The organism is Vreelandella salicampi, from assembly GCF_013415105.1.
GTDB lineage: Bacteria > Pseudomonadota > Gammaproteobacteria > Pseudomonadales > Halomonadaceae > Vreelandella > Vreelandella salicampi.
In genome coordinates, this window is sequence record NZ_JACCDF010000008.1 from 56,350 (window position 1) to 111,055 (window position 54,706).

A 54,706-nucleotide genomic window follows, 5' to 3' on the forward strand; every position below is an offset into this window, starting at 1 on the left:
TAAACGCACCACTTCGGCCAGGGTATTGACCAAAAAGGTAAACAAAAACAGCACCAGCGCGGCAAAAATCAGCACGTGGTAGGTGCTACTGTCGGGGGTGGATTCAGGGAGTTCAATGGCAATGGCGGCGGCGATGGAGCGCATGCCTTCAAACGGACTAGTGCTGAAAATGGCAGTGTTGCCGCTGGCCATCAGCACGATCATGGTTTCGCCGACGGCACGGCCGGCGCCGATCATCACCGCCGAAAAAATCCCAGGCCCGGCCGCCGGCAGGGCGACTTTCCACAACGCTTGCCAGCGGGTGGCGCCGAGCGCTTGCGCGCCTTCAAGCAGCGAGGTGGGCACATCGGCAAGAGCGTCTTCGGCCAATGCAAAAATGCTAGGAATCACGGCAAACCCCATGGCCATGCCGACAATCATGGCGTTGCGCGTGGCGTAATTAACCCCCAACTGCTGATCCAGCCACTGGCGAAGATCGCCGCCGATCAGCACGTGCTCGACGCCAGGCGTCGCCCAGAGCGCGATGAATGTCATCGCGATGAGCCAGGGCGTAAGCCATAGCCCCGCCCAGCTGAACGGTAAGCGCTTGCGCAGAGACTGTCGCGCGCTATGCCATAACACCCCAGCCAGGAGCGTGCTTAGCGGCAGCCACACCAGCAAAACCAGCGTGCTGGCTAAATGACGCTCAACCCATGGGGCTAAGATCAACCCGGCGATAAAACCCACCACGACACCGGGTATCGCCTCCATCATTTCCAGTACGGGCTTTACACGACTGCGCAGCCGCGGCGGCATGTAAAGCGCGGTATAAATCGCCGCGCCTAGGGCGATGGGCAAGGCCAATAACATCGCCGCCAGGGCAGCCTTTAAGGTGCCCCAGGCTAACGGCGAGAGCGTTTCTAGGGTAAAGGTCCCCGCCAAGGAAAGCAGGGGGAGGCTTTCCCAGAGTAAAAAAATGCCGATGGCCAAAATCGCGGCCAAAACGGCAAATGCGCCCACCGTGATGGACGCCGTTGCGAGACGGTCGAGCCGTTGGCGCCCCGGGTCTGTAGAACTCGTAAGCGCTGAATATGTGGGCCGAGATGGCGGGGTCATGGCAGTGGAATAAGGCTGTAGGGAGTGTGAACATCGCGCATGGCGCTATCTCCTGAGAGTCGCTTAGCGTAAGACATGTTTGTGACATTATCGTGACAGTAGCTGCCAGCGCGCTTGCTGCTGGCGTACTGTCTCTGACAGTGGCACAAAGCCGGCAGCACGGGCAATTCTCTGCCCTTCGGGTGAAAATATCAGCGCTAATAAGTCTCGCTCAGCTGGCGGCAATGGTTCACCGGGCGGGGCGTTAACGTAGAGGTATAAATAGCGTGATAACGGGTAGGCCCCGGTTTGAATGGCCTCTTCGCTGGGCGCGATGGTATTGCCGTCATCGTCAAAAATACTCAAGGCTTTCACTTGTGCGTTTAAATGCGAATAGCCTACGTAGCCCATGGCGCCGGGGGATTCGCCTACCGCAGCGACCACTGGCGAGTTGCCGGGGTGCTCGCTGATATCGCGGCGAAATTCGCCGCCGCAAAGCGCGCGTTGCTGAAAGAGCTCGTGGGTGCCCGAGGCGGTGTTACGACCATGCAGGACAATATGACGAAACGGCCACTCAGTCGGGTCCAAAAGCGCTTCCCAATGCGTGATAGGGGCGCTGGCACCGCACTCACGGGAGGTCGAGAAAATGGCATCCACTTGGCGCTGCGATAATGTTTTGAGTGGATTATGGCGATGGACAATCACCGCCAGCGCGTCGCGGGCGACTTTTAGCTCCCGCGGGGGGTAACCATAGCGCTTAGTAAACGCCTGTTTTTCGTCAGGCGTCATCTGGCGTGACATTGGGCCTAGTCGGGCGGTGCCAGCGATGAGCGCCGGCGGCGCATTGGCTGAACCGGCGGCTTGGAATTGAATCGTAACCTCAGGGTGGCGCTGCTTTAGCGCCTCACCCCAGCGCAACACTAAGCCTGCCATGGTGTCAGAGCCGACAGCCCCTAAGGTGCCGCCCACCGGCGACGCCTGGGCATCGGTGCGTGTGAACGCCAGCGCCAGCAGGAGGAAAAGCCACATGAGCGCTGCTCTACGGCGTAAAGATAAAACGCTACTATTCAAACGCGCATCCTCTTATGGTTAACTGCAGCAAATTATTGCGACGCAGCAATGATTTTGCTGTGGATAAAACGTAAAAACTCAGCTTTCCTATTTCACAACAATAAACACAAGAAGCGACGCGATTATGACTCTTTCAAATAACGAGGCTCTTTTGCATAACGAAGTGGATGACATCCCCACCCCCACGGGCCAACTAACGCTTAAGCTATTGGCTTCGCGCCAGGATACCAACCTTTACGGCGATATTTCCGGTGGCTGGCTGGTCAATCAGATGGATCAAGCCGCCGAGCTGGCGGCCGGTCGTGAAGCTGGCGGCCGTACCGCGACGGTGGCGATTGAGGCGATGGATTTTCTCAGCCCGGTGCGTGTTGGGTCGATGGTGAGTGTTTACACACACGTGCGTGAGATCGGCCACAGCTCGATTAAGATCAAGGTCGAAGTCTGGGTGCGTCCGCCCCATGGTCAAAGCCTAAATGAACGGCAAAAAGTCACCGAAGCGTATTTTGTGATGGTGGCGCTCGATGATAACGGCCGCATTCGCGCCGTACATGGTAGCGATTGTTAAGCGGCCTTGAACCTAGCACCCCACCGGGGAGGGTAGCCGTAACCCGGTGGCGTAAAGCGTCAACAGTGCGTTTAGGCACCAACGTTTGCGCGGGCTTTTAGGTAGGTGAATAAGCCGCTGTCCGTCGAGGGACGTACCGTGTCCTGGAAAGCGCGGTAAGAATCGTACACTTTCTTGGAGTCGGCATCGTTTTCGGTTTGCTCGCGGATCACTTCGTTGGAGGCTTCATAAAGTGCTTGCATCACGTCTTCCGGGAAGGCGCGAAGCTTAACGTCGTGCTCGTTAACCAGCGTCTCCAGCGCCTGCGCGTTGCGAAAGGTGAACTCGCTGATCATTGAAAGATTAGAGGCACGGGCGGCTTCAGTAACCACAGCTTTCAAATCGTCGGGCAGGGCATTCCAAGCGTCTAGGTTGACGGTGCCTTCGAGTATGGCACTTGGCTCGTTCCACGCTGAGGTATAGTAGTAATCCGCCACTTGGTGCAGGCCGAAAGCCAAATCGTTATAAGGGCTTACCCAGTCGGCCGCATCCAGTGAGCCGGTTTGCATGGCGGTGAAAATTTCACTACCGGGCATGTTAACGGTCGTCACACCGATGCGGTTCATCGCCTCGCCCGCGAGCCCTGGTAGGCGCAGTTTAACGCCCTGCAGGTCATCCAGTGAGTTGATCTCTTTTTTAAACCAGCCGCCGGGTTGTGTCGTAGTGTTTCCTACTGGGAAGGGCTTGAGGTTGTGCTTGGCGTACACTTCATCCCAGAGTTCTTGACCGCCGCCGTAATACAGCCAGGCGTTGGTTTCTTGAGTCGTCATACCGAAAGGCACGGCGGTAAAAAACTGCGACGCCGCGACCTTGCCGCGCCAATAGTAAGAGGCCGAATGGCCCATTTCCGCCGTGCCCGCGGATACGGCATCGAAAACTTCGAGCGCTGGGACCAGCTCGCCCGCGCCATGAACGCGCACGCGCATGCGTCCGCCGGAGAGCGTTTCAATGCGCTGAGCAAATTCGTTGGCGCCAGTCCCCAGCGCGGGAAAGTTTTTCGGCCACGAGGTGACCATGTTCCAGGTGATGGTCTCTTGTGCCTTGGCGGTGGAAATAAACGGGGCGGCGGCGACACCGGCAGCACCCAGGCCGGCGGTTTTCAAAAAGTGGCGGCGTTGCATAATGAGCAAAACTCCGAACAGTATGTTTTTTATGTAAGCGCAAAAGCGCAGTGTCCGTAAGCCAGTATGCGTTAAAGCGTTTTTTGCTCGCAAGCTTTCTAATTACTCACCGGAGGCATCTTTCATGCGATTGGCATGACGCACCAGCCAATAGCAGCCCCCCAACGCCAACACCGCCGCAGCTAGTGCGCCAATTTGCCAAGGATCGATGACTTCCATATCCAGCACCATGAACTTGCGCACCAACGCCATAATGGCAATCAGGACCACGATTTCGACGTGAATAAAGCCTTTCCCGCTGGTCATTGTGCGGATGATGGAATTGTTGAATTCCATCGCAATAAGCACGGTGAGAATCATGTCGAACAGGGCTTGGAACACGCGGTAGTCGAACGGGTCGCGGCTTTCGATGAACAAAAGCTGCACCACATGAATCACCAGATAGTACATGGCAACCAGTACGGCACCGGCAATGGCAAAGGAAAGCACCAGCGAGACCAAGCGTTCAAAGCGATGGTAGCCACTCAGCTCGCTCCAACCGTTACACACTTCTGGAAATAGGCGTTTTAATCGTTGCTTCATCATGCCCTCTCTACGGCGAATCGCGTAACGGTGTATGTAGTGGTCATTTTGAGTGCGTCACTAGTGGCACGTGAGGGTGTGCTGTCTACAGCGGTGTCAGCTTAGCAAACCCTAACACCAGCCATTTAACGCCTTCGCCTTCAAAGCTTACCTGCACGCGTGCACGGGCGCCTTCGCCCTCGGCGTTGAGAATGATCCCCTCGCCGAATACCGGATGCTCCACCATTTGGCCGACGTGTAGACTAGGTAAGTCGTCGTTGCCTTCCACGCGCTGTTGCGCAAAGCTTGGGCGCGTTGCGGTGACCGGCCGCGACACCTGGCCACGCAGGCGTACCTCCTCCAACAGATGCGGTGGCAATTCGCGCAAAAAGCGCGAAGGGCGAGGGAAGACTTCCTTACCGTGCAGGCGCCGGGTTTCGGCGTGGGTGAGGTAAAGCTTTTGCATCGCGCGGGTGACGCCGACGTAGCAAAGTCGACGCTCTTCCTCCAAGCGCCCCGGTTCCTCCAGCGACATCTTGTGCGGAAACAGCCCTTCCTCGACGCCGGCGATAAATACCACCGGGAATTCCAATCCTTTAGCCGAGTGCAGGGTCATCAGCTGCACGCTGTCCTCGAACGCTTCGGCTTCGTGGTCGCCCGCGTTGAGCGCGGCTTCGGAGAGAAACGCCTCCAGCGCGGCCATGCCCTCGCCGGCCTCTGGGGCGTCGAATACATCGCCCTGGGTAAAGGCGCGAGCGGCGTTGATGAGCTCTTCTAAGTTTTCCACCCGCGCTTGGCCTTTCTCGCCCTTTTCGCTTTGATGGTGCTCAATCAAGCCGGTGCGGGCGATGACGTGATCGATAATTTCATGCAGCGAAAGCCCAGCGGCGTCGTTATCGAGCTGCTCGATAAGGTTGGCAAACGCTTGCACGGCATTGGCGGCGCGGCCTTTGAGCGTGCCGCCTTGGGCGGTGTCGTGGAGCGCCTGCCATAGCGAGACACTGTGCTCGCGGGCGTGCTGACGGAGTATTTCCACCGTGCGCGTGCCGATGCCGCGGGTGGGCACGTTGATCACCCGCTCCAGCGAGGCGTCGTCGTCGCGATTGAGCAACAGCCGCAGATAGGCCAGGGCGTTTTTGATCTCCAAACGCTCGTAGAAGCGATGGCCGCCGTAGATACGGTAGGGCATGCCCTGGCGAATCAGCGTCTCTTCGAGTAGCCGTGATTGAGCGTTGGAACGGTAGAGAATCGCCATATCGCGGCGGTTAAAGCCTTCGTCGACTTTCTCCTTGATGGTATCGACGATAAAGCGCGCTTCTTCGAGATCGTTAAATCCGGCGTAAACCGAAATCGGCGCGCCCTCGGCGCCTTCGGTCCACAGGTTTTTGCCCATCCGTTCGCTGTTGTGGCTAATCAGCGTGTTGGCGGCTTCCAAAATCGCGCTGGTGGAGCGGTAGTTCTGCTCCAAGCGCACGGTTTTGACCTGGGGAAATTCTTGCTCGAAGCGGCGGATGTTTTCCACTTTAGCGCCGCGCCAGCCGTAGATTGATTGATCATCGTCGCCGACCACGGTCATGGGAATTTCCATGCCGGTGATCAGCTTCAGCCAGGCGTACTGCAGGGTGTTGGTGTCCTGAAACTCGTCGACCAGCACGTGGCCAAAGCGCGCACGGTAGTGGGCGAGCAGGGCCGGGTTGTCGCGCAAAAGCTCCAGGCTTCTGAGCAGAAGCTCGCCGAAATCGACCAGCCCGCCGCGGTCGCAGGTCAGCTGGTAGCGCTCGTAAAGCTCGACCATCTGCCCCATGTAGGCATCGCCAGCAACATCGACCTGATGCGGGCGCAGCCCTTCTTCTTTGCAGCCGGAGATAAACCCCTGCACTTGGCGCGGCGGAAAGCGCTCATCGTCGATGGAGAAGTCTTTCAGCAGGCGTTTGACCAAGCGCAATTGGTCGTCGGAGTCGATGATCTGAAAGTGCTGGGGTAGCCGGGCGTCCTGCCAGTGGGTGCGTAAGAGCCGATGGGCGATTGAGTGAAAGGTGCCGACCCAGACGTGGCGCAGCGAAATGCCGAGCAGAGCCTCTAAGCGGGTGCGCATTTCGCGCGCGGCCTTGTTGGTAAACGTAACCGCCAGGAGCGCGTAGGGCGAGAGCCCTTCGGCCTGCATCAGCCAGGCGATGCGGTGAACCAGTACGCGAGTCTTGCCGGAGCCGGCGCCCGCCAGCACCAATAGGTTGCCTTGCGGGGCGCTTACCGCTTCGCGCTGATCGCCGTTGAGCTGATCAAGAATCGCCGTGACGTCATCCATAAAAGCCGCTGCCGGGGTCGAAAAATGGTCGCTCAGTCTACCACAGAGACGCTAACCATAGGCGTCGTTAGCCCTCTTCGGGAAAGCGCAGCGGGTTGAGGCTCTTTTTCACCGCTTTGAGCTGCTCGGCAAGCTTGGGGCCGCGGGTTTTGGCGACGCCTACCGCCAGCACATCCACCAGCACCAGGTGAGCAATCCGTGAACTCATCGGGGTGTAGATTTCGGTGTCTTCGTGAACATCGATATATAGCGGCAGGCTCACTTCATGGGACAGCGGCGAGTCGCTGGGGCATAAGCCAATGACCGTGGCCCCAGCTTCGCGGGCCAGGCGCACGCTGGCGACCAGCGCCTTGGTGCGGCCGGTCTGCGAGATCGCCACCACGACGTCGCCCTCTTTGAGTGTCACCGCCGACATGTTTTGCATGTGCGGGTCGGCGTAGGCGGAGGTGGAAATTTGCAGGCGAAAGAACTTGTGCTGGGCGTCAAACGCTACCGCACCGGAGGCGCCAAAGCCGTAAAACTCCACCCGGTTGGCCATCGCCAGTGCATTGACCGCTCGTCCTAGGGCGTTGTTATCCAAACGGTCGCGCACCGAGAGCAGCGTGCCGACGGTGGAATCGAAAATGCTGTGGGAGAACTCGGCGACCGAGTCGCTATCGTTCATCGAGAACTGTGCAAACTGGGTACCGGTCGCGAGCATCTGCGCCAACTGGAGCTTGAAATCCTGAAAGCCGTTGCAACCTAGCGCACGGCAAAAACGCACCACGGTGGGCTCGCTTACCTTGGCTTCAGTGGCCAGGTCCACGATGCGCATGTGGATCACTTCTTCAGGATTGCGCAGCACAAAGCGCGCCACTTTTTGCTCGGAGCGGCGAAAGTGCTCCATGCGGCGTCTCATTTCATCGAACAGGGCGCGGCTCACGTTCAGCTCCTTCGTTATTGATGCGTGCGAGGCAATAGTATGCCTGAGTCACGGGCAAAATGGGCAGTCTCGCGTTTGTGTCGGGCGGTGCGTTTAAAAGGCGTGGACGGTTTTTTGTCGCGGCCTTCATCATTTTGTCAACTGCGGTATAGTAAAAATAGCAGTGCCGCACTGCATCATCGCGGGAAAGCGGGATGCAAACAGGCGGGAAACGTCACTGTGGATATGATCCGCTGTTCACAACAGCCGCCCGAAGGAGCGTCGATTATGCGAAATGTCGAACGAGTCACCTCGGTTAAAAGCGAACTGCTCGATATTTTTATGAGCATGGAAGTCGATAAACATACCCAGCGTAAGCGCGCGTGCGCACAACGCAACCTGCGTGCCCGCCGTGGCATCGAGCTGCACCGCGAGTTTCAAAAACTCTCGCAAGAGATTGCGGATTTGCCCGAGCACGATGACGAACCCATCGAGCACGAACTGCACTAAAGCTGAAATCCCGCGCTAAGCGGCCGCGCGGTTCGCCAAATAAAAACGCCCTGCCATTGTGGCAGGGCGGCGGGGTTATCGTGGTAGCGCCGGTTTTTACATAAAGCCGGTGACAAATACTGCGATAACCCCAATGGGTGCGATCACGCGCGCGATGATATTCCACACGCTAAGCCCGGTGGCAGAGAGTCTAAGCTCTTCTTCCACGCTCTTACGATCCAAGCGCCAAGCAACAAAGACGACGGCGCCCAAGCCAGTCAGCGGCAGCAGGATCTTCGCGGTGAAGGTATCTAGAAGGTCGAAGATATTGAGCCCGAAGATCAAAAACTCGGACCAAGCGTTAAACGATAGCAGTGCCGCGATACCCAGTAGCCAAACGGCAACACCGCTGACGATCGTGGCTGTAACACGCGGTAGCGACGTACGTTCTTCTAGCATCTCGACCGTCGGCTCCAGCAGCGAAATCGCCGAGGTGAGCGCGGCAAAGGTAAGCAACAAGAAGAACATCAGGCCGAGAATCACACCGCCGGTCATGCTGCCAAAGGCATTGGGTAGCGTGATAAAGATCAGCCCTGGGCCTTCTCCGGCATCTAAGCCGTTGGCAAACACGATGGGGAAGATCGCAAGACCGGCAAGCAATGCAATCGCCGTATCGAGAATAATCACCGTACGCGCTGTACTGAGTAGGTTGACGTCTTCGCCCAGGTAAGAGCCGTAGGCCATCATAATGCCCATACCCAGCGAGAGCGTGAAGAACGCTTGCCCCATGGCTGCCAATACCACGCCGCCATCCAGTGCGCCCCAGTCAGGGCTGAACATGAAAGCGAGCGTTTCGCCGAAGTGGCCGGTGGTCATGCCATAGCCGACCAAAATCAGCATCAGGACCACAAGCGCCGGCATCATGGCGCGAACCGCGCTTTCCAGGCCCTTGGTAACGCCGCGGGCGACAATGCCAATGACCAGCAGCATAAAGGCCGAGTGCCACAAAAGCAGCGTACCGGGGCTTGCCAGCATGCCGGTAAAGATCGCACTGATACTGTCCGCATCCTGGCCGTTAAAGGCGCCAGTCACCGCGCTTAAGGTGTAGTTGAGCGACCAGCCGCCGATCACGCTATAAAACGACAGGATCAAGAACCCTGCCAGCATGCCGCTGAAACCCACCAGCGCCCAGGCTTTCGTTTTGCCGCTCTTTTCGGCGATCTCCGCCATGCTGTCGATGGGGTTTTTCTGCCCGCGACGGCCTATCATCCACTCGGAGATCAAAATCGGCACGCCCACCAGCGCCACGCAAGCGAGGTAAACGAGAACGAATGCTGCCCCGCCGCTCTCACCGACAAGGTAAGAGAAGCGCCAAATATTCCCTAAGCCGACTGCGGAACCCGCAGCCGCGAGCACAAATGCCATCTTCGATGACCATTGCGCATGCGCAAGTTTTGCCATACATCACCTGTTATTGGGTTACGTTGTAGTACTTTGTTTTGTTGATGCATTAATGCACCGTTTCGGAATGTGACGTACGAAAACAGCTAAAGATAGCCGCATTCGTATGTCGAATTGCCAGCATTTTCCGAAAGTAAGGGCAATTTATCTGATCAAACGCGCGCATGCCAGTCGGGTTAGCTGATAAAGGCGTTAAAACAGCGGGGCTTGCTTTACCGCTGCAAACGCAGCGAGCTCGGATAGGGGGGTGCACTCAGCAAGCTGTTGATATAGGTGGCGGGCCAGCTCCGGCGAGCGGCGATTATCCGCAGTATGCACAAATAAGAAAGGGGTTTTCCCCTGATTTATCCACAGGCTTAGCTTCTTTTTCCACGGCTCGAAATAGCCGCTGTTAATCTGTTTGTCAAGATGCCCAATGTAACGAATTACTGGCTGATCTGCCGTGGAAAGCACGTGTAGCGGGAGTTTCGGCTTTTCTTGCTGAGCGTGTGCAAGGCCTGGGTAGCCTTGGGGCGGCGTGGAAAAAAGGGGGCGTACATCTAGCATCACACGGTTAGCATGGAAAGTTATCAACAATTGGTTGAGGTCGCGCTCGGCGCTCCCCTTGTGGAAAAATTCCGGGTGGCGGACTTCCACTGCGCAGGGTAAATGGGCGGGCCAGGCAGCGAGCAATGCTTCTAGTTTGGGTAACTCGCGAGGGCCAAAATCACGCGGCAGTTGCACCATAGTCGGGCCGAGTCGGGAATGTAGCGGGGTGAGCGCGTCTAAAAAGGCCCACGCTGCGTCTAGGCGACTCAAGCGTTGCTCGTGAGTCATGTAAGCCGGCAGTTTAAAACAAAAGCGAAACGTGTCGGGTACTTGCCTTGCCCAGGCGCTGACCGTTGCGGCGTTCGGGGCTCCACTATAAAACGTAGTGTTACCTTCCACGCTGGAAAAAACGGCAGCATAGTCGCGCAGCAGCTCGTTTTTGGCATGGGGCGGGTAGAGGGTGCCTTGCCAATCAAGGTTTGCCCACATCGGCAGGCCTAGGTAGAGCGGTGGAGTCATGGCGTGGGAATCTAATGTTGGAGAAATAGCATGTTAACAGTGACAGGCTTGATTGGTGTGATGTTCGGCGGGGCTGCAGGTGCCATGCTACGCCTGTGGGTGGGTAATGTGGTTTCGCGCCGCGCGGGCACGCGCTTTCCTTGGGGTACGCTTACGGTGAATTTATCGGCGGCGTTTTTGCTTGGCGCTGCATTTGGCGCTTGGCAAGCGTTTACAGTGTCGCTCGATGGCTTAGGGTGGGGGATCGCCGCAGTGGGGCTTCTAGGTGGCTACTCCACGGTGTCGTCGTTGAGCCTACAAACGCTCACGCTGTGGCAGCAAACGCGTCGGCAAGCGTCAGCGGGCTATCTGCTAACCAGTGTGGCGGGCGGTATTGCCTTAGTAGCCTTGGGCTATGTAACGGGCTCTGCGACGAGCGATATGTTCATGCAGGTGCTGGGGTAACGCTATGACAGCCCGTAACAAAGGTAACAAAAATACACTCAAAACCTATGCCGCCGTCGGCCTTGGCGGAGCGCTCGGCGCCGGGTTGCGCTATGTGATCGGGATGGGTGCCCTGCAAACGTTGGGGCCGCTTTTTCCCTGGGCGACGCTCGCCGTCAATGTGATCGGCTCGGGGCTCATCGCCTGGCTCGCGACTCAGGCCCGCCAACATCCTCAAGGCCACGTTTCCCGCTGGCACCACTTTTGGCTTGCCGGTTTTTGCGGCGGTTTTACCACCTTTTCGCTTTTTAGCTTAGAAGCGCTGCTGCTATGGCAGCGGAATCAGGCAGTGTTGGCGCTGCTTTATGTATTACTAAGCGTTAGCGGTTGGTTGATCGCGGCCTATATCGGGCAACGCCTTAGTGCGTCAAAAACGTAAGCCTGACCCTCGCGAATACCAGAAGGTTGATCTAAGTTAAGGATTAAGTCAGCTTTAAGGCTTAAGCTGCGTCAAATAACCACAGGCATGCTATTTAATTAGCCGCTTCCGCATAAAAGTGGAGTTTTGTCATCAGGGGGAGAAAAAATGTCGGACAGCAATAGCGGTATGGCGAATGATAATAAATCACTTAAAGCGAAAGAATTAAAACTCTTCTTATTTATCATTATTCTGCTCTTTCCTATCTTGGCCGTCGGCGTAGTGGGCGGTTACGGCTTTGCCGTGTGGATATTTCAAATGTTTGCCGGCCCGCCTGGGCCACCGGCATAAACGGGAATACGTATCCGTACCGCCGTTTTATGACGGTGCGTTAAACATAAAGTGACGAATAACACGAACTCAATAAACAGTCACTAAAGCGGATTTATTATCATTCCACTATTTTGAACGCACGTTTAAGGAGCGTTGGTATGCGCTTGCATAACCACGGACATAACAATCAGCGGCGCCAATTGTTTCGCTCTTTAACGGGTAAAGCGAATGTTAAACGCCCACCTTGGGCACGGGATGATTTTCTTACGGTGTGTACGCGTTGCGACGCCTGTATTACACAGTGCCCTGAGAAAGTGTTAGTGCGTGGCGGTGGGGGGTATCCCGAAATCTCCTTTGCCCAGGATGGCTGCACGTTGTGCGGTGAATGCGCCGAGGTGTGCGAGCCCGAGGCGCTTTTGCCGCCTAAAAGCGGCGCGGTCAATGCCGCCGCTTTTCCCTGGCGCGCCGAGATTGCGCCGCACTGCTTGGCGCTTGGCGGGATCCACTGCCAGAGCTGCCAGGATGCTTGCGAATGGCGAGCGATCGCGTTTCCGCTGGTAGCGGGCGGTAAGCCGCCCACACCGGTACTGGATAGCGAGCGCTGCACCGGCTGCGGGGCTTGCCAGCCCGCCTGTCCGAATGACGCGATCACCATGGTTAACCTGCACCCAGCAGGAACATAAAGGGAAACGCTTATGCTGGATAACTCGCTGCATATCGTGAGTTTTATTGTTCACGTAAAGCCTGATGCACTGGCCGCGACGGCGCAGTGGTTGGCCGAGCAGCCCAATTGCGACATCCGAGGCGAAGACGAAGCGGGAAAGCTCGTCGTTGTCGCCGAAAACAGCAATGAAAAAATGCTGCTGCGACTGATGGATACGGTACGCGAGCAGCCAGGGGTTTTGGATGCGGCGCTGGTGTACCACGAGGTGTTAGCGGCAGACACCGCTGATGAGCCACAAGACTAGCGACTCAAGACAAAAAAAAGGAAAAAGGGGGAGAGCCATGAAGCTAACACGTCGAGAGTTTGTTAAAGCCAACGCGGCGGCGGCTGCGGCGGCAACGGCGGGGATGAGTATCCCCGCCGGCGCGAGTAATTTGATTACGAATTCCGAGCTAACGCAGCTTAACTGGAACAAAGCCCCGTGCCGCTTTTGCGGGGTTGGCTGCAGCGTGATGGTGGGAACCTACGACGATAAAATCGTCGCCACCCATGGGGATAATCAGTCGGAGGTCAACCGTGGCCTCAACTGCGTCAAAGGCTACTTTCTGTCCAAGATTTTGTACGGCGAAGACCGTTTGACCCAGCCGCTATTGCGCAAAAGCAACGGCGTTTATGACAAAAATGGCAATTTTGAGCCGGTTTCGTGGGACGAAGCGCTCGATATCATGGCCGATAAGTTTAAAACCGCCATTCGTGACCACGGCCCGGATAGCGTGGGCATGTTTGGCTCAGGCCAGTGGACCATTTGGGAAGGCTACGCCTCAAGCAAGCTTTTCAAGGGCGGGTTTCGCACCAACAATATCGACCCTAACGCGCGCCACTGCATGGCGTCTGCGGTGTTCGGTTTTATTCGCACATTCGGTTCGGACGAACCGATGGGCGTCTACGACGATATTGAGCACGCCGACGCCTTTGTGCTTTGGGGCTCCAATATGGCGGAGATGCACCCGGTTCTTTGGACACGGGTGACCGACCGCCGACTCTCTTTCCCGGATACTCAAGTCGCCGTGCTCTCGACCTTTGAGCACAGAAGTTTTGATTTGGCCGATATACCCATGGTGATGAGCCCCCATGCGGATATCCCCATTCTTAACTACATCGCCAATCATATTATTCAAACCGACCGTGTGAACCGAGACTTCGTGGATCGCCACGTTAATTTTGCCCGCGGTACCGAGGATATTGGCTACGGGTTGCGCGATGAGCACCCGCTGCAGCAGGCGGCCGCCAATGCGGATAATGCCAATAGCTGGTCGGAGATGTCGTTTGACGAGTTCGCCGAGTACGTCAAACCTTATACGCTAGAGCGTGCGGCACGTGAATCCGGCGTATCGGAGAGCCGCCTGCAAGCGCTTGCCGAGCTATACGCTGACCCCGACAAGAAGGTGATGACGTTCTGGACCATGGGCGTCAACCAGCACACCCGGGGCGTGTGGGTGAATAACCTGATTTACAACCTCCACCTTTTGACCGGCAAAATTTCGGAGCCTGGCAACAGCCCCTTCTCGCTGACTGGTCAACCCTCCGCCTGCGGAACAGCGCGTGAGGTCGGCACCTTCGCCCACCGCTTGCCCGCCGATATGGTGGTGATGAACCCCGATCACCGTAAAAAAGCTGAAGAGATCTGGAAACTGCCGGAAGGCACGATTCCCGCCAAAGTGGGCTTTCACGCCGTGGAGCAGAGCCGGCGCTTAAAAGATGGCGATTTGAAGGTTTACTGGACGCAGGTGACCAACAACGTCCAGGCCGGCCCCAACTCCATGCAGGAGATTTTACCCGGCTGGCGCAACCCAGAGTCATTCGTCATCGTTTCGGATATTTACCCCACTGTCTCGGCACAAAACGCCGATCTCATTCTGCCTACTGCCGGCTGGGTGGAAAAAGAGGGTGCGTTTGGTAACTCCGAGCGGCGCACGCAGTTCTTCCACGAGCTAGTGCCGGCCCCGGGTGAGGCGCGCTCCGATCTATGGCAAACGGTAGAACTCTCTAAGCGCATACGCGTTGATGAGGTGTGGCCCGAGGAGCAGCTCAACAAAGCCCCTGAGATGCGCGATAAAACACTGTTTGAGGTGCTGTTCGCTAATGGCCAGGTGGATCAATACCCGCTTTCCGATATTTCCGAGGGCTATAACAACCACGAATCGGAGGATTTTGGCTTCTACATCCAGAAGGGGTTGTTCGAAGAGTACGCCCGCTTTGGACGCGGTAAAGGCAAAGATCTGGCGAACTTCGATGTGTATCACGAAACCCGCGGGCTGCGCTGGCCGGTTGTCGATGGCGAGGAGACCCTATGGCGTTATCGCGAGGGGCGTGACCCCTACGTCGAAGAGGGAACGGGCGTGCAGTTCTACGGCAAGCCGGATAACCGTGCGCTGATTTTTGCGCTGCCGCATGAGCCGCCCGCAGAAGTGCCGGATGACGAATTCCCCTTCTGGCTCTGCACAGGCCGTGTGCTGGAGCACTGGCACACAGGCTCCATGACGCGACGCGTGCCGGAGTTGCATAAAGCGGTGCCGGCGGCGCTGGCATATATGCACCCAGACGATGCCCGCAAGCAAGGCTTTCGCCGCGGGAGCGAAATCAACGTCGCCAGCCGCCGTGGCGAGGTGCGTTTGCGCGTTGAAACCCGCGGTCGCGTGAAACCGCCCCAAGGGATGGTTTACGTGCCGTTTTTCGATGCGTCGCACCTGATCAATAAAGTCACACTGGATGCGACCGACCCGATCTCTAAGCAAACCGATTTCAAGAAGTGCGCTGTGCGTCTTGAACTTGTCAACTTGGCGTAAGCGCCATAAGGAGCCTTGTGATGAAACGGTTAATGGTTTCCCTGCTTAGTGTTTTCTTTGTACTGGTTGCAGGCAGTGCGGCAGCACAGGAACGCCAAGACCCGGCCGCGCCGGATGGCCTACGCGCAGGCGGCACCGCCAGCCAAACATTGTCGGCCGATCCCATCGCCGGCCAGCCCAAGCAAGCCGGGCGCGAAGTGCTGAACTATCCCGAACAGCCGCCGGTAATTCCGCATACGATTCGCGACTACCAGGTCGACAAGCGCAGCAACCGCTGCTTGACCTGCCACAGCCGCGAGGACGCGGTGGACGCCGGGGCACCGATGGTGAGCATCACCCACTTTATGGATCGCCATAAGCAGGTGCTGGCCGCCGTCTCGCCGGATCGTTACTTCTGCACCCAGTGTCACGTGCCGCAAACCGACGCCAAGCCGTTGGTGGAAAATCAGTTCCGCACCGTGGATGAAGTGCTGACAGAGGCGATTCGTGAACGTGAGGGAGGTGAGCCATGAAGCGATTTCTCGCCCGTTATTGGCACATTTTCACTCGGCCGAGTGTTCACTACAGCCTGGGTTTTTTGACCCTAGGTGGCTTTATCGCCGGAATCATCTTTTGGGGTGGCTTTAATACCGCGATGGAGGCGACCAACACGGAGCAGTTTTGCGTCTCCTGCCATGAGATGCAGCAGCCCCTAGAGGAGCTTAAGTCGACCATCCACTACACCAACCGTTCCGGCGTGCGCGCGATTTGCTCGGATTGCCACGTGCCGCACGACTGGACCGACAAAGTGGCGCGCAAGATGGAGGCGTCAAAAGAGGTGTGGGGTTGGATTTTTGGCACGATTGATACCGAGGAGAAGTTCGAAGCCAAGCGCCTGGAGCTCGCACAGCGCGAATGGGAGCGACTAGAGGCCAACGACTCGCTGGAGTGTCGTAACTGCCACGAGTTTGACTCGATGGACTTCACCCAACAGAGCGAGCGCGCTGCTCGTTCTCACTCCACGTCGTTAGCTTCAGGGGAAGAAACCTGTATCGACTGCCACAAAGGCATTGCCCACGAGCTACCGGATATGCCGCCGGGCCACGAAGCAAACCTGCGCCCCTCGGACGATATCGTCTCTTGGGCGGCGAGCTTGGAGGATGATCCCTAAACTTAGCCATGATGTAAACAGACGCTGATAAACGGATCTTGGGAAGACTCAAGATCCGTTTTTTTTATCCAGAGCGCTGGAGTGGGCGTAATTTTGTATCATGGTGGGACGTTAAAGGAGAGCAACCGATGCAACAAAAAATCTTGGTGTTACATGGGCCGAATCTGAACCTTTTGGGCACGCGGCAGCCGGAAATCTACGGCGATGAAACGTTGCAGGATGTGAACCACGCCCTGCACGAACGAGCCCTGCTCGCCGGTTGGGAGCTGGTTTATCGCCAAAGCAACCACGAAGGTGAGCTCATCGATGCCATCCATACGGCGCGTGATGACGGTACCGGCGCGATTATTATCAACCCGGCAGCCTATACGCACACCTCCATAGCCATTTTGGATGCGCTTAACGCCTTTGATGGCAAGGTAATCGAAGTGCATATCTCCAACGTTCACCAGCGTGAAGCGTTTCGACACCACTCCTACGTGTCATTGCGCGCCGATGGGGTGATCGCAGGCTTGGGCACCCAGGGGTACCACGCCGCGCTGGAGGCGATTATGCGTGCGGCGAATTAAAAAAAGCGGGTGCCCGTTGGGCACCCGCCTATGCGCGTTGGTGAAGCATGCGTTTACGACGTGGTAAGCGCTAAGCGCTTTTTTTCGCGTCGCTTTTCGTTGCTTTTTTGCTGGAAGCGCCAGCGTCTGAAGCACTGCTATCGCTAGGCTGCGGTAGCGAAGGCAGCGATTTCGCCAGCATTTCCACGCTGTGGCGATAGTAGAGCTGGCTCTTATTATGCTCACCTAAGCTTGCGTATAAACGCGCCAGTTCCGCGCATACCACGCCGTTGGGACGCTGACGCTGGCTAGTTTCAAAATACTCTTGCGCTTTGCTCCACTGGCCGGTGCGTAGCGAAAGCCGCCCGCAGGCAAGCAGAAGTTCAGGGTCATTGGGGCGCTCTTTCAACCACTGCTCGGCTTTTGTTAGCTGACGGCGCGCATCGACATTGAGCAGGCCGTAGCGTTTCACCAGGCGAGCATCCCAGTGGTGGTCGAGCGAGTGACCCAACAGGCGCTCGGCAATGGGCTCTTCGTTTGCCTGCACCAGCGCCTCGGTGTAGAACACAATTAGCTCGGTGTTGGCGCGCAGGTAGTCGGGCATGTCGGCCCAGAGGCTACGCACACGCTCAACGTCGCTGGGGTTTTTGCTTTCAAACACAATGAGCTCGCGGTAGGCGCGGTATTCAAGCTGCTCACGCTCGGTGGTCGAGATCAATTTTTGCGCCGCGAGACGCGGAACCAACCGGCGTAAGCCGTCCCAATCGTTGACGCTTAAATGCACCTGCTTGAGTAGCTTGAGCACTTGGGGGTGATTGGTCAGCTTTTTATCCAGACGATTAAGAATCGCCAAGGCTTCTTCCGGCTGCTGACGATCAATCATCAGCTGCGCCTGCATCAAGCCAATGGCGGTGTCAGCGCCTTCGGTCGTGAGCTGTGCTTGGTTCAAGTGCTCTTGCGATGTCTCGTAGTCCCCTTGGTAATGCGCAGCAAGGGCGGCGGAGAGGTAGTTGACCAGCGGCGTGCTGGAATCATCCGCCGCGCGTACGAGGGTTTTCTCGGCTTTTTTCCAGCGCCCGTCGGTCAACGCGACGAGCCCGCGTACAGTGCGCTTCATGGCGCGGCGGTTGCGGGCGCGGCTATTCCAGGTGCGAAAGCGGCCGACCGGGCGAATAATGCCGCCCAAAAGGCGCAGCGCAAAGTGCAAGACGATAAACGCACCGAGCAGCAGTACCAAGCCGAACCAGAACGAGGTTTGTACGGAGGTGTCGCCGACCCGTATCAGCCAGTAGCCGGGCACGGACATCATCAGGTGCCCGAAAAAGGCACCGACGGCCAGCCCGACGATGATGAGGAGAACGAGCTTTCTCATGCCTCACCTCCGTTTTCGTTGCGCGACTCATAGCGGTTGTCGATGAACTCGCTAAGCGCTTGCTGAGAGCCGCTGATATCGGGAAGTTCCGGCGTTACCTGAGTCTGCTTGAGCTCTTCTAGGCGCTCGATAACGCTTTGGGTTTCGCTGCGCGAAGTGTCGTAGTAGCCGTTAAGTAGCGTCAGTGCTTTATCGAGGCTGGCTTCAAACAGTGCTTGCTCCTCTTTGAGCAGGGCCAACTGCGATTGCTCAAGGATTAAGCGCAGGCTCTGGCGCAGGTACGACTCTTGCTCTGGCGTGATCAACGCCTCAAGCGCTTCGTCGTGTTCGCGGATGACTACCAGCTCTTTGAGCTCTTCGCCAAAACGTGCCAGCTGGCGCTGGAAGGTGCCGGTGGGCGGCTCTTCTATCTTAGACGTAACCGGCTCAGCGTCGACGACTTCTTGGTCTAAACGCAGCGTGGCGATACGCTCTTGCTGCGCATTTAGCGCCAGGTAAATACCGGTACGGTCAACGCGCGGCACGGCGTCGAGTGCGGCCAGTTCACTGGCAATTTCGCGACGAATCGGGGTGAGTGCCGGGTTGTCGGCATCGGCTAAGCGCTCGTCGGCGGTGCGAAGAAGCGCGGCGGAACCTTCGACATCGCGCTCAAGCTGCAGGCGCTGATTGGCGAGGCGCAAAAGATAGGCCGCTTCGGCATGTAGCCACTCGCGTTCGTCGGTATCTTGCTCTTGAGAGAGCTGGCTGAGCACGTCATCCAAGGTGCCGTTGACCTCTGAGCGATAGCTTGCAAAGTCGTCACGCAGCTCGCTAACGGTATCGTCGAGCGTTTGGTTACGCTGCTCTTCGGCGCTTTCAAGGCGCGATTCGAGTTCGCTGAGCGCATCTTGCGAGGCGCTGTTACTTGCCTGTTGAGAGATCTCATCAATACGCTGCTGCTGGCTCTCCAAGCGCTGCCAACCTTGCCAGGCGAGCCACGCCAGGGCAATCGCTAGGAGAATCACCAGGATGATCGCCACGATACCGCCTTTGCCGCCGCCACCGCTTTTGCTTTGGGGGGAACTGGCGGGGGGCGGTGTGCTGCTTGAAGCGCTGCCGCTGGTTTTATTGGCTGACGCTTGGCCTGATGCACCACTTGCAGGAGCGGCTTTCGTGGGGGGCTTGGCGGCGGCGTTTTTGTCGCTAGCGCTGCGCTGCGCTTTATTATCCGCCTCTTTGCTATCCGGTTTATTGCCAGAAGGGCGCGCGCTTTCCGTATTTGAGCTCGTATTATTGGCTGAGCTCGAGGTGTTGGACGCTGGCTTATTTGAGCCCGCGCTATTTTTACTCGAGTTATTGGCACCGGTTTTGGCCGTGTTGGCGCTTGCCGTATTGCCGCTGTTCTTAGCGCCACCGGCTTTCGGTTGGCTGTTCGACGACGCGGCGGACGCCTTCTGCGTATCGTCCTGATCGTTAGGTTGTTTGCTCATCTGTCGCTAGCCCTTGTTAAGTTCCTTGATCGACATCGGTCCCCGGCGGGTTGCAGGCCCGAGCCAACGCGGCTGTCAGCGCAGCCGGTGTTGCTCCTGACGCTACCGTAGGGGCTCGAAAGCCCAGTGTTTCAGCCAGTGTAGCCAAACGGCGACTGGAAACGATTAGCGGTTGGTTCAAGGCTGCCTGATTGCACCATTTTGCCAGATGTTGCAGCTGTTCGCCGCTGGTAACAATCAACGCCTGATAATTCCCCTGGGTTAGCCGCGTTTTTCCGCTGTTATCAGGCGGTGCATAGACGCGGCGGTAGACGCTTGCACGGGTGACATTGGCACCGCGCGCGCTGAGCGTATCGGCCAGCAGTGCCCGACCGCCATCCCCAGCGACGATTAACACTTTTTGCCGGTCAACGTGCTGTAGTGATGGCAGCGCGAGCAGTGCCTCGCTGGTATCTTCTCCGCTGTTTGCCGGTACATGGACCCGCACGCCTAGTTTCGCGTGAAGCGTTTGCGCCGTGGCGCTACCGACACTGTAATAGTCAATGCCGATGGGCAGTTGAGGCCAGTAGCGGTCAAGCGCGGCACTTAAGCAATCAGCGGCGAAGGGACTGACGACGATGATTTTTTGATACTGATCAATATCTAGCCACAAGCTTCGTAACGCCGGGTCTTCGGGCAGCGCTTCTAGCTGTATCACGCCAAGCAGCTCCACGGCGAAGCCGCGCTGCTCAATCGCGTCAGCGAGTACCGCGCCGCGCTCGCCGGGGCGAGTGATCAGTACCGGTGGCATCACTGGCTACCGTAAACCTCAGCAAGAATATCGCCCGCGCCGAGATCGAGTAGCTCATCCGCCACGCGAATACCCAGCGCTTCCGGCTCGTGCATAGAACCTTTGCCTTCGGCGCGCAGCACCTCGGTGCCTTCTGGGTTGCCGACCAAGCCGCGCAGCCACAGGGTTTCACTCGCTTTGTCCAGCACGGCATGGCCGCCAATAGGCACCTGGCAGCCGCCTTCGAGGCGGGTGTTCATCGCCCGCTCGGCGCGCACGCGGGTGGCGGTGTCGGCATCATCGAGCGGGGCGAGCAGTGAGGTCAGCTCCGGGTCGTGCAGGCGGCACTCAATACCTAGTGCCCCTTGGCCGCACGCGGGCAGGCAGATTTCCGGCGGTAGCGCTTGCGCAATGCGTGCTTCAAGCCCTAAGCGTTTAAGCCCGGAGGTAGCCAGAATAATGGCGTCAAAGTCGCCGGCGTCGAGCTTGCCTAGACGGGTTTGCACATTGCCGCGTAGGTTAAGAATCTCAAGGTCGGGGCGCGCCTCGCGAAGCTGTAGGCCGCGGCGTAGGCTTGCGGTGCCGACACGCGCGCCTTCGGGCAACTCATCGACACTTTTATAGTGGTTGGAGACAAACGCATCGGTGGGGTCGGCGCCTTCGAGGATCACTGAAAGACCCAGCCCCTCGGGGAAGTGCATCGGCACGTCTTTCATCGAGTGCACGGCGATATCCGCGCGACCATCCAGCATGGCTTCTTCCAGCTCTTTGACGAACAGCGCTTTGCCACCGATTTTGGAAAGCGGTGTGTCGAGAATTTTATCGCCCTTGGTGGAAAGTGCGATCAGCTCGACTTCAAGCCCAGGGTTGGCGGCGATTAAACGGTCACGCACGTGTTCGGCCTGCCACATGGCCAGTTGGCTTTTTCGTGTGGCGATACGCAGCTTAGTGATGGATTGCACGTTATTCTCCCTTCGCCGCTATCACGGCCCGATAAACTATGTTAGTTCTCATCATAAAGCACCCGGCCACACAGTAAAAATTAGCGCTACAAAAACATCGTTGGCCGGCGTTGCCCTTCCCCGCTAGAACAACACAATTTTATTAGGATGCATTATGGCCCGAGTCCCAATCCCTGGGCAGCTAGCGCAATTTTTTACCCTGTCCCATGATCTGTTTTGCTGCGTGGATTTAGCTGGCTATTTTTTGCAGGTTAATCCTGCGTTTTTAGCCTTGCTTGAGTACAGCGAAGGCGCTGTTATAACGCACCCGTATACCCTCGTGGTTAGCGAAGCGGATCAGCCGCTGGTCGCCGATATTTTAGCGCGGCTAGCGCAAGGGAACGAGGTGGAGGTGTTTGAGCTACAACTCGTCAGCGCTTCACGCCATCGCCACTGGGTAGAAGTCAGTGCCTCGCTAGGCGCGGATCGCATTATTTACGTGGTTGCACGCCAAATCACCGAGCGCAAGCGATTGGAAGCGCAGTTGCAACATAATCAGCGGCTTTTTCACATTGCCGGTGACACCGCGCTGATTGGTGGCTGGTACGTCGACATGCGTGACGGGCTGCCGGTCTGGTCCGATGAGATATGCCGTATTCATGGCGTCGAGCCGGGGTATCAACCCACGATAGAAAGCGCTATCGATTTTTATATGCCCAGCTCGCAAGCGTGCATTCGCCACGTCTTTACCCAATGCAGCGAAACAGGGGAGGGCTTTGATGAAGAATTAGAAATTCTTACCCGCCAGGGGGAAACGCGTTGGGTGCGGGTGGTGGGGCAAGCCGTGCGCGACGAGATTGGAAGGATTGAGCAAGTGCAAGGCTCTACTCAAGATATCCATGCGCGCAAAGTGGCCGAGGGGCAACTTAAGCTGCTTGAGCGCGGTGTGGAATCGAGCGTCAACGGCATTGTGATTGCCGATGCCAGGCAGCCCGACTTGCCGATCGTGTACGTTAACGCGGCCTTTGAGCGCATTACCGGTTACTCCCGTGAGGGGCGTAACTGCCGCTTTTTGCAAGGGGACGAGACCGACCCACAGGCCGTCAGGGTGTTGCACGAAGCCATTGATGCCGAGCGTGAAGTGCACGTGACGCTGCGCAACTACCGCCGCAATGGCGCGCTGTTTTGGAATGATTTGTATATTTCTCCAGTGCGCGATGAGAGCGGTGCGGTAACGCACTATATCGGCGTGCAAAACGATATTACCGAGCAGCGCGAATATCAGGCGCAACTCAACTACAACGCCAACCATGATGCGCTCACGGGGCTGCCGAATCGCACCTTGCTGGCGCAGCGCCTAGAGCAGGGCTGCCAAATTGCCCAACGGCATCAGCGTTATTTGGCGGTGCTGTTTATTGATTTGGACGACTTCAAGCCGATTAACGATACCCTGGGGCATGAGGTGGGCGATTTTATTCTGGTCGAAGTCGCCAAGCGGCTGGAGGCCGTTTTGCGCCCGTGGGATACCGTGGCCCGTTTTGGCAGCGATGAATTTGTGGTGGTACTGCCGGATATCGCCGATGAAAGCGATGCACTCTACGTCGTTGAGCGGATGCTGCGACAGCTGGCCTCCGCGTATTGGCATAACGGCAGTGAGATGCGCATCACTGCAAGTATCGGGATTGCCACCAGCGACGGCAAAACCGACCGCCCGAAGGCGCTCATCCAGCAGGCGGATTTGGCGATGTACAAAGCCAAACGCCAAGGGCGCAACACCTATCAGTGGTACACTGAGGAGCTTAACCAAAAAGTCAGCGCCCGTGTGGCGTTACGTAGTGCCTTACAGCAGGCCATTGAGCAGAGCGAGTTTGAGCTGCATTACCAGCCGCAAATACATAGCCCCAGTGGCCGTGTGATCGGTGTTGAAGCGCTGCTACGCTGGCATCATCCGGCGCGTGGCTATATCCCTCCCGGTGAGTTTATTGGCCTGGCCGAAGACACCGGTCAGATCATCCCCATCAGCGACTGGGTGTTGGCGACGGCCTGCCGCGACGGGCAGCGGCTCAATGCGCTCGGCGTTGGGCGCACCAGCATGGCGGTGAATATTTCCCCCATGCAGTTTCAGCGCCCCGGTTTTCTTGAATCGGTTGAGCACACCTTGGAAGCCAGCGCCTTCGATCCGACGCTTTTAGAGCTTGAACTCACCGAAGGCGTGCTGATGGAGAGCGCCGAGCGAGCGATTCATGCGCTGGATGCGCTGCGTGAACTCGGTGTGCATATCGCCCTAGATGACTTCGGCACCGGCTTCTCTAGCCTGAGCTATCTCAAGCGGCTGCCGATCAACAAGATAAAGATCGACCGTTCCTTTGTGCGTGAAGTGATCAGCGACCATCGCGACGCCGCGATCATTGAAGGCGTGGTCACCATGGCGGCCAAAATGGAGCTTGAAGTGCTGGTAGAAGGCGTGGAAACCGCCGCCCAGCACGCCTTTTTACGCAAGCAGCTATGCGATACCTTCCAGGGATTTTACTTCGCGCGGCCCATGCCGTTTGACGATTTGGTTCGCTTTATGCGCGAGCAGCGCCCGGTGGTACCAAGGGTTACGGACGTCGAGGGCGAAGGGGGGCGTACGCTGCTATTGCTCGATGACGAGCCCAATATTCTGCGCGCGCTTACCCGCGTACTGCGGCGTGATGGCTACCGGATTATCGCCGTTGAAAAACCCAAGGACGCGTTTGAGCACATGGCGATGAACGACGTAGACGTGATTCTCAGCGACCAACGGCTGCCTGAAATGAGCGGCACGACGTTTTTGCACCGGGTGAAAGAACTTTACCCCGATACGGTACAGCTGATTCTTTCCGGCTATACCAACCTGAAAACCGTGACCGATGCGGTGAACCAGGGTGGTGTGTATAAATTTATCACCAAACCATGGGACGACGACGAACTGCGCGCGCTGGTGCAAGAGGCATTCCGCCATGCCGAGCGGGAGCGACTGCGCCACGGGCAAAAAAGACGTCGTCCCGCTGCTGAGCACTAAAGCACGGCAGGGCGAAATCGCAAATCGCCGTGCCGCTTGGTAGGGCGACTCTGGTACACTTTGACCAACGATTTTTTTAATGTTTACGCAGGATACATGTTGTCATGAGTCAAGCTACCAACCAGTCCTGGGGCGGCCGCTTCAGCGAACCTACCGATGCCTTCGTCGAGCGCTTCACCGCCTCGGTCAGTTTTGACCAGCGCCTGGCGGCGCAAGATATTCGGGGCTCGATGGCGCATGCCACCATGCTGGCGCGGGTGGGCGTATTGACCGATGATGAACGCGAGGCAATCGTCACCGGCCTCAGCGAAATCCGCGACGAAATTGAGCGCGGTGAATTTCAGTGGTCGGTGCCGCTGGAAGACGTGCACATGAACATCGAAGCGCGGCTGACCGATAAAATCGGCATTACCGGCAAAAAGCTTCACACCGGCCGCTCGCGCAACGATCAGGTGGCCACCGACATTCGCCTGTTTATGCGCGATGCCATCGATGCCATCGAAGTCGAGCTGATTCGCCTGCGCGAAGGCATGGTCGCGCTTGCCGACCGCGAAGCCGACACCATCATGCCGGGGTTTACCCACTTGCAAACGGCGCAGCCGGTGACGTTTGGCCACCACTTACTAGCCTGGCAGGAAATGCTTGCCCGCGATCACGAGCGCCTGCTCGATTGTCGCAAACGCGTTAACGTCATGCCGCTGGGCGCCGCGGCGCTGGCGGGGACGACCTACCCGATTGATCGCCACGTTACCGCTGAGCTTTTGGGCTTTAATCGTCCGGCGGAGAACTCGCTAGACGCGGTGTCTGATCGCGATTTCGCCATCGAATTCGTCAGCTTCGCCAGCATTTTGCTCATGCACATGTCGCGTATGAGCGAAGAGCTGGTGCTGTGGACCAGCGCGCAGTTTGATTTCATCGACCTGCCGGATCGTTTTTGCACCGGCTCCTCGATCATGCCGCAGAAGAAAAATCCTGATGTGCCCGAATTGGTGCGGGGCAAAACCGGCCGCGTTTACGGTCACCTGATGGGGCTTTTGACGCTGATGAAATCGCAGCCGCTGGCCTACAACAAAGACAACCAGGAAGACAAAGAGCCGCTGTTTGACGCCGTGGATACCGTGGGCGATTGCCTAAAAGCCTTTGCCGATATGGTGCCGGCCATTGAGCCGAAAAAGGTCAATATGTTCGAAGCGGCGCGCAAGGGCTTCTCCACCGCCACCGACCTTGCCGACTACCTAGTGCGCAAAGGCGTGGCTTTCCGCGACGCTCACGAGATTGTCGGTGAGTCGGTGGCTTACGGCCTAAAAGAAGAGAAAGACCTCTCCGAGATGTCGCTCGACGAGCTGCGCCAGTTCTCTCAGGTGATCGAAAGCGACGTCTTCGAGGTGCTAACGCTAGAAGGCTCCGTCGCGGCGCGTAATCACATTGGCGGCACCGCGCCGGATCAAGTCCGCGCGGCCGCACAACGGGCACGCGAAGCGCTCGCCGTGCTTAAGGATCAGGCATGAGCGTTAAGAGCCTATTATTCGGCGTCGCCGTGATGTTGCTGCTGGCAGGCTGTGGCCAAAAAGGGCCGCTCTACTTGCCCGATGACGCCGCCAATGCGAATGCCGCCGAGCAGGAGGGGTAAATGGATCACTTTAACTACCGCGACGGCGTGCTCTACGCCGAAGACGTGCCGCTATCGCGGATCGCCGCTGAGCACGGCACACCCTGCTACGTTTACTCCAAGGCGACGCTTGCGCGCCATTTTCGCGCCTATACCGAGGCGCTGGGTAGCCAGTCGCATTTGATTTGCTACGCCGTGAAGGCAAATTCCAACCTTGCCGTGCTGGGGCTTTTGGCCAAGCTCGGCGCGGGCTTTGATATTGTCTCGGTGGGCGAACTTGAGCGCGTCCTCAAAGCGGGCGGCGACCCGGCGAAGGTCGTGTTTTCCGGGGTGGCCAAGCAGGCAAACGAGATGGCCCGGGCGTTAGAAGTCGGCATCAAATGCTTTAACGTCGAATCGCGCCCCGAGCTTGAGCGCTTAAATGCCGTGGCCGGTGAATTAGGCAAAACCGCGCCAGTGTCGCTACGCGTCAACCCGGACGTGGACGCGGGCACTCACCCGTATATTTCCACCGGGCTTAAGGACAACAAGTTCGGTATACCGGTGGATGAAGCACTTGCGGTGTACGAGTTTGCGGCAAGCCTTTCACATGTCAAGGTGGTGGGATTGGATTGCCATATTGGCTCGCAGCTGACCGAGACGGCGCCGTTTCTGGACGCCCTGGAGCGCCTGCTGGTGCTGATGGAGCGCTTGCACGAGCGCGGTATCGAGATCGAGCACCTCGACCTCGGTGGTGGTCTTGGCGTGACCTATCGCGATGAAAAGCCGCCCCAGCCGTTTGATTACGCCAGCCAGTTGCTCTCGCGTCTGTCGTGCTGGGAAGGTGGTAAAAAACTCACTTTGTTGTTTGAACCGGGCCGCTCGATTGCCGCCAATGCGGGCGTCATGCTCACCCGCGTGGAGTTCTTAAAGCCGGGCGAAGGCAAGAACTTTGCCATCGTCGATGCAGGCATGAACGACTTGATTCGCCCCTCGCTCTACCAGGCGTGGCAGGCGATTGTCCCGGTGGATACCCGCGAAGCACGCGAGAGAGCCGTCTACGACGTGGTCGGCCCGGTGTGCGAAACCGGCGACTTTTTAGGCAAAGAGCGCGAATTGGCGATTGCCGAAAATGATTTGCTCGCCGTGCGCTCTGCCGGCGCCTACGGCTTCGTCATGGCCTCGAACTACAACAGCCGCCCGCGCCCGGCAGAGCTTATGGTCGATGGCGACGCCTGTTATGTCGTGCGCCGCCGCGAGAGCGTTGAGAGCCTGTGGGCCGGCGAAGCGCTACTGCCCGATAGCACCTTGGGCCAGGCAGAGGAGCGATAATGCTGCTGCACTTCACCAAAATGCACGGCCTGGGTAACGACTTTGTGATGGTGGATCTCGTCACCCAGCGCGCGCGCCTGACCGATGCCCATGTCCGCGAGCTTTCCGACCGCCGCTTTGGTATTGGTTTTGATCAGTTGCTGGTGGTGGAGCCGCCTCGCGACCCGGATATGGATTTTCGCTACCGCATCTTCAACGCCGACGGCAGCGAAGTAGAGAACTGCGGCAACGGCGCGCGCTGCTTTGCCCGGTTTGTGCGCGACCAGCGCTTGACCCATAAAAACGAAATTCATGTCGAAACTAGCGGCGGCCCGCTGGTGCTGACGATTCAGCACGATGGCCAGGTGCGCGTTGACATGGGCCGTCCGCGGTTCACGCCGTCTGCGCTGCCGTTTGACGCCCCCGGCGATCAGCCCTTGCATGAGCTGAACGTTGACGGTGAAGTGTTGGAAATCAGCGTGGTGTCGATGGGCAACCCCCACGCGGTGCTAGAGGTCGAGAACGTCGAGAGCGCGCCGGTAGCGCGTTTGGGCCCCTCGATTGAGGCGCACCCGCGCTTTCCCCACAAGGTGAATGTCGGCTTTATGCAGGTCGTTTCCCCCAGCGAAATTCGCCTGCGCGTGTTCGAACGCGGCAGTGGTGAAACGCTAGCGTGCGGCACCGGGGCCTGTGCTGCGGTTGCTAGCGGCATTCGCCAGGGGCTTTTGAAAAGCCCGGTTAAAGTCCACCTGCCTGGTGGTGAGCTCTCCATCGAATGGCCCGACCCGGAAGCGTCGCTCATCATGGTTGGCCCCGCCACGCGCGTGTTTGATGGCCGCGTCGCACTGAATTAAGCGCATTGAATTATTCGTACTGATGAAAACCCTCTAGGGAGAATGGCGATGTCTCAAGCCCCCGAACCGCGCAAGACGCTCGACCCCGATCAAGTAGCGTTCTGGTTGGCCCGCCATCCCGATTTTTTCGTCGGTCGTGAGGGGCTGCTCCAGCAGCTCAAGGTGCCGCACCCGAATATCGACGGCGCCGTCTCGCTGCTGGAGCGGTTAGTGATCGACCTGCGTGCCCGCGCGGAAACGGCGGAGGGGCGCCTAGAACAGCTGCTCGACGCCGCGCGGCATAACGAGGCGCAGTATCGCCGCCTGCGTGAAACATTGCTGGCGCTGGTTGAAGCTGACGACCGCGACGCGTTGGCGCAGGCGCTGGCCACGCAGATGAGCGAGCGTTTCGACACGCCGGCGCTGGCGCTCTGGTGCCCGCCCGAATTGAGTGACGCCGAACCTGCCCCGCCGCAGCCGCCGCGCCATGTGCTCAACCAGCACGCAAGCGCTAGGCTGGCGGCGCTTTTGGATGGCCGCACCAGCCGCTGCGCTAAGCTGGGTGTGAGCGACTGGAAGTGCTTACTGCCCCACGTATCGCCACCTAAGAAAGCTGGCTCCTGCGCAGTGACACGCCTCTCGGCGGGCGAGCCGCTCGGCTATTTGCTGTTGGCAAGCCCCGACCCGGAGCAATATCGCGCCAGTATGGATACGCTATTTACCGAGTATCTGGGGGATATTACGGCCCGTCTGCTGATTCGCCTGTCGCCCCATGGCTAACGCGCCGACTGCTGAGCTGACGACCCAGACCGAGGCGTTTCTCGCGGCGCTGGGCCAGCACGCAAGCCCCGCCACGGTCGCGGCGTATCGTCGCGATTTGGTGGCGCTTTGCACGTTTGCCGAGGCACGCGGCGTCGTTGCCACCAGCGAGTTGAATGCCACTTTTTTGCGCGCGTTTCTCGCCAGTGAGCGAAGCCGCGGGCTCGCGCCGCGCAGCCTAGCGCGGCGGCGGGCGGCGTTATCACGCTTTGCCGATGATTGTGTTTCGCGTGGCGTATTGGCGGATAACCCGGTCACGCTTTTGCGCACGCCAAAGCAGCCAAGCCACCTACCGCGCCCGTTGGATGTGGATACGTTGGCCCATTTTCTCGATACGCCCCACGATGGCTCGCCGCTGGCGCTGCGGGATCAGGCGATGTTGGAGCTTTTATACTCCAGCGGGCTGCGCCTAGCGGAGCTTGCCGCGCTGGATATGACCGACCTAGAGCCGCAGCGCGTGCGCGTGATCGGCAAGGGTGCCAAACCCCGCCAGGTGCCGGTAGGGCGGCGCGCCCGCGATGCACTGAATGCATGGCTGGCGGCGCGGGCACAATTCGCCCCGGCGAGCGAAGCAGCCCTGTTTCTAGGCCAGCGTGGCCGCCGCTTGGGGCACCGCGCGATTCAAAAACGCTTGGCTACGCTTGCCATCGAGCGTGGGTTACCCGAGCACTTGCACCCGCACCGGCTGCGCCACTCGTTTGCCAGCCACCTGCTGGAATCCAGCCAGGATTTGCGCGCGGTGCAGGAGCTTTTGGGCCACGCGAATCTTTCCACCACGCAGGTGTATACGCGGCTGGATTGGCAGCACTTGGCCGAGAGCTACGATGCGGCGCATCCGCGCGCACGGCGCCGAGCGTCGACAACGTCTTCTGATTTACCACCCGAGTCATAGCCATGCGCCAAATTGCCACGCTGCAAGCGATTACGTTTGATCTCGACGATACCCTATGGGACAACCAGGGCGTGATGGCGCGCACCGAAGAGGGCCACTATCGCTGGCTGCTCACCGCGTTTAACGTTTGGCGGGCTGAGCGCGGTGAGCCACCCTTGGCGCTGACCTATGAAGACGGGCTGCAGGATTACGTGGCGCGCCGCCAGCGCCTAGCCAGTGAGGTGACCGAACGGCGCGGCGATTTTACTTGGTTGCGCCTACGTGCCCTAGAGGAGCAGCTTCAAGCCCAGGGGGTGGTGAAGAGTACCGCATTAATGTGGGCGGCGGCGGCGATGAACGAGTTTCACCGCCTGCGCGTGCAGGTAACGCCGCATCCGGAAGTCGACGCGCTTTTGCATGAACTACGCAGGCGCTACCGGCTGGCGGCGATCACCAATGGCAATATTCACTTATCGCGGCAGCCGCTGGCGCACCACTTCCCCGTGGCCATTGCGGCGGGCGAGTTACTCGCTCCCAAGCCCGATCCCACGCCCTTTCTCACCGCGCTGGCAAAGCTTGATGCGGTGCCCGAACGGGCGATGCACGTGGGCGACTCTTGGGAGGAGGATGTGCTGCCGGCGCAGCAACTGGGGATGCACGCGGTATGGATCAACGCAACGGGCGATCAGGCGTTGCCTGAACGGGTGACGCGGATCGCTCACGTAAAAGAGCTGCCGGATGTGCTGGCGTGGTGGGAAAAATAGAGGCACAAGGGCGTAGTCGAGGTGCGGTTAGGCCCCGTCGGGAAGCGTTAGCCACTGATCCAGGCGCTGAGAGAGAGGTGCTAGTCCGTCTTTTTTCAGCGCCGAAAAGAGCTGAACGGAGACTAAGTCGTCCCAGTCGCTTAGCTGGGCGCGGACTTTTTGCAGAGCGCTACTGGCCGGGCCTTTCTTTAATTTATCTGCCTTGGTCAGCAGTATCTGCACCGGCATATCGCGTTCATCGGCAAAGCCCAGCATCATCTGGTCAAACTCGGTGAGTGGATGGCGTACATCCATTAGTAGCACCAGCCCGCGAAGGCTTTGGCGGCCGCGCAGGTAGTCGGAAAGATGCTCTTGCCACTCGCGCTTTACTGCCTCGGGCACTTTGGCATAGCCGTAACCGGGCAGATCTACGAGGCGTTGTGAGGTAGTATTCATTAAGCTGAAGAAGTTGATCAGCTGTGTGCGACCCGGTGTGCGCGAGGTGCGCGCTAACGCGTTTTGCCGTGTTAGGGCATTGATAGCGCTGGATTTCCCCGCGTTCGAGCGCCCGGCAAAGGCGACTTCAGTGCCGCTATCTTCTGGGCACTGGGCAAGCGAAGGCGCGCTGAGCATAAAGCTTGCGGTGGAATAATTAAGAGCCGGGGCGGTGGCAGGTGTTACGGTCATCGGTGTACATCCTGGCAAAATAGAGCAAAAGTAGGCGCGAAAGCGCGCTGGAATTACCCCTAAAGCAGGCGTGGTATTGCATTCCCGCCGGTGGGGTGATTCGTTATAATACAAGTGGTTTATAACTGCGACCTGGGGCGCTAGTGTACCATCGCGCTCTATACGTCAGCGACAATTCGCGCTTTGTGTGGGTTGTTTGCGGCGCCCAGAGCTGACCCTGGTAATTTGCTGAACCTGGGCAGCGCCCAGGGTGCGTACCAGTCACCAACTAACGGCATAGTGGATTAGCAATGAGAAAGTTACTGGCAAGCCTGGCAATTACCATGGGTGCCGTTGGCACCGTTCACGCTCAAGAAGACCTGCAAGCCAATGCAGACCCGAATGCTGGCCAAGAGCTGGCTGGCTCGTGTGCGGCCTGTCACGGGCAAAACGGCATTAGCTCGGTGGGATCTTTCCCCAACCAAGCCGGCCAGCAGATGTCCTACCTCGCCAAGCAAATTATGGATATCCGCGACGGAGATCGTGAGGTGCCACAAATGGCTGGGCAGGTTGACGATTTCTCCGATCAAGACGCCTGGGACGTCGCGGCTTACTTTTCCAATATGGACCCCAACATTGGTCAAGCTAAAGACGATGAAGCGTTGCTCGCCCGTGGAGAGGAACTCTACCGTGCTGGCGATATAAATAAAGGCATCCCTGCGTGTTCGGCTTGCCATACGCCGACGGGGCAGGGTATCGGCACGGCGGTGTACCCGGCCCTTTCTGGGCAGCATTCGGAGTACACAATTTCGACACTGCAAGACTTTGCCGCCGGTGAGCGTCACAACGACCCCAACGCTATCATGCGCGATATCGCCTCTAAAATGAGCGATGCCGACATGGAAGCGGTTGCCAACTACGTGCAGGGGCTGCACTAAGCACTGTTGATGTCCCGCTCAGCTCCTGCCCTTGGCTGGCCCGGCGTTTGCCTTTTTCGTTAGGCAAAGTGTGGTTAGAGGACGCGTGGCTAGAGAAAGCGTGGTTGGGAAAATGTTATTAGGGCAAACGCTGTGGCTGGCAAAGGAACCATAAGGCTGTGATAGTAGTCTTATGGTTCGCTATTTTTTTGGTGCCCATCTTTTATGGGCCTGCTTGACGTGGAGAACGCCCGATATGTGGAAAGCACTAATGGTTGCGGTCGCAGGGCTTACGCTCTCCGCCGTGGCGAGCGCACAGGAGTTAGTAGAAGGTGAACACTACGAGCGCCTGGAAACGCCGGTAGAGACGCAAGTGGATGATGATAAGATCGAAATCACCGAAGCGTTTTGGTTCGGTTGCCCTCACTGCTATCGCCTGCAGCCCGAGGTCACCGAGTGGTACGAAACGCTAGAAGACGATGTGCGCGTTGTGCACCAGCCCGCCACCATGGGCGGTGACTGGAACACCCACGCCACCGCGTTCTATGCGGCAAAATCGTTAGGCATTGAAGACGCGCTGCATGCCGATTTCTTTCATGCGATTCACGAAGAAGGACGATCGCTTACAGACACCGACGAGTTGGCGGAATTCTTTGCCAACTATGGCGTGAGCGAAGACGAAGCCCGTGAAGCGCTGACCTCCTTTAGCGTGCGCAGTGACGTTAGCAGTGCCAATAGCCGCATGCGCGATATGCAGCTAATGGGCGTTCCGGCACTGATGGTCGATGGCCGCTATCTCGTCACCCCGAGCAGTGCCGGTAGCTTGGCCAACATGCCACAAATTGCCGACGCGCTGATTGAACGAGTCCGCGAGGAGCGCGCAGAGTCGTCTCGCTAATTTGCTTTGATGTACGCTGCTTGGAAATACACCTATGAGTCACCTGGATGCCCGGTCACCGCTGTTGGCGGATGGCCACCTGCGTTTGCTCACGTTCAATTTGCAGGTGGGCATCCAGACCTCCGCCTACCACCACTACTTCACCCGCAGTTGGCAGCACCTTCTCCCGCATCCCGAGCGTAGCCAGCGCCTAGATATCATGGGGAAGGTGATGGGGCGTTTCGACGTCGTCGGCCTGCAAGAGGTCGATGGCGGCAGTTTTCGCACAAGCCGCGTTAATCAAGTCGAATACCTTGCCGCTCGCGCTGGGTTTGCTCATCATTTTCAGCAGCTTAATCGCAACTTAGGCCGTATTGCTCAGCACAGTAACGGCTTGCTTTCGCGGCTAGCGCCCACTCAAGTTGAAGAGCACCGTTTGCCCGGTACCTTGCCCGGGCGTGGGGCGATTCATGCGCGTTTTGGAAATGGCCCGGATGCCCTACACGTTTTCGTGGCCCATTTGGCGTTGAGTCACCGTGGCCGCGCGCGCCAGTTAGACTATTTAAGCGAGATTATTCGCCCGCTACGCCATGTCGTCGTGATGGGTGATTTGAACTGCACGCCGGAGCAGATTCACGCTCACGCACGGTTCAGTGATTCGCTGCCGCTGCATCCGGTAAAGCCGCTTCTCAGCTATCCTTCCTGGCAGCCGCGTCGCGCGCTGGATCACATCCTGCTCTCGCAAAGTTTGGACGTCTCCGAGGTGCGGGTGTTAGATCATCTATTCTCGGATCACTTGCCCATCGCCGTTGATCTTCCGCTGCCGGACGCTTGCCTCACTGCGTTGCGCGACGCACAAAACTAAAACGTTCAATTCGCGTGAGTGGTCAGCGCTGCATTGTCTGGGAAGATGCGCTATTGTCTTGGACCTTATGTTCTTCTTTCAGTCGTTCGATACGAGACACTCCCCATGTCGCAACAATCACAACTACCGCCTTTGATCGGAGCGCTGGATCGCGCCTCCGAGTGGTTAGGGCGCACGCTCTCCTGGCTGATCATCATCATGATGCTGATTCAGTTTTTGATCGTGCTCCTGCGCTACGTTTTTTCTATCAACAGCATCTTCATGCAAGAGCTGGTGATGTACATGCACGCGGCGGTCTTCATGCTCGCCGCAGGGTATACGTTTCGCCATGATGGCCACGTCCGGGTCGATATTTTCTATCGCAAAATGTCGCCTCGACGCCAAGCGCTGATCAACTTGGTCGGCATTTTGGCGCTTTTAATGCCGGTAATGGTGTTCATCATTGCGACGAGTATGGGTTACGTCAGCATGTCGTGGCAGATTTTGGAAACCTCGTCCGACTACGGCGGTATCCCGGCGGTGTTCGTGCTCAAAACCATGATCCCTTTATTTGCCGTTCTCATGCTACTGCAAGGCGCCGTCGAGGTAGTGCGCAATATGTATATCCTGACAGGGCGAATCGCGCCACCATCAGAGGATGAAGGCCACTTGGAGGAGCGCATCTAATGCTGGAATTCATGCCTCTCGTTCTGTTTGCCGTTATCTGCATCGTGCTGATGTTTGGTTTCCCGGTGGCGCTCTCGCTGTCGGGAACCGCGCTACTCTTTGCAGGATTCGGTCTTGGCCTAGAAGCGCTCGGTGTCGATGCCAATTTTGATAGCGGTTATTTAGCTGCACTGCCTAACCGCCTGTACGGCATCATGACCAATACCACGCTGTTAGCGGTGCCACTTTTTGTGCTCATGGGCGTGCTCTTGGAAAAATCCAAGGTGGCGGAATCGCTGCTTGATGCAATGGCGCTGCTGTTTGGTTCGCTTCGCGGCGGCTTGGGACTTTCGGTGACGCTGGTGGGCATGCTGATGGCTGCCTCGACCGGCATTGTCGGCGCAACGGTTGTCACCATGGGGCTGATGTCGCTGCCTACCATGCTCAAACGCGGCTACTCTACCTCGCTTGCTACCGGCACAATTTGTGCTACCGGCACGCTGGGGCAGATTATTCCGCCGTCCATTGCGTTGGTACTGCTGGGGGATGTGCTGTCCTCGGCGTATCAGCAAGCGCAGCTGGACATGGGGATTTTCAGCCCTAAAACGGTATCGGTCGGTGATCTCTTTATGGGGGCGCTGGTACCGGGGCTGCTGTTGGTCGCGATGTACATGGTTTACGTCGTGGTGATTGCGTGGCTGCGCCCCAAAGCCGCGCCAGCGGCTGACCGCCAAGAGCTAATGGAAGAACTAGGCCACACGTCGGGCATCGGCATGCTGCTGCTTAAGGGCTTGGTGCCGCCGGTGGTGCTGATCGTGGCCGTATTAGGCTCGATTCTCACTGGCTTTGCGACACCCACGGAAGCCTCAGCCGTGGGGGCATTTGGCGCGCTAGTGCTCGCGCTGGCCTACCGCCAGCTAAGTTGGTCCACGCTCAAAGAGGTGCTGCGTTCGACCACCAACGTCACCACCATGGTGTTTTTGATCTTGATCGGCGCGGCGCTGTTCTCGCTGGTCTTCCGCGCCTATGGCGGCGAGCACATGGTCACCGATCTGTTCGAAGGTATGCCGGGTGGTGTCGTCGGGGCGACATTGATTGTGATGCTGGTGATCTTTCTGCTCGGCTTCATCCTCGACTTTATCGAAATCACCTTTGTCGTCGTGCCAATTGTCGGGCCGATTTTGCTGGCGATGGGCCTCGACCCGATCTGGTTGGGCATCATGATCGCCATCAACCTGCAAACGTCCTTTTTGACGCCACCGTTTGGCTTCGCGCTATTTTATCTACGCGGCGTGGCGCCTGAATCGGTGCCGACCTCAGCGATTTATCGCGGTGTCATTCCGTTTATCTTGATTCAGCTGGGTATGTTACTGCTGCTAGCCTTTTTCCCCGGTCTGGCGACGTGGCTTCCCGCCCAGTTTGGCTAGCCTATTAGTTGAAAGTAGGGGCTGCTATCAACGCTTGCGCGTGGCAATGTAAAACGTGATAGGAAGAAGATCACGCTTACGCGCGAGCACCTTCCCAAGTAAAAACAGCAACAATAAGGGGTTATATGAAAATTAAAACGCTATCCGCTGCCATCGCCATGACCACGGCCATGTCGGCTGGCCTGTTCGCCGTTTCAAGTCTGGATAACCCGGCACAAGCCCAAGAAGAAACCTATAGCTGGAAGATGGTTACTTCATGGCCGAAAAACTTCCCTGGCGTAGGCCAAGGGCCTGAGCGTCTTGCTGAGCTGGTTGACCAGATGTCCGATGGCCGTTTGACCATTGAAGTCTTTGGTGCCGGCCAATTAGTCCCGGGGTTCGAGGTGTTTGATGCGGTCTCCGAGGGCACGGCTGAAATGGGCCATTCCGCTTCCTACTACTGGAAAGGCAAAGCGCCCGCAGCACAGTTCTTCGCGGCCGTACCGTTTGGCATGAACGCGCAAGAAATGAACGCGTGGCTGCACTTCGGTGGCGGTATGGAGCTGTGGAACGAGCTCTACGATGATTTCGGCGTGGATGTATTGGTGGCGGGTGCTTCAGGCGTGCAAATGGGCGGCTGGTACAATAAAGAGATCAACTCGGTTGACGATCTCGATGGCCTCAAAATGCGCATGCCGGGCCTAGGTGGTGAGGTCATGAGCCGCATGGGCGTTGCTATCGTCAATATGCCGGGTGGGGAAATCTTCACTTCGCTGCAATCCGGCGCGATCGATGCCACCGAGTGGATCGGCCCGTATAACGACTTGGCCTTCGGTCTGCACCAGGCAGCGGATTATTACTACTATCCCGGCTGGCATGAGCCGACCGTGATGTTCGAAGCCATCGTCAACGAAGAAGCCATGGCCGAGTTGCCTGCGGATCTGCAGGCGATCCTAAAAACGGCCGTGCGCGACGTCAACGCCAACGTGCTAGACGAGTATACGGCGCGTAACAACGACGCCTTGGAAACGCTTGTTAATGAACACGACGTCGAGCTGCGTCGCATTCCTGACGACGTGTTAGCACAGGCGCGCGAGCATTCGGAAGATGTGGTCGCCGAGCTAGCGGAATCCAGTGATATGGCCACCCGTATTTATGAGTCATATCGTGAGTTCCAAGAGAAAGTGGAAAACTACCACGCGATCTCTGAGCAGGCATACTATAACGCCCGCAACCCGGAAGGGGATACCACGGAGTAATATCGCCTTTCGCTAGACTAAATGGCCGCCTTCGGGCGGCCATTTGCGTTTAAGTCAGCCCAATTGGAGAGTTCATGACATGCGATTCGAAGAGCACTCTTAGTCCAGTTCGAACCCCAGGCAACGACTGCGCTATAACCGTTAATTTTTATCTTGCCTGCTTAGCGCATCGTCAGATCCGCTAGAAAGTTCTATGCTGTGGCTACATTGGGCAAGGAAAAAGTGATGGCCATTCCAAAGATTGTAATTGTGGGCGGCGGTGCGGGAGGACTCGCTCTCGCGACGCGTCTGGGGCGTAAGCTGGGTAAGAAAAATCGCGCCAGTATTGTGCTATTTGACCGTAATGCGACCCATGTATGGAAACCGCTACTGCACGAGCTGGCTACCGGCGTATTGAACTCCAGCATGGACGAAGTGGATTACCGTGGACACTCCTCCGCCCACCATTATCGCTACCTGCGTGGCTCTTTAGACGGCTTGGATCATGAGAAAAAGGTGATCCATCTAGCGCCGATAATGGATGAAGACGGCATTGAAGTTCTGCCTGCCAGGGAGGTTAGCTACGATTATCTCGTGTTGGCGCTGGGTAGCGTCTCTAATGATTTTGGTACCAAGGGGGTGGCAGAACACTGCCACTTTATGGACTCACCCCAGCAAGCTAAGGCGTTTCAGCACGATATGATCAACACCTTTTTGCGCTACACCGACCCAGCCCTGCGCCAGTATAAGCAACTGACGATTGGCATTGTCGGCGGCGGTGCTACGGGTGTAGAGCTTGCGGCAGGGTTACTAGACGCTACCAAGTTGCTCAATGCCTATGGCGTCATGGTCGAAGACCACCAAAGCATCAACGTGCACCTCATCGAGGCAGCCCCGCGCTTGCTTCCCGGTCTCTCCGAACGTATCAGTCAAACCGTACAGCAAGAATTAGAGGAAATGGGTGTCACTGTTCATGTCAGTACCTCCATCCAAGAAGCTCAGGCGTACCAGTTAGTGACCGGGGACGGTGAGGTCATCGAAACGGACCTAAATGTATGGGCTGCAGGCATTAAGGCGCCGCCTTTTTTGGCGGAGCTTGGCCTGACTACCAATAAGAAAAACCAGATTAACGTCAATCAAACCCTGCAGAGCGTGGACGACAAGCACATTTTTGCTATGGGGGACTGTGCCAGCTGTCCGCAAGAGGATGGTAGTACGGTGCCGCCCCGTGCTCAGGCCGCCCACCAGCAGGCAAAAGTGCTGGCCAAAAATCTGATCCACGCGCTAGATGAAAAACCACTGCAGAACTTTAACTATCGCGACCATGGTTCGCTGGTATCGTTGGCCCACTACGATGCGGTGGGCAGTTTGATGCGCAGCTCCGCTTCACGCGGACTATTTCTAGAAGGCTGGCTGGCGCGCCAGTGCTATGCATCACTTTACCGCATGCATCAGCTCGCCATCCATGGCGCGGCAAAAACAGGGCTTTCGTGGCTGGTAGATAAATTGAGTCGCTATCTAAAGCCCCGTATGAAGCTGCATTGAACGCGCAATTTTGGGTATCCTAATGCCATTGGCCTATTGGCTGCCGATGCATTTGTTGAAAAAGAGGCCTCATGTCTACCGATACTCGTGTGCGTAATGTGCTAACGATCGCTGGCTCCGACCCGTCTGGGGGTGCTGGCCTGCAGGGTGATCTCAAAACCTTCTCGGCGCTCGGGGTGTACGGGACCAACGTGATTACCGCGGTGATTGCCCAAAATACCTGTGGCGTAGCCTCGGTGTACCCGGTGTCGCCTCAGGCGATTCGTGAGCAGCTAGACAACTTGCTGGATGACGTCGAGCTGGATGCGGTCAAAATTGGCATGGTCGCCAGCCGCGACGTCGCCGAGGTGATTGCCGACGTGCTAAGCCAGCGGCGACCACGCTGGATTGTGCTCGACCCGGTGATGGTGGCTAAAAGCGGCGATATTCTGGTTGATAATGAAGGCATTCACGCGGTACGGGATATTCTGGTGCCGCTCGCCGATGTGATAACCCCTAACCTGCCCGAAGCCGCCGTATTGCTCGATTCGACTACGCCTGCCAGCTTGGATGCCATGGAAGCCATGCTGCCTAGGCTAACGCAGCTCGGTGCGCCTTACGTGGTGCTCAAAGGCGGGCATCTGGAAGACACCACTTGCCCGGATCTACTGGCGACCCCGCAGAGCCACGAATGGCTGCCCGCCTCGCGCATTGATACTGATAATCTTCACGGCACTGGCTGCGCGCTCTCGTCCGCGATTGCCGCCTGCTTGGCCAAACTGCCGGGTGATGCCACGCCTGAAGCGAGCGTGCCGGCCATACGGGAAGCCAAGCAATGGCTGCACGCGGCGTTAGAGGAAAGCCGTCGCTTAAACGTGGGTAAAGGCCGTGGGCCGGTGCATCACTTTCACGCCTGGTGGTAAGCGCGTTTGCGTTGGCGGCCTTGCGCGACGGGCAGAAGCGCACCATGCTGAGTAGAAGTGAGTATTGCTCATTACGCTTGGACGCTGCGAGGAGGCCACGCCATGACGCGCACGCTGCTGTTTGCCACCGACCTTTCTGCGGATAACCGCGCGGCGTTTGCCCGAGCGATGCGCTTAGCCTATGCCCAAGGCGCGCGGCTCGATATTCTTCACGTCATCGACCCGTACCTACCCCGGCGGATGCTGCATGATCTAGAAGCCGCAGTGGTGGAAGATATCACCACTACGCTGACCGATCTGCGCGAGGATTATGCCTTGGAGGCCCCGCAAACGCTGATACAGACGGTCACTGGGGCAGCTTATGCCGAGATCGTACGAGAAGCCCACGAGCGCAGCGCCGAGCTGATTGTGTTGGGGATGCACCGAAAGCGTGGGCAGAAAGACCTCCTCACAGGGACGACCGTGATGCGCGTATTGCGCAGCGCGCCGTGTCCGGTTGTCGTGGCCTCTTATCTACCCACCCAGCCGTGGGAGCATATTGTGCTCCCCATCGATTTCTCACTGACCACGCGGCATACGCTAAAAGAGGCGCTGACGCGTTTCCCGGAGGCCAAGCTCACGTTACTGCACGCTTGGGCGCTACCGGGTGAGCGAGAGCTGGGCTCACAGCGCGGCTATGCCCAGTGGCGCGAACGAGAAGTGGCTGCACTACGTGCTCAGCTCGAAGAAGAAGTCGAGACGTTGATGCGCGAGCTTGATGGCGTGCCGGAGGTAGAGCTGCTGTTAGAACCAGGGTCACCCTGTGACGTCGTAAACGACTATATGAAACGCCATACGCCCGATTTGATCATGATCGGTAGCCGCTGCCAGCCGCACTACGCGAGTCAGCTCACCGAGATGTTGTTAAGCGAACCCCACTGCGACATCATGCTTTGCCGCACGTGGTAAATAAGCGTCGCAGGATTTATTTTATACGGAACCTCTACGCATTGTGATGGTAGGTATAGTATGTGTGCCATCTGATGAGGAGGTTGTATGTCTGCATATCCCATACGCGCTTTGCCGCTGGCAATGGCGCTGCTGGTGACGCCGCTTGGTCACGCTGAAACAAGCGTTAGCGAAAATGGTGAATCTTTTTCCCCGACGCTTGAGGCGCATGGGCAGCACTATGAGTTGATCGGCAGCGGCGTTTTTACCTATATGATCTGGACCGCCTATGCCGGCGCTTATTATCAAACGGAAGGAGAAACCCAGCCACAACCGCTTGGCGATGTGCCCCGCCTGTTGGAGCTGGCTTACTTCCATGATATCGAAGCGGCTGACTTTGCCGACGCCACCACGGAAACGCTGGAAAAGTCACTCACCCGCTACGAGTTCAATCAGATCAAAGAAGACATCGATACCATCAATCAACGCTACCAAGACGTAGCACCGGGTGATCGCTATCGACTTAGCTGGGACAGCGATACGCTGCGATTGGCGCTCAACGGCGAAGTACTATACGAAGGCGGCGACAGCGAAACCGCCAGTGCGATGTTTGGCATTTGGCTAGGAGAAAAGCCGCTGGACGAAGCGTTCCGCGATGCCTTGTTAGGCAAAGCGTCATCGGAAGAAAATTAAGCCGAAACACGTAAGGACAGGAGAAAGTGGCACAATGAGAGCACTGATTCAGCGGGTAAGCCGCGCTAGCGTCGAGGTTGAGCAACATACGGTCGGGGCTATCGATCACGGATTGCTTGCGCTGGTGGGGGTAGAAAAAGACGATAGCGAAGCAAGCGCTGACAAGCTGCTGCACAAGTTGTTGCATTACCGCGTTTTCAGCGATGCAGACGGAAAGATGAACCTCAATGTGCAGCAGGCCGGTGGCGGTGTGTTACTGGTGTCGCAGTTCACCTTGGCGGCTGATACGCGCAAAGGGTTACGGCCGAGCTTTTCCAGCGCCGCGCCTCCTGCGGAGGGCGAGCGCTTATTCAACTACCTTGTCGCGCAAGCCCGCCAATACGACATTCCCCTCGCCACCGGTGAATTTGGCGCCAATATGCAGGTATCTCTCACCAACGACGGCCCGGTGACGTTTTTGTTGGAAGCCTGAACACCCCTTAACCGTTTTCGCTGGCGAGTAACTCGGCTTCCATCGCTTCCAGTTCTTCTTCGGCAGCGAGCCACTGCGCTTCGGCGTCGTCGAGGCGGGCTTTGATATCGGCTTGGCGCGCTAAGGTCTTGGTTAGCTCAGTTTTCCGCGCATCGTTGGTGTAAAGCTCTGGGTCGGCGAGCACTTCTTCCACTTTGGCCAGGGCAGCTTGCTCGCGCTCCATGGCTTTTTCGGCTTGATCGCGCTGTTTTTTCAGTGGGCGCAGCTTTTCGCGCATCTCGGCGGCGGCCCTACGCGCGGCTTTTCGTGCTTCGCGGCTGTCGTCATTTTGCTGTGCGTTCTGGCGCTCGCTTTTTTCGCTGCGGGTATCGCGCCGCTCGGCCTCCAGGCGCTCTTTCAGCCAGGCGCGGTAGTCGTCTAGATCGCCGTCGAAAGGAGTGACGCGGTGGTCCGCCACGCGCCAAAATTCATCCACTGTGGCGCGTAAAAGGTGACGGTCGTGCGAGACCAGAATCACCGTGCCCTCAAAGCTGGCGAGCGCCTCGGTCAGCGCTTCGCGCATCTCCAAATCCAGGTGGTTGGTGGGCTCATCGAGCAGCAATAGATTCGGCTTTTGCCAAGCGACGAGAGACAGCGCCAGGCGCGCTTTTTCACCGCCTGAAAACGTCGCCACTTGACTGAATGCATCGTCGCCTTTAAAGCCAAAACCGCCAAGAAAGTTACGAATCGCCTGGTCGCTGGCGGTGGGAGAGAGCCGCTGCACGTGGACAAAGGGCGTAGTCGTAACATCCAACCCTTCAAGTTGATGTTGGGCAAAGTAGCCAATCGCTAAGTGCTCGCCGGGCACGCGTTTGCCGGAAAGCAGCGGCAGTTCGCCGATAAGCGATTTGATCAGCGTGGATTTGCCCGCCCCGTTGGGGCCGAGTAAGCCGATGCGCTGCCCAGGGAGCAGCGTGGCGTTCACGTGATCAAGCTGCACGGTATCGCCCGCGTCGCTGCGATAGCCTAGCTGGGCTTGATCCAACACCAAGAGCGGGTGCGAGGTTTTGTCCGCGGCAGGAAGGCTAAAGTGGAACGGCGAATCGACGTGGGCAACGGCGATATCTTCCATGCGCTCCAGCATTTTGACGCGGCTTTGTGCCTGCTTGGCTTTATTTGCCTGGGCGCGAAAACGCGCGATAAAGCGCTCAATTTCCTCGCGACGGGCCTGCTGCTTGGCGGCTTCGGCCTGTTGCAGGGCGAGCTTTTCGGCGCGGGTACGCTCAAAAAGCGAGTAGTTGCCGCGGTAAAGCTCGACCGTCTTGTGGTGCATATGCACGATGTGATCGCACACGGCGTCAAGAAAGTCGCGATCATGGGAGATCAATAACAGCGTGCCGGGGTAGCGGGTGAGCCACTGCTCCAGCCACAGCAGCGCATCGAGGTCCAGGTGGTTGGTCGGTTCGTCGAGCAGCAGCAGATCAGACGGCATGAATAGCGTGCGGGCGAGACTGACACGCATCCGCCAGCCGCCAGAGAAATCTGACAGGGGGCGGGTGAGATCCGCTTGCACAAAGCCTAAGCCGACGAGCAGCTGCGCGGCGCGGGATTCCGCGCTGTAGCCGTCCAATGTTTCAATCAGACCGTGCAGCTCTGCCTCGCGGTGGGCGTTATCTGACGCCTGAGCAGCGGCAAGGTCAGCCTCGGCTTGGCGTAGGGCGTGATCGCCATCGAGTACGTAGTCGATAATCGCCCGGTCCAACACATCGATCTCTTGCGCCATGTGCGCGATACGTTGGCCACCGCTGAGCTCAATTTCACCCTGATCGACGCCTAGCTCGCCTAGCAGCAGCTTGAATAGGCTCGATTTGCCCGCACCGTTAGCACCGATGATGCCGGCTTTGACCCCGTTGTGTAGTGTTAGATCGGCGTTTTCCAGCAGGGCTTGCGTGCCGCGTTGCAGGGCGACTTGGCGCAGTGCGATCATGCGTTCTCCCGAGAGTAAGGTGGGCAGTGTAATGTGCAATTCTACCCGATTGGCCGCCCTCAAGCAGAATCCACTGTGGGATTTCGCGCTCGATTTCTACACTCGGCCCGAGGTCGAGGCCGCGTGCCTGTGCCTGCAGGACGAGGCGAAGGTCGATGTGTGTGAACTGCTGTTTCACGCTTGGCTCTATTGCCATGGACTTGAAGCCGAGCCCGAGGCGTTGGCGGATGAACGTCAGGCGCGAACATGCTGGCAGCAAGAGGTCACCGCCGTCTTACGCGGTCTACGCCGTGCATTGAAAGGCTCGGCACAAACGAACGAGGGGGTAGCTGAGCTGCGAGCGACACTAAAGAGAGCCGAACTGCTCGCCGAGCGTGAAAACCTTCAACGCTGGCAACAGTGGGCGATTTTGCCTGAAATAAGCCTGCCTCGGCGCTTAAAAGAAGTCGCTCAGTGGCCCTGTAGTTCGGCATATTGGCTGCAATTACAGATTTTTTCGCCGAATTTTCACTCACTTAGTGAAGACGCCTGTGAAGAGCGATTATCAGTGAAATGCGCCTGGAAGGTATTGGGTGACCAGCTTGACCGCTTCACTCGAGCGCGCTAGCCTGAATTTTAACTGCTTCTTAAATGACCTTAACGTCGCATCTGATGACACCCAGCGACGACAACCTCACCAGACAAGCGTTGTTTGGTGACAGCGGATGCAAAAGGTCATGGCAGGTTCTGCGCATCTGTTCAGCGCTTACCACTGCAAGAGGAATAACGCATGAAGACAAGCAAGTCTGTTTCTACCAAGCTGCTCACTACGGCGAGCGTTAGCGCGCTGCTGCTAGGTCTTTCCACAGCCGCTTCAGCGGACAATTGGCGCTACGCTCACGAAGAGTATGAAGGTGACGTACAAGATGTCTTCGCATACGCGTTCAAAGAGCATATCGAAGACAACTCTGACCATAGCGTTCAGGTTTACCGCTTTGGTGAGCTAGGCGAGTCTGACGACATCATGGGGCAGACGCAAAGCGGCATCTTGCAGTTTGTTAACCAGTCGCCGGGCTTCACGGGCTCGTTGATTCCCGAAGCGCAGATTTTCTTTATTCCTTACCTGCTTCCGACCGACGAAGAAACCGTACTTGAGTTCTTCGATGAGAGCGAAGCCATCAATGAGATGTTCCCGAAGCTCTACGCTGAGCAGGGTCTTGAACTTCTCAAGATGTACCCGGAAGGCGAAATGGTCGTGACCACCAACGAGCCCATCAGCTCGCCAGAGGATCTTAACAATAAGAAGATCCGCGTGATGACCAACCCGCTGTTATCCGAAACCTATGACGCCTTCGGCGCGACGCCAACGCCGCTGCCGTGGGGTGAGGTTTACGGTGGCCTGCAAACCGGCATTCTGGATGGCCAAGAGAACCCGATTTTCTGGATCGAGTCCGGTGGTTTGTATGAAGTATCACCGCATCTGACCTTTACCGGTCATGGCTGGTTCACCACCGCGATGATGGCCAATCAGGACTTCTTCGAAGGCCTGTCTGAAGAAGATAAGCAGCTGGTGCAAGAAGCCTCCAACGCCGCTTACGACCACACCATTGAGCACATCCAAGGCTTGGCTGATGAGTCACTCGCGAAGATTCAGGAAGCCTCCGATGAAGTGACGGTTAACCGCCTTAGCGAAGAAGAGATCCAAGTGTTCCGTGAGCGTGCACCGCAGGTTGAGGAAGCCTTTATCGAAATGACCGGTGAAAGCGGCAAAGAGTTGTTGAACCAGTTCAAAGAAGATCTCGAAGAGGTTCAGAGCGATAACGAGTAATCGCTAACGGAGTAGGCTCCGTGTTCGCGGTGCATTGTTTTTTTGCGACCTGTTTATCACAATAGGTGAATTAATACGGTGCTCGCGATAACCGATAAGGGGCAGCATGGGCTGCCCCTTTTTTAGTCCTGAGTCAGTTGGTTTTTAAGCAGATAGCAAAAATTTGGCCTTTCGGCCTAGGAAAACCAGGGCGTAATAAAAGGAGTCCGGCGATGTCTGAAGACGAATCCGAAAAGAATTATCGCTCCGGTTTGCCGGGGTTTCTGGGGGTCATTGATACCTTTCTCAGCAAGCTTGAGGCGGTGATCCTGGCGCTTGGGGTATTGCTGATGGCGCTGAATACGGTCACCAACGTGATTGCACGGTTTGTCTTTGGCAACAGCATCATGTTTTCGGGTGAGTTGAACCGTATTCTGATCATCATGATTACATTTGCTGGCATTGGTTATGCGGCGCGCCATGGGCGCCATATACGTATGTCAGCGATTTACGATGCGCTGCCTGCCGGGGGGCGCAAAGTATTGATGATATTTATTTCGCTGTTTACCGCCGCGGTGATGTTTTTCCTGTGTTACTACTCGATTATTTATATCCTTGATCTGCAGAGCCGGGGCCGTGTGCTGCCTGCCTTGCAGATGCCGATCTGGATCATCTATGTCTGGGCGCCACTGGGGTTATTCATCACCGGCATTCAGTATGTGCTCACCGCGGTCAAGAACGTCACGTCGCGGGATGTTTACCTCTCGACCACGACACTAGATGGCTATAAAGACACGGAAACCGAAGTCTGAGTAGCAGGGCTTTGCAATAGAGCTATGCACCAGGGTTTGACACCAGGGTTTGACACCTTAGGGGAACGGCTATGACGACCATAATGGTAGGAACCATGATCGGCCTGCTGCTGCTGGGCTTTCCGATGATGATCCCGCTGATCACCGCGGCAGTGATCGGCTTTTATATGATGTTTAATGGCCTGGATCAAATGACTACGCTGATCCAGCAGATGATGGCAGGGATTCGCCCCGCCTCGCTGATTGCCGTGCCGATGTTTATTCTGGCCGCCGATATCATGACGCGCGGCCAGTCAGCCAACCGCTTGATTGCGATGGTGATGTCGTTTATCGGCCATGTAAAAGGCGGCTTAGCAGTGAGCACTGCTGCGTCTTGCACGCTATTCGGCGCCGTTTCGGGTTCGACGCAAGCAACGGTTGTGGCAGTAGGTTCGCCGCTGCGTCCGAAGATGTTAAAAGCGGGTTACTCTGATCCCTTCACGCTGGCGCTGATTATCAACGCCAGCGATATCGCCTTTTTGATTCCGCCGAGTATCGGCATGATCATCTACGGCGTTATTTCGGGAACGTCAATTGGTGAGCTGTTTATTGCCGGTATTGGGCCAGGGCTTTTAATTCTTTTGATGTTTTCGGCGTACTGTGTGGCCTACGCCATTATCAAAGGGGTACCCACCGAGCCGAAATCGACCTGGAAAGAGCGGGCTAAAGCGGTACAGCAGGCACTGTGGCCGTTGGGTTTCCCGGTCATTATTGTGGGCGGGATTTATGGCGGTATCTTCAGCCCCACCGAAGCGGCGGCAGCCTGTGTGCTATATGCCGTGCTGCTTGAGTTTGTGGTGTTTCGCGCGCTGAAAATGACTGATATTTATGCCATCGCCAAGTCTACCGGCTTGATCACGGCGGTGGTCTTTATATTGGTCGCTGCCGGTAATGGTTTCTCGTGGATTATCTCGTTTGCGCAAATTCCCCAAGCGATTCTGGAAGCGGTCGGGGTGAATGAAGCTGGGCCCACCGGGGTGCTGATTGCGATCTGTATCGCCTTTTTCGTGGCATGTATGTTTGTCGACCCCATCGTGGTGATTTTGGTGTTGACGCCGATTTTCACCCCGGCTATTGAGTCCACAGGTCTCGACCCGGTATTGGTGGGTATCCTCATTACGCTGCAAGTCGCGATAGGGTCGGCAACACCGCCGTTTGGGTGTGATATTTTTACCGCCATCGCGATCTTCAAGCGTCCGTACTTAGAAGTGATTAAGGGAACGCCCCCGTTTATCTTCATGCTGATTTTGGCGGCCGCATTACTGATTATGTTCCCGCAGATTGCGCTGTTCTTGCGTGACGTTGCTTTCCGCTAAGCCGCTATACCAGCCACAGGAGATAGGCTTATGTTTAACCGCATTTTAGTTCCGGTAGATGGCTCTAAGGGAGCTTTGAAAGCACTGGAAAAAGCGGTGGGATTACATCTGCTCACCGGCGCGGAAATCTACTTTTTGTGTGTGTTTAAACATCACAGCCTGCTTGAGGCGTCGCTTTCAATGGTACGGCCGCAAAAGTTGGAATTGCCCGATGATGCGTTGAAAGAGTACGCCACCGAGATTGCCGTGCACGCCAAATCGCATGCGATTGAATTAGGCGCTGACAGTGCTCGCGTGCGCGCCTTCGTTAAAGGCGGTCGTCCTTCGCGGACGATCGTACGTTTTGCCCGCAAGCGTGAGTGTGATTTGATCGTGATTGGCGCACAAGGCACCAATGGCGAGAAAAATTTGCTACTCGGGAGCGTATGTCAGCGCGTGGCAGGTGCGGCCCACTGTCCCACCATGGTGGTGTAGGATGGCCTAAGCACGCGTTTCTATCGGCAATGTTACATGATGGCGTGGGCACCCGCCGTTTCAGGTTGATGCAGCCTGAAGCGGCGGGTGTTACGCTTTCTGTCTAATTATTTTCCTGATGTAAGGGTTCAAATTGATGAAAACACTTCTCTCTTCCACTGCGCTGATTGGCGCGCTTCTGATTGCACCTTATGCCGCAGCGGCGCCGGAAACCGACGACGAGCGCCTAGCGTATAGCCTCGGCGTGACCCTCGGTGAGAGCATGCAGGCCGATGTGGAGGATCTCGATATCGATGCCTTTACCGATGGTATGCGCGACGTATTTGCCGGTAATGAGCTGGCATTGGGCGAAGATGACATCGCCCAAGCGCTCACGTCGTTCCAAGAGCGCGCCATGCAGGAGCGTGAAGCGGAAACGGCAGCGATTGCTGAGGCGAATAAAGCGGAAGGCGAAACATTTTTAGCCGAAAATGCCCAGCGCGATGACGTCACCGTGACCGACTCAGGCTTGCAGTACGAAGTGCTCGAATCCGGCGACGGGGCATCTCCCGGTGCGCAGGATAGCGTCGAGGTGCACTACGAAGGCACTCTCCTTGATGGCAGCGTATTCGATAGCTCGCTAGAGCGCGGCGAGCCGGTCACGTTCCGTGTCAATCAGGTAATCGAGGGCTGGCAGGAAGCACTGCAGCTGATGAGCGTTGGTGATGTATGGAAGCTCTATATTCCCTCAGAGCTCGCGTACGGTGAGTCCGGCCAAGGCCCGATTGGTCCCAATGAAGTCCTGATCTTTAACGTTGAATTACTGGACGTCGAATAACCATGCTGACTACCGCCAACACCCTCGCGTCGAAAGCGTCTCTGCTACTGCTTTGCGCGGGGCTGAGTGTGCCGCTGACGGCGATGGCCGATAGCGCAAGTGACCCCGTCACCTTACCCGCGCTGAGTGCAAGCGAGGCGCAGAACAGTGTGGTGGGTGTTTCTTCAGGCGGCTATATGGCGCTGCAATTGGCCATTGCTTGGCCCGAGCACTTTAGCGGCGTGGGCGTGCTGGCGGCCGGGCCGTGGGGATGCGCGCAAGGGTCACTGAGTTTAGCGCTTAATCAATGCATGATGACGCGCAGCGGTGAGCCATCGCTTGCCACGCTCGACGCACGCTGGGCGCGTTACGTGGGCGAGGGGCAGGTAGGTGATGAATCGGCCAGAAGCGACCTGCGCGCTTACGTGTGGCACGGTGAAGCCGATGAGGTCGTTAAGCCGGTACTTGGCGACTTGCTGGCTGAGCAGCTGCGCCAGTGGCTTGCAGATGAAAGTCAGCTGAAAGTGGCGCGCAGCGAAGAGACCGGCCACGGCTGGCCGGTCCGACTGCCAAACGACTCGCGTACCGCCCCCGAAGCGCTGGGCGACTGCCGCCAAGGTGGTGGTAGTCACGTGCTTGCCTGCGATGAAGATATTGCCGGTGAGATGCTCAATTGGCTCCACCCGGAGCGAAGTCAGTCCTCGTCTAGCACCGATGGGGAGCTGCTGGCATTCGCGCAAGGGGAATTCGATGCCAAAGGGTTGGCAGATACCGGTTACGTCTATGTTCCCGCAAACTGTGAAGCAGGGGAATGCGGTGTCACCGTGGCGCTGCACGGCTGCCAAATGAGTGTAGAAGCGATTGGTGAGACGTTCGTGCGCCAGACAGGGCTTAATGCGTGGGCCGATCAGCATCAGCAAATTGTGCTCTATCCTCAGGCCGAAAGCAGTATGGCCAACCCACAAGGCTGTTGGGATTGGTGGGGTTTCGCCGAGAGCACTTGGCAGCTTAGCCCGCTGCACGATACGCGTGAGGGTGAGCAGGTGAGCGCTTTAATGGCCATGCTAAAGCGTTTACAGGCGTCATCGCTTCCCGAGCGATAACCTGTTGTAATAATTAGCCTTTTAAGTGTGTTTTTAAGGCGCTCGTTAACGCGCCTGCGGTGGGGGAGTACAACACGCGCTGCACGATGTCACCTTCGCGGTTGACCAAGTAAAGCGATGCGCTGTGATCGATGGTGTACTCCATGGCAGAGCCCTCGGCTTCAGCGCGGCGCCAAATCACCCCGTAGCGCTCGGCGATATCTTCTAGCTGCGCTTGGCTACCGGTGGCGCCGATAAAACGTTCGCCAAAAAAGCCGGTATATTCTCGCAAGCGCTCGATGTTATCGCGCTCGGGGTCAACCGAGATCATTAGCGGTACTACGCGTTCGCGCTGCTCTGGCGTTAACTGCGTGAGTGCCTGCTTTTTTACTGCCTGGTTCATGGGGCACACATCCGGGCAGTAGGTGTAGCCAAACGATACCACCGCGAGCTGGTCTTCCTCAAGCTGTGTGAGCGAGAAATCGCCCTGCGTTGAAGGGAGCTCAATGGGCCCGCCGATAGGCTCACCGTTTTGATCGGGCGCCACCGTATAGCGGTAAAGCCCAAACGCGCTGACAAGCAAAAGCAGCACAAAAAGCGCGCCACCTATCCAGAGGGGCGCGCTTTTTGTTGCTCTTTTTTTTGAAGCAGTGTTTTTAGAAGCCATGTTTTTAGAAGCCACATTTTTAGTGGCGACGCGAGAGTTGGCCATGGTGTTAGCTCCGGATGACATCAAAATCAAACCAACTGCCGATTCTACCGTCAGGCGTATCGACAATAACCCGTGCGCGCCACGGCATGACGGCTTGGGTACAAATACTCACTTGCCCCTGACCGTAAAAGCGTCCCTCGCTTGTGGCGTCTAGCGTAAAGCGGTGCAGCCCCATGTCCATATCACGGCCGATAAAGTCGACCTTCACCGTGTTTGCCTCAACGCCTTCAACAGTGACATTAAGCGGCAAAATCTTCAGGGCCTCAATACGTGCATCTACATCAACCGCAAAGCTCAACTGGCCCTTATCCCCGAGCGTGGCCGAGCAGGGGGCGTTATGCAAATCGCAGCCAGGCGCCGGTGAGTACCAGGTAACATTCGCATCGTCGCGCAGCCAGTGGGAGAAGGCATACCAGCTAAGCGCCGCCAGCGCGAGCACGGTGACCAAAATAAGCCCCTTAAGCACGGGGATTCGTGCGGCATCAGCAGGTTCTGAAGTTGGTTTCATGGCAAAATCATCGCGACACAAGCCGTCAAGTGGTTTAACAGCTTACTTTAACAGCTAATCCGCCGACGTCCCTGTGCTGGGATGTCGCAGGTGAGGAGATGCGATGCAAGGGGTTGCAGGTCAAAGCATAACCGGTGCGTTAGGGCCGCTTTTTTTGCTGATTCTATTTGGCGCGGTGCTGGGGTATCGCCGCTGGCCTAGTGCTGAGTTTTGGGCGCAAATGGAGCGGGTGATTTATTTTGTTTTGTTTCCGGCGATGTTGGTGGCGACGCTGGCGACGGCAGATGTGTCCGAGGTGCCCGTTGCCCGCTTGGCGGTAGTGCTTCTGGGGGCGATAAGCGTTTTTGCGCTGCTGCTTTGGCGCGTGCGTGGCTGGCTGGGGTTGGACTCCGCGGCGTTTACCTCCGTTTTTCAAGGTGCCATTCGCTTTAACACCTACGTCGGTGTGGCGGGAGCAGCGGCGCTGCATGGCAGTGCCGGGGCGACCACGGCGGCAGTGGCGGTGGCGCTGATGGTGCCGGTGGTTAATGTCATGTGCGTGGCAAGCTTTGTCGCTGCGGGTACGCTGGGGCGGGGGAGCCTGGGGAAAAGTATCGCGGCGCTGGTGAAAAACCCGCTGATTCTTGGCTGCCTGGTGGGCATTGGTTTGAACCTTTCGGGCATTGGTTTACCCGGCTGGAGCGAAGATAGCGTCTCGCTTATGGGGCGTGCTGCACTGCCGCTGGGGCTTGTCGCGGTGGGCGTGGCGCTGCGCCCCGCCGCGCTTTTGCGCTTTGATCGTGGCGTGCTGGCTACCAATAGCGTGAAGCTTGCGCTGCTTCCCGCACTGGTATTGGCCCTGGCCTGGCTTCTGGGCTTGGATAACGTGACACGTGACGTCGCCCTGCTGTTTGCCGCTCTCCCTACGGCCACCTCGGCGTATATTTTGTCGCGCCAGCTTGGTGGTGATGCTGAGCTGATGGCGGCCATTATCACCGGTCAGACGCTTATCGCCATGCTGACGCTACCGCTTTGGCTGCAACTCATTGGGTAGAAGAAAGTAAATAAAAAATATTCGCATTAGTGTTGACGAGCTAAATGAGAATGATTATATTGTGATTGTGGCGTTGGATGAGGCGCCACAGCCAAGGCAGAATTTGGTGAAGAAAGTACCCGCCAGTTTCCTGCCATGGTTTCTCCCTCTCATTGCTAGTCACGGTCTTTTTGCCGCCCCACTCGGGCGGCTTTCTTTTTTCTGCCGCCGTATAATCGATGGCGCTAATTGCACTTTCCCCGTCTGCCTTGCATGCTGTGAGAGTTCCCTATTGCGCAAGGAGACCACCATGCCGCCTTCTCTCACGCTTTATCTCAATACGTCATCGCCCTACGCGCGCGTTGTGCACGTATGTTTGCATGAAACCCGCTTAATTGAGCAGACCGAGCTATGCTGGTGCGACCCTTGGGCTACCGACAGCGCGCTTGTGGATATTACCCCACTCAGCCGTATACCGGCGCTTGTGACAGAAGACGGGCAGGTGCTGACAGAGTCGCTTTTAATTGCCCACTACGTGGACAGTCTCAGCGAAAACGTGCCATTGGTGCCGGAAAAACAGCGTGAGGCGGTGCTCTCGCTTGCGGGGTTTGGCCAGGGGTTAATGGAGGCGGCTTTTCAGACCGTCATCGCACGCAAGCACCAAGGCAGTGAAGCCGATACCAGTGTGCTGGGTATGCGCCGCGTGAGTGCTATCGAGCGCACCCTCGCCACGCTGAACGCCCACCCCGGCATTGAGGCGCCGCAAACCGAGCGCACCTTGGGCGCGATTGTGGTGGCGGTGGCCCTGGCGTACCTGAGCTTTCGTCTGCCGGCGTTTGATTGGGAGAACCGTTTCCCTGCATTACAGGCGTGGTACGCCGAGGTGACCGATAGCGAGAGTTTTGCGCTTACGGCGTTTGAATAGGCCGTTTTACTCAGGCTTCTTATTCAGATTCAGGCTCAGGCTTCCCGGCGGTAAATCAAATCCCACACGCCGTGACCGAGTTTTTCACCGCGCGCTTCAAATTTGGTCAGCGGGCGAAACTCGGGCCGTGGGACAAAAGGCGCGGTATTGGCCGTCGCCGTATTGGTATAGCCTGGGGCGGCTTCCATCACCTCCGCCATCCACTCGGCATAGGCTTCCCAGTCGGTGGCCATATGGAAGGTGCCGCCCGGTTTTAAACGCGTACGGATCAGCTCAACAAAGGCGGGCTGCACGATGCGTCGTTTGTGGTGTTTTTTCTTTGGCCACGGGTCGGGGAAGAACAGCTGCAGCGTATCCAGGCTGCCTTCCGGGATGCACTGCTCCAGCACGGCGAGCGCGTCTTCGCGGTAAACGCGCAGATTCGTTAGCCCGCGCTTGTCGGCTTCATCTAGTAGTTTACCCACGCCGGGGGCGTGTACCTCGATGCCGATAAAGTCGGTGTCGGGGTGCGTCTGGGCTTGCTCAATCAGCGATTGGCCCATGCCAAAGCCGATCTCTAACACCCGTGGCGCTTGGCGGCCAAAAAGCGCGTCAAGCGCTTGTCGACCCTCGGCAAGGGTTAGCCCCAAGCGCGGCCATACGTCTTCCAGGCCACGGGTTTGCGCCTGGGTCATACGCCCAGCGCGAATCACATAGCTTTTGATGCCGCGACGGTGCAGCGGCGCCTCGGCGTTTTCGGGGCCGGTAGTTGGCTCAGTCGAGTCGGTCATGGAGTCTCTGTGATGGTATCTCTGTGTCAGCCGTTGATACGGCCAGCAAAAGGGGTAGAAGGGTCTGCGCTTTGGCGCCGCGGCATACGCCCGGCCAAAAACGCATCGCGCCCGGCTTCAACAGCACGTTTCATGGCACGCGCCATGCGCAAAGGCTCGCGGGCGTGGGCAATGGCGCTATTGAGCAGCACGCCGTCGCAGCCTAACTCCATCGCCATGGCAGCGTCCGACGCGGTGCCGATGCCGGCATCCACTAACACGGGTACTTGGCTTTGCTCAACAATCAAGCGCACGTTGTACGGGTTTTGGATGCCGTGACCGGAGCCGATCAGCGAGCCCAGCGGCATGATGGCGCAGCAGCCCATGGCTTCGAGTTCGCGTGCCACAATAGGGTCGTCGCTGGTATACACCATGACGTCAAAACCATCGGCGAGTAGCGTTTCTGCAGCTTTGAGCGTCTCGACCACGTTGGGGTAAAGCGTGTGATCATCGCCGAGCACTTCCAGCTTGACCAGGTTATGGCCATCAAGCAGCTCCCGCGCCAAGCGGCAGGTGCGCACGGCGTCTTTGGCGGTATAGC

58 protein-coding genes (2 of these 58 running past the window's edge) are annotated in these 54,706 nt (G+C 57.5%); 40 read left to right on the top strand and 18 right to left on the bottom strand.

From position 1 onward, the window contains the following. Both HZS81_RS10130 and HZS81_RS10135 read right to left on the bottom strand, forming a co-directional pair. Nucleotides 1-1,095 carry the 5' portion of an ABC transporter permease subunit gene (locus tag HZS81_RS10130; protein ID WP_179930442.1) on the bottom strand. 42 nt of this gene lie to the left of the window's left edge, so only the first 1,095 of its 1,137 coding nucleotides appear in the window; the start codon lies at nucleotides 1,093-1,095; the stop codon falls past the left edge of the window. An 87-nt stretch (nucleotides 1,096-1,182) separates the two neighbouring features. Beyond that, nucleotides 1,183-2,103, bottom strand: coding sequence for a PstS family phosphate ABC transporter substrate-binding protein (locus HZS81_RS10135; RefSeq protein ID WP_179930443.1), 921 nt, complete (start codon nucleotides 2,101-2,103; stop codon nucleotides 1,183-1,185). A 166-nt stretch (nucleotides 2,104-2,269) separates the two neighbouring features. On the opposite strand from HZS81_RS10135, the gene HZS81_RS10140 reads away from it, so the two are divergent. After that, nucleotides 2,270-2,710, top strand: coding sequence for an acyl-CoA thioesterase (locus HZS81_RS10140; RefSeq protein ID WP_179930444.1), 441 nt, complete (start codon nucleotides 2,270-2,272; stop codon nucleotides 2,708-2,710). Nucleotides 2,711-2,781: 71 nt separating this feature from the next. On the opposite strand, the gene HZS81_RS10145 is transcribed toward HZS81_RS10140, so the two are convergent. The 4 genes from HZS81_RS10145 to hexR form a co-directional block, all read right to left on the bottom strand. After that, nucleotides 2,782-3,870, bottom strand: a complete 1,089-nt coding sequence (locus tag HZS81_RS10145; protein WP_179930445.1) for a TRAP transporter substrate-binding protein — start codon at nucleotides 3,868-3,870, stop codon at nucleotides 2,782-2,784. A gap of 102 nt (nucleotides 3,871-3,972) precedes the next feature. Beyond that, entirely contained in the window at nucleotides 3,973-4,455 is a 483-nt protein-coding gene (locus tag HZS81_RS10150) for a phosphate-starvation-inducible PsiE family protein (RefSeq protein WP_241697454.1), read from the bottom strand. Nucleotides 4,456-4,537: 82 nt separating this feature from the next. Further along, nucleotides 4,538-6,736 carry a DNA helicase II gene (gene uvrD, locus HZS81_RS10155; RefSeq protein ID WP_179930446.1) on the bottom strand — a complete coding sequence of 733 codons (2,199 nt, stop codon included), beginning with the start codon at nucleotides 6,734-6,736 and terminating at the stop codon, nucleotides 4,538-4,540. Nucleotides 6,737-6,803: 67 nt separating this feature from the next. Then, the gene (hexR, locus tag HZS81_RS10160; RefSeq protein ID WP_179930447.1) at nucleotides 6,804-7,658 is read right to left on the bottom strand and encodes a transcriptional regulator HexR; all 855 of its coding nucleotides are present in this window, start codon (nucleotides 7,656-7,658) and stop codon (nucleotides 6,804-6,806) included. A gap of 267 nt (nucleotides 7,659-7,925) precedes the next feature. On the opposite strand from hexR, the gene HZS81_RS10165 reads away from it, so the two are divergent. Beyond that, nucleotides 7,926-8,147: a PA3496 family putative envelope integrity protein gene (locus HZS81_RS10165; RefSeq protein ID WP_179930448.1), complete on the top strand. Its 222-nt coding sequence runs from the start codon at nucleotides 7,926-7,928 to the stop codon at nucleotides 8,145-8,147. Nucleotides 8,148-8,243: 96 nt separating this feature from the next. Here the strand turns inward: HZS81_RS10165 and HZS81_RS10170 are convergent, their stop codons facing one another. Both HZS81_RS10170 and HZS81_RS10175 read right to left on the bottom strand, forming a co-directional pair. Then, the gene (locus HZS81_RS10170) at nucleotides 8,244-9,587 is read right to left on the bottom strand and encodes a sodium-dependent transporter (RefSeq protein WP_179930449.1); all 1,344 of its coding nucleotides are present in this window, start codon (nucleotides 9,585-9,587) and stop codon (nucleotides 8,244-8,246) included. 192 nt (nucleotides 9,588-9,779) lie between these two features. Further along, the gene (locus HZS81_RS10175) at nucleotides 9,780-10,634 is read right to left on the bottom strand and encodes a DUF72 domain-containing protein (protein WP_179930450.1); all 855 of its coding nucleotides are present in this window, start codon (nucleotides 10,632-10,634) and stop codon (nucleotides 9,780-9,782) included. A 30-nt stretch (nucleotides 10,635-10,664) separates the two neighbouring features. Between HZS81_RS10175 and HZS81_RS10180 the strand changes: the two genes are divergently transcribed. The 9 genes from HZS81_RS10180 to aroQ all read left to right on the top strand — a co-directional run bounded on the left by HZS81_RS10180 (nucleotide 10,665) and on the right by aroQ (nucleotide 17,037). Further along, a complete protein-coding gene (locus HZS81_RS10180; RefSeq protein WP_179930451.1) occupies nucleotides 10,665-11,078 on the top strand; it encodes a fluoride efflux transporter FluC in 414 nt (137 codons plus the stop codon). Between the two features lie 4 nt (nucleotides 11,079-11,082). Then, nucleotides 11,083-11,496 carry a fluoride efflux transporter CrcB gene (gene crcB, locus HZS81_RS10185; RefSeq protein WP_179930452.1) on the top strand — a complete coding sequence of 138 codons (414 nt, stop codon included), beginning with the start codon at nucleotides 11,083-11,085 and terminating at the stop codon, nucleotides 11,494-11,496. A 147-nt stretch (nucleotides 11,497-11,643) separates the two neighbouring features. Beyond that, nucleotides 11,644-11,826: a periplasmic nitrate reductase, NapE protein gene (gene napE, locus HZS81_RS10190; RefSeq protein ID WP_179930453.1), complete on the top strand. Its 183-nt coding sequence runs from the start codon at nucleotides 11,644-11,646 to the stop codon at nucleotides 11,824-11,826. A gap of 140 nt (nucleotides 11,827-11,966) precedes the next feature. Then, complete coding sequence (napF, locus tag HZS81_RS10195; protein ID WP_179930454.1) at nucleotides 11,967-12,491, top strand: ferredoxin-type protein NapF; 525 nt, start codon at nucleotides 11,967-11,969, stop codon at nucleotides 12,489-12,491. A 12-nt stretch (nucleotides 12,492-12,503) separates the two neighbouring features. Next, nucleotides 12,504-12,776: a chaperone NapD gene (locus tag HZS81_RS10200; RefSeq protein ID WP_179930455.1), complete on the top strand. Its 273-nt coding sequence runs from the start codon at nucleotides 12,504-12,506 to the stop codon at nucleotides 12,774-12,776. Between the two features lie 37 nt (nucleotides 12,777-12,813). Further along, complete coding sequence (gene napA, locus HZS81_RS10205; protein WP_179930456.1) at nucleotides 12,814-15,318, top strand: nitrate reductase catalytic subunit NapA; 2,505 nt, start codon at nucleotides 12,814-12,816, stop codon at nucleotides 15,316-15,318. Between the two features lie 20 nt (nucleotides 15,319-15,338). Beyond that, on the top strand, nucleotides 15,339-15,830 hold the full coding sequence (locus HZS81_RS10210) for a nitrate reductase cytochrome c-type subunit (RefSeq protein WP_179930457.1): 492 nt from the start codon (nucleotides 15,339-15,341) through the stop codon (nucleotides 15,828-15,830). After that, the gene (locus HZS81_RS10215) at nucleotides 15,827-16,468 is read left to right on the top strand and encodes a NapC/NirT family cytochrome c (RefSeq protein WP_179930458.1); all 642 of its coding nucleotides are present in this window, start codon (nucleotides 15,827-15,829) and stop codon (nucleotides 16,466-16,468) included. The genes HZS81_RS10210 and HZS81_RS10215 overlap by 4 nt, the downstream gene beginning before the upstream one ends. Before the next feature lie 128 nt (nucleotides 16,469-16,596). Continuing rightward, nucleotides 16,597-17,037, top strand: coding sequence for a type II 3-dehydroquinate dehydratase (aroQ, locus tag HZS81_RS10220; protein WP_179930459.1), 441 nt, complete (start codon nucleotides 16,597-16,599; stop codon nucleotides 17,035-17,037). 70 nt (nucleotides 17,038-17,107) lie between these two features. Here aroQ and HZS81_RS10225 read toward each other — a convergent pair whose 3' ends face one another. Next, complete coding sequence (locus HZS81_RS10225) at nucleotides 17,108-18,388, bottom strand: heme biosynthesis HemY N-terminal domain-containing protein (protein ID WP_179930460.1); 1,281 nt, start codon at nucleotides 18,386-18,388, stop codon at nucleotides 17,108-17,110. After that, the gene (locus tag HZS81_RS18040; protein WP_338401846.1) at nucleotides 18,385-19,407 is read right to left on the bottom strand and encodes a uroporphyrinogen-III C-methyltransferase; all 1,023 of its coding nucleotides are present in this window, start codon (nucleotides 19,405-19,407) and stop codon (nucleotides 18,385-18,387) included. The genes HZS81_RS10225 and HZS81_RS18040 overlap by 4 nt, the downstream gene beginning before the upstream one ends. On the opposite strand from HZS81_RS18040, the gene HZS81_RS18045 reads away from it, so the two are divergent. Beyond that, nucleotides 19,397-19,837, top strand: coding sequence for a hypothetical protein (locus tag HZS81_RS18045; RefSeq protein WP_241697455.1), 441 nt, complete (start codon nucleotides 19,397-19,399; stop codon nucleotides 19,835-19,837). The genes HZS81_RS18040 and HZS81_RS18045 overlap by 11 nt on opposite strands. 36 nt (nucleotides 19,838-19,873) lie before the next feature. Here the strand turns inward: HZS81_RS18045 and HZS81_RS10235 are convergent, their stop codons facing one another. After that, the gene (locus HZS81_RS10235; protein WP_179930462.1) at nucleotides 19,874-20,650 is read right to left on the bottom strand and encodes a uroporphyrinogen-III synthase; all 777 of its coding nucleotides are present in this window, start codon (nucleotides 20,648-20,650) and stop codon (nucleotides 19,874-19,876) included. Next, on the bottom strand, nucleotides 20,647-21,588 hold the full coding sequence (gene hemC, locus HZS81_RS10240; protein ID WP_179930463.1) for a hydroxymethylbilane synthase: 942 nt from the start codon (nucleotides 21,586-21,588) through the stop codon (nucleotides 20,647-20,649). Before hemC ends, HZS81_RS10235 begins: the two co-directional genes overlap by 4 nt. 154 nt (nucleotides 21,589-21,742) lie before the next feature. Between hemC and HZS81_RS10245 the strand changes: the two genes are divergently transcribed. From HZS81_RS10245 to HZS81_RS10280, 8 genes are all read left to right on the top strand, one after another. After that, nucleotides 21,743-24,610, top strand: a complete 2,868-nt coding sequence (locus HZS81_RS10245; protein WP_179930464.1) for an EAL domain-containing protein — start codon at nucleotides 21,743-21,745, stop codon at nucleotides 24,608-24,610. Between the two features lie 104 nt (nucleotides 24,611-24,714). Further along, on the top strand, nucleotides 24,715-26,118 hold the full coding sequence (argH, locus tag HZS81_RS10250; RefSeq protein WP_179930465.1) for an argininosuccinate lyase: 1,404 nt from the start codon (nucleotides 24,715-24,717) through the stop codon (nucleotides 26,116-26,118). Beyond that, on the top strand, nucleotides 26,115-26,240 hold the full coding sequence (lptM, locus tag HZS81_RS10255) for an LPS translocon maturation chaperone LptM (RefSeq protein ID WP_179930466.1): 126 nt from the start codon (nucleotides 26,115-26,117) through the stop codon (nucleotides 26,238-26,240). Before argH ends, lptM begins: the two co-directional genes overlap by 4 nt. Beyond that, complete coding sequence (gene lysA, locus HZS81_RS10260) at nucleotides 26,241-27,530, top strand: diaminopimelate decarboxylase (RefSeq protein ID WP_179930467.1); 1,290 nt, start codon at nucleotides 26,241-26,243, stop codon at nucleotides 27,528-27,530. Continuing rightward, on the top strand, nucleotides 27,530-28,363 hold the full coding sequence (dapF, locus tag HZS81_RS10265) for a diaminopimelate epimerase (protein ID WP_179930468.1): 834 nt from the start codon (nucleotides 27,530-27,532) through the stop codon (nucleotides 28,361-28,363). Before lysA ends, dapF begins: the two co-directional genes overlap by 1 nt. Nucleotides 28,364-28,411: 48 nt before the next feature. Further along, nucleotides 28,412-29,122, top strand: coding sequence for a DUF484 family protein (locus HZS81_RS10270; RefSeq protein WP_179930469.1), 711 nt, complete (start codon nucleotides 28,412-28,414; stop codon nucleotides 29,120-29,122). Then, on the top strand, nucleotides 29,115-30,053 hold the full coding sequence (locus HZS81_RS10275; protein WP_179930470.1) for a tyrosine recombinase XerC: 939 nt from the start codon (nucleotides 29,115-29,117) through the stop codon (nucleotides 30,051-30,053). The genes HZS81_RS10270 and HZS81_RS10275 overlap by 8 nt, the downstream gene beginning before the upstream one ends. Before the next feature lie 11 nt (nucleotides 30,054-30,064). Continuing rightward, nucleotides 30,065-30,796, top strand: coding sequence for an HAD-IA family hydrolase (locus tag HZS81_RS10280; protein WP_179930560.1), 732 nt, complete (start codon nucleotides 30,065-30,067; stop codon nucleotides 30,794-30,796). Nucleotides 30,797-30,823: 27 nt separating this feature from the next. Here the strand turns inward: HZS81_RS10280 and yihA are convergent, their stop codons facing one another. Then, nucleotides 30,824-31,462 carry a ribosome biogenesis GTP-binding protein YihA/YsxC gene (gene yihA / locus HZS81_RS10285; RefSeq protein WP_179930471.1) on the bottom strand — a complete coding sequence of 213 codons (639 nt, stop codon included), beginning with the start codon at nucleotides 31,460-31,462 and terminating at the stop codon, nucleotides 30,824-30,826. A 290-nt stretch (nucleotides 31,463-31,752) separates the two neighbouring features. Here yihA and HZS81_RS10290 point away from each other — a divergent pair, with 290 nt between their 5' ends. The 11 genes from HZS81_RS10290 (at nucleotide 31,753) to dtd (ending at nucleotide 41,928) form a co-directional block, all read left to right on the top strand. Next, the gene (locus HZS81_RS10290; RefSeq protein WP_179930472.1) at nucleotides 31,753-32,379 is read left to right on the top strand and encodes a c-type cytochrome; all 627 of its coding nucleotides are present in this window, start codon (nucleotides 31,753-31,755) and stop codon (nucleotides 32,377-32,379) included. A gap of 235 nt (nucleotides 32,380-32,614) precedes the next feature. Beyond that, entirely contained in the window at nucleotides 32,615-33,256 is a 642-nt protein-coding gene (locus HZS81_RS10295; RefSeq protein WP_179930473.1) for a thiol:disulfide interchange protein DsbA/DsbL, read from the top strand. 34 nt (nucleotides 33,257-33,290) lie between these two features. After that, the gene (locus tag HZS81_RS10300; protein ID WP_179930474.1) at nucleotides 33,291-34,100 is read left to right on the top strand and encodes an endonuclease/exonuclease/phosphatase family protein; all 810 of its coding nucleotides are present in this window, start codon (nucleotides 33,291-33,293) and stop codon (nucleotides 34,098-34,100) included. A 105-nt stretch (nucleotides 34,101-34,205) separates the two neighbouring features. Next, nucleotides 34,206-34,766, top strand: a complete 561-nt coding sequence (locus tag HZS81_RS10305; RefSeq protein ID WP_179930475.1) for a TRAP transporter small permease subunit — start codon at nucleotides 34,206-34,208, stop codon at nucleotides 34,764-34,766. Next, nucleotides 34,766-36,172, top strand: coding sequence for a TRAP transporter large permease (locus tag HZS81_RS10310; RefSeq protein WP_179930476.1), 1,407 nt, complete (start codon nucleotides 34,766-34,768; stop codon nucleotides 36,170-36,172). The genes HZS81_RS10305 and HZS81_RS10310 overlap by 1 nt, the downstream gene beginning before the upstream one ends. Nucleotides 36,173-36,297: 125 nt before the next feature. Next, nucleotides 36,298-37,410 (top strand): TRAP transporter substrate-binding protein, encoded by a 1,113-nt coding sequence (locus HZS81_RS10315; RefSeq protein WP_179930477.1) that lies wholly within the window; start codon nucleotides 36,298-36,300, stop codon nucleotides 37,408-37,410. Between the two features lie 225 nt (nucleotides 37,411-37,635). Continuing rightward, a complete protein-coding gene (locus tag HZS81_RS10320; protein ID WP_179930478.1) occupies nucleotides 37,636-38,934 on the top strand; it encodes an NAD(P)/FAD-dependent oxidoreductase in 1,299 nt (432 codons plus the stop codon). Between the two features lie 71 nt (nucleotides 38,935-39,005). Next, the gene (gene thiD / locus HZS81_RS10325; RefSeq protein ID WP_179930479.1) at nucleotides 39,006-39,836 is read left to right on the top strand and encodes a bifunctional hydroxymethylpyrimidine kinase/phosphomethylpyrimidine kinase; all 831 of its coding nucleotides are present in this window, start codon (nucleotides 39,006-39,008) and stop codon (nucleotides 39,834-39,836) included. A 102-nt stretch (nucleotides 39,837-39,938) separates the two neighbouring features. Further along, nucleotides 39,939-40,784 carry a universal stress protein gene (locus HZS81_RS10330; protein WP_179930480.1) on the top strand — a complete coding sequence of 282 codons (846 nt, stop codon included), beginning with the start codon at nucleotides 39,939-39,941 and terminating at the stop codon, nucleotides 40,782-40,784. Nucleotides 40,785-40,871: 87 nt separating this feature from the next. Then, nucleotides 40,872-41,456, top strand: coding sequence for a chalcone isomerase family protein (locus HZS81_RS10335; protein WP_179930481.1), 585 nt, complete (start codon nucleotides 40,872-40,874; stop codon nucleotides 41,454-41,456). A gap of 34 nt (nucleotides 41,457-41,490) precedes the next feature. Continuing rightward, on the top strand, nucleotides 41,491-41,928 hold the full coding sequence (gene dtd, locus HZS81_RS10340; protein ID WP_179930482.1) for a D-aminoacyl-tRNA deacylase: 438 nt from the start codon (nucleotides 41,491-41,493) through the stop codon (nucleotides 41,926-41,928). Between the two features lie 7 nt (nucleotides 41,929-41,935). Here the strand turns inward: dtd and HZS81_RS10345 are convergent, their stop codons facing one another. Next, a complete protein-coding gene (locus HZS81_RS10345) occupies nucleotides 41,936-43,894 on the bottom strand; it encodes an ABC-F family ATP-binding cassette domain-containing protein (RefSeq protein ID WP_179930483.1) in 1,959 nt (652 codons plus the stop codon). Nucleotides 43,895-43,925: 31 nt separating this feature from the next. On the opposite strand from HZS81_RS10345, the gene HZS81_RS10350 reads away from it, so the two are divergent. The 7 genes from HZS81_RS10350 (at nucleotide 43,926) to HZS81_RS10380 (ending at nucleotide 50,220) form a co-directional block, all read left to right on the top strand. After that, complete coding sequence (locus HZS81_RS10350) at nucleotides 43,926-44,501, top strand: TIGR02444 family protein (protein ID WP_179930484.1); 576 nt, start codon at nucleotides 43,926-43,928, stop codon at nucleotides 44,499-44,501. A gap of 162 nt (nucleotides 44,502-44,663) precedes the next feature. After that, nucleotides 44,664-45,701, top strand: a complete 1,038-nt coding sequence (locus HZS81_RS10355; RefSeq protein WP_179930485.1) for a TRAP transporter substrate-binding protein — start codon at nucleotides 44,664-44,666, stop codon at nucleotides 45,699-45,701. A 212-nt stretch (nucleotides 45,702-45,913) separates the two neighbouring features. Then, a complete protein-coding gene (locus HZS81_RS10360; RefSeq protein WP_179930486.1) occupies nucleotides 45,914-46,492 on the top strand; it encodes a TRAP transporter small permease in 579 nt (192 codons plus the stop codon). 71 nt (nucleotides 46,493-46,563) lie between these two features. Then, the gene (locus HZS81_RS10365; protein ID WP_179930487.1) at nucleotides 46,564-47,847 is read left to right on the top strand and encodes a TRAP transporter large permease; all 1,284 of its coding nucleotides are present in this window, start codon (nucleotides 46,564-46,566) and stop codon (nucleotides 47,845-47,847) included. Nucleotides 47,848-47,877: 30 nt separating this feature from the next. Next, nucleotides 47,878-48,321, top strand: a complete 444-nt coding sequence (locus HZS81_RS10370) for a universal stress protein (protein WP_179930488.1) — start codon at nucleotides 47,878-47,880, stop codon at nucleotides 48,319-48,321. 136 nt (nucleotides 48,322-48,457) lie between these two features. Next, entirely contained in the window at nucleotides 48,458-49,138 is a 681-nt protein-coding gene (locus HZS81_RS10375) for a BamJ family beta-barrel-assembly machinery protein (RefSeq protein ID WP_179930489.1), read from the top strand. 2 nt (nucleotides 49,139-49,140) lie between these two features. Continuing rightward, nucleotides 49,141-50,220, top strand: a complete 1,080-nt coding sequence (locus HZS81_RS10380; protein WP_179930490.1) for an alpha/beta hydrolase-fold protein — start codon at nucleotides 49,141-49,143, stop codon at nucleotides 50,218-50,220. A gap of 13 nt (nucleotides 50,221-50,233) precedes the next feature. On the opposite strand, the gene HZS81_RS10385 is transcribed toward HZS81_RS10380, so the two are convergent. Together HZS81_RS10385 and HZS81_RS10390 are read right to left on the bottom strand one after the other, a co-directional pair. Further along, nucleotides 50,234-50,866 (bottom strand): SCO family protein, encoded by a 633-nt coding sequence (locus HZS81_RS10385; RefSeq protein WP_179930561.1) that lies wholly within the window; start codon nucleotides 50,864-50,866, stop codon nucleotides 50,234-50,236. 49 nt (nucleotides 50,867-50,915) lie between these two features. Further along, complete coding sequence (locus tag HZS81_RS10390) at nucleotides 50,916-51,419, bottom strand: hypothetical protein (RefSeq protein ID WP_179930491.1); 504 nt, start codon at nucleotides 51,417-51,419, stop codon at nucleotides 50,916-50,918. 103 nt (nucleotides 51,420-51,522) lie between these two features. On the opposite strand from HZS81_RS10390, the gene HZS81_RS10395 reads away from it, so the two are divergent. Both HZS81_RS10395 and HZS81_RS10400 read left to right on the top strand, forming a co-directional pair. After that, on the top strand, nucleotides 51,523-52,452 hold the full coding sequence (locus tag HZS81_RS10395) for an AEC family transporter (protein WP_179930492.1): 930 nt from the start codon (nucleotides 51,523-51,525) through the stop codon (nucleotides 52,450-52,452). A gap of 289 nt (nucleotides 52,453-52,741) precedes the next feature. Beyond that, the gene (locus tag HZS81_RS10400) at nucleotides 52,742-53,356 is read left to right on the top strand and encodes a glutathione S-transferase family protein (RefSeq protein ID WP_179930493.1); all 615 of its coding nucleotides are present in this window, start codon (nucleotides 52,742-52,744) and stop codon (nucleotides 53,354-53,356) included. A gap of 35 nt (nucleotides 53,357-53,391) precedes the next feature. Here the strand turns inward: HZS81_RS10400 and trmB are convergent, their stop codons facing one another. Continuing rightward, complete coding sequence (trmB, locus tag HZS81_RS10405; protein ID WP_179930494.1) at nucleotides 53,392-54,126, bottom strand: tRNA (guanosine(46)-N7)-methyltransferase TrmB; 735 nt, start codon at nucleotides 54,124-54,126, stop codon at nucleotides 53,392-53,394. Between the two features lie 26 nt (nucleotides 54,127-54,152). Beyond that, a protein-coding gene (locus HZS81_RS10410; protein ID WP_179930495.1) for a thiazole synthase crosses the window boundary here: on the bottom strand, nucleotides 54,153-54,706 show its 3' portion. It continues 241 nt past the right edge of the window; only the last 554 of its 795 coding nucleotides appear in the window; its start codon lies off the right edge, out of view; it ends in the stop codon at nucleotides 54,153-54,155.

What these genes read in the sequence shown, in the direction of transcription:
- HZS81_RS10135 (WP_179930443.1), bottom strand. Translation starts at nt 2,103, where the DNA reads ATGTGGCTTTTCCTCCTGCTGGCGCTGGCGTTCACACGCACCGATGCC.
- HZS81_RS10140 (WP_179930444.1), top strand. Translation starts at nt 2,270, where the DNA reads ATGACTCTTTCAAATAACGAGGCTCTTTTGCATAACGAAGTGGATGAC.
- HZS81_RS10145 (WP_179930445.1), bottom strand. Translation starts at nt 3,870, where the DNA reads ATGCAACGCCGCCACTTTTTGAAAACCGCCGGCCTGGGTGCTGCCGGT.
- HZS81_RS10150 (WP_241697454.1), bottom strand. Translation starts at nt 4,455, where the DNA reads ATGATGAAGCAACGATTAAAACGCCTATTTCCAGAAGTGTGTAACGGT.
- uvrD (WP_179930446.1), bottom strand. Translation starts at nt 6,736, where the DNA reads ATGGATGACGTCACGGCGATTCTTGATCAGCTCAACGGCGATCAGCGC.
- HZS81_RS10165 (WP_179930448.1), top strand. Translation starts at nt 7,926, where the DNA reads ATGCGAAATGTCGAACGAGTCACCTCGGTTAAAAGCGAACTGCTCGAT.
- HZS81_RS10170 (WP_179930449.1), bottom strand. Translation starts at nt 9,587, where the DNA reads ATGGCAAAACTTGCGCATGCGCAATGGTCATCGAAGATGGCATTTGTG.
- HZS81_RS10175 (WP_179930450.1), bottom strand. Translation starts at nt 10,634, where the DNA reads ATGACTCCACCGCTCTACCTAGGCCTGCCGATGTGGGCAAACCTTGAT.
- HZS81_RS10180 (WP_179930451.1), top strand. Translation starts at nt 10,665, where the DNA reads ATGTTAACAGTGACAGGCTTGATTGGTGTGATGTTCGGCGGGGCTGCA.
- crcB (WP_179930452.1), top strand. Translation starts at nt 11,083, where the DNA reads ATGACAGCCCGTAACAAAGGTAACAAAAATACACTCAAAACCTATGCC.
- napE (WP_179930453.1), top strand. Translation starts at nt 11,644, where the DNA reads ATGTCGGACAGCAATAGCGGTATGGCGAATGATAATAAATCACTTAAA.
- napF (WP_179930454.1), top strand. Translation starts at nt 11,967, where the DNA reads ATGCGCTTGCATAACCACGGACATAACAATCAGCGGCGCCAATTGTTT.
- HZS81_RS10200 (WP_179930455.1), top strand. Translation starts at nt 12,504, where the DNA reads ATGCTGGATAACTCGCTGCATATCGTGAGTTTTATTGTTCACGTAAAG.
- napA (WP_179930456.1), top strand. Translation starts at nt 12,814, where the DNA reads ATGAAGCTAACACGTCGAGAGTTTGTTAAAGCCAACGCGGCGGCGGCT.
- HZS81_RS10210 (WP_179930457.1), top strand. Translation starts at nt 15,339, where the DNA reads ATGAAACGGTTAATGGTTTCCCTGCTTAGTGTTTTCTTTGTACTGGTT.
- HZS81_RS10215 (WP_179930458.1), top strand. Translation starts at nt 15,827, where the DNA reads ATGAAGCGATTTCTCGCCCGTTATTGGCACATTTTCACTCGGCCGAGT.
- aroQ (WP_179930459.1), top strand. Translation starts at nt 16,597, where the DNA reads ATGCAACAAAAAATCTTGGTGTTACATGGGCCGAATCTGAACCTTTTG.
- HZS81_RS10225 (WP_179930460.1), bottom strand. Translation starts at nt 18,388, where the DNA reads ATGAGAAAGCTCGTTCTCCTCATCATCGTCGGGCTGGCCGTCGGTGCC.
- HZS81_RS18045 (WP_241697455.1), top strand. Translation starts at nt 19,397, where the DNA reads ATGATCGCCACGATACCGCCTTTGCCGCCGCCACCGCTTTTGCTTTGG.
- HZS81_RS10245 (WP_179930464.1), top strand. Translation starts at nt 21,743, where the DNA reads ATGGCCCGAGTCCCAATCCCTGGGCAGCTAGCGCAATTTTTTACCCTG.
- argH (WP_179930465.1), top strand. Translation starts at nt 24,715, where the DNA reads ATGAGTCAAGCTACCAACCAGTCCTGGGGCGGCCGCTTCAGCGAACCT.
- lptM (WP_179930466.1), top strand. Translation starts at nt 26,115, where the DNA reads ATGAGCGTTAAGAGCCTATTATTCGGCGTCGCCGTGATGTTGCTGCTG.
- lysA (WP_179930467.1), top strand. Translation starts at nt 26,241, where the DNA reads ATGGATCACTTTAACTACCGCGACGGCGTGCTCTACGCCGAAGACGTG.
- dapF (WP_179930468.1), top strand. Translation starts at nt 27,530, where the DNA reads ATGCTGCTGCACTTCACCAAAATGCACGGCCTGGGTAACGACTTTGTG.
- HZS81_RS10270 (WP_179930469.1), top strand. Translation starts at nt 28,412, where the DNA reads ATGTCTCAAGCCCCCGAACCGCGCAAGACGCTCGACCCCGATCAAGTA.
- HZS81_RS10275 (WP_179930470.1), top strand. Translation starts at nt 29,115, where the DNA reads ATGGCTAACGCGCCGACTGCTGAGCTGACGACCCAGACCGAGGCGTTT.
- yihA (WP_179930471.1), bottom strand. Translation starts at nt 31,462, where the DNA reads ATGACCGTAACACCTGCCACCGCCCCGGCTCTTAATTATTCCACCGCA.
- HZS81_RS10290 (WP_179930472.1), top strand. Translation starts at nt 31,753, where the DNA reads ATGAGAAAGTTACTGGCAAGCCTGGCAATTACCATGGGTGCCGTTGGC.
- HZS81_RS10295 (WP_179930473.1), top strand. Translation starts at nt 32,615, where the DNA reads ATGTGGAAAGCACTAATGGTTGCGGTCGCAGGGCTTACGCTCTCCGCC.
- HZS81_RS10300 (WP_179930474.1), top strand. Translation starts at nt 33,291, where the DNA reads ATGAGTCACCTGGATGCCCGGTCACCGCTGTTGGCGGATGGCCACCTG.
- HZS81_RS10305 (WP_179930475.1), top strand. Translation starts at nt 34,206, where the DNA reads ATGTCGCAACAATCACAACTACCGCCTTTGATCGGAGCGCTGGATCGC.
- HZS81_RS10310 (WP_179930476.1), top strand. Translation starts at nt 34,766, where the DNA reads ATGCTGGAATTCATGCCTCTCGTTCTGTTTGCCGTTATCTGCATCGTG.
- HZS81_RS10315 (WP_179930477.1), top strand. Translation starts at nt 36,298, where the DNA reads ATGAAAATTAAAACGCTATCCGCTGCCATCGCCATGACCACGGCCATG.
- HZS81_RS10320 (WP_179930478.1), top strand. Translation starts at nt 37,636, where the DNA reads ATGGCCATTCCAAAGATTGTAATTGTGGGCGGCGGTGCGGGAGGACTC.
- thiD (WP_179930479.1), top strand. Translation starts at nt 39,006, where the DNA reads ATGTCTACCGATACTCGTGTGCGTAATGTGCTAACGATCGCTGGCTCC.
- HZS81_RS10330 (WP_179930480.1), top strand. Translation starts at nt 39,939, where the DNA reads ATGACGCGCACGCTGCTGTTTGCCACCGACCTTTCTGCGGATAACCGC.
- HZS81_RS10335 (WP_179930481.1), top strand. Translation starts at nt 40,872, where the DNA reads ATGTCTGCATATCCCATACGCGCTTTGCCGCTGGCAATGGCGCTGCTG.
- dtd (WP_179930482.1), top strand. Translation starts at nt 41,491, where the DNA reads ATGAGAGCACTGATTCAGCGGGTAAGCCGCGCTAGCGTCGAGGTTGAG.
- HZS81_RS10345 (WP_179930483.1), bottom strand. Translation starts at nt 43,894, where the DNA reads ATGATCGCACTGCGCCAAGTCGCCCTGCAACGCGGCACGCAAGCCCTG.
- HZS81_RS10350 (WP_179930484.1), top strand. Translation starts at nt 43,926, where the DNA reads ATGTGCAATTCTACCCGATTGGCCGCCCTCAAGCAGAATCCACTGTGG.
- HZS81_RS10355 (WP_179930485.1), top strand. Translation starts at nt 44,664, where the DNA reads ATGAAGACAAGCAAGTCTGTTTCTACCAAGCTGCTCACTACGGCGAGC.
- HZS81_RS10360 (WP_179930486.1), top strand. Translation starts at nt 45,914, where the DNA reads ATGTCTGAAGACGAATCCGAAAAGAATTATCGCTCCGGTTTGCCGGGG.
- HZS81_RS10365 (WP_179930487.1), top strand. Translation starts at nt 46,564, where the DNA reads ATGACGACCATAATGGTAGGAACCATGATCGGCCTGCTGCTGCTGGGC.
- HZS81_RS10370 (WP_179930488.1), top strand. Translation starts at nt 47,878, where the DNA reads ATGTTTAACCGCATTTTAGTTCCGGTAGATGGCTCTAAGGGAGCTTTG.
- HZS81_RS10375 (WP_179930489.1), top strand. Translation starts at nt 48,458, where the DNA reads ATGAAAACACTTCTCTCTTCCACTGCGCTGATTGGCGCGCTTCTGATT.
- HZS81_RS10380 (WP_179930490.1), top strand. Translation starts at nt 49,141, where the DNA reads ATGCTGACTACCGCCAACACCCTCGCGTCGAAAGCGTCTCTGCTACTG.
- HZS81_RS10385 (WP_179930561.1), bottom strand. Translation starts at nt 50,866, where the DNA reads ATGGCTTCTAAAAACACTGCTTCAAAAAAAAGAGCAACAAAAAGCGCG.
- HZS81_RS10390 (WP_179930491.1), bottom strand. Translation starts at nt 51,419, where the DNA reads ATGAAACCAACTTCAGAACCTGCTGATGCCGCACGAATCCCCGTGCTT.
- HZS81_RS10395 (WP_179930492.1), top strand. Translation starts at nt 51,523, where the DNA reads ATGCAAGGGGTTGCAGGTCAAAGCATAACCGGTGCGTTAGGGCCGCTT.
- HZS81_RS10400 (WP_179930493.1), top strand. Translation starts at nt 52,742, where the DNA reads ATGCCGCCTTCTCTCACGCTTTATCTCAATACGTCATCGCCCTACGCG.
- trmB (WP_179930494.1), bottom strand. Translation starts at nt 54,126, where the DNA reads ATGACCGACTCGACTGAGCCAACTACCGGCCCCGAAAACGCCGAGGCG.